Here is a 57,671-nt window from a genome sequence, read left to right on the forward strand (position 1 = left end):
TGCGTCGCCGCCCCTGCCGCCGCCGCACCGCATGGACCGCATGACCGTTGGGGGCCGGGTCCGGGGCCCGGGCCGGGTCATGGCCCGGGCTGGGACCGAGGGCCCGGTTGGGACCATGGGCCGGGCTGGGATCGCGGGCCGGGCTGGCATCACCGGGGACCCGGCTGGGATCGTGGACCGGGCTGGCATCATCGCGGCCCCGGCTGGGATCGCGGCCCCGGCTGGGATCGCGGCCCCGGCTGGGATCGCGGGCCGGGCTGGCGCGGCTATGACCGGCCGCGCGTCGTTTGCCGCTGGGTCCGGACCTGGGATGGGCCAGAGCGTCGGTGCTTCCGCCGCTGATCCGCCAGCGCGCTTGATCGGATGGCGTCCGTGATCCGATGACAGGACCGACGGGGCCGGTGGGATAAGGGCTTGATCCCCCGGCCCCGTTTCGCCATATGCGCGGCGGGAGTCGGGCGGACGTGGTCGTCGCCAACCCGGTCAGGTCCTGACGGAAGCAGCCGTAACGATTTCGCTGCGGGTCGTCCCGGCTCCCACTTTCTCCACATGATTTCGATCGTCTTGACGACCATCCGGTGCGCATCCGGCGATGGTCGCCCGCACGATTCTACCTGACGTCGAAGGCCGAAACGCCTATGTTGGACCGTGATGATTTCCCAAACCGCCATTCGACGCTCACGGCATGACTGATTCGTTCGATCTGGGCGAACCGCCCCGGCCCGCAGCCAAGGCCGAGGCGTATCGTGTCCTCGCACGCAAATATCGGCCGCAGACCTTCGACGCGCTGATCGGCCAGGACGCGATGGTCCAGACGCTGGGCAATGCGATCAAGCGCGACCGGCTGGCCCATGCTTTCCTGATGACCGGCGTGCGCGGGGTCGGCAAGACCTCGACCGCGCGGCTGATCGCCAAGGCGCTGAACTGTATCGGCCCCGACGGCAGCGGCGGCCCGACGATCAGCCCGTGCGGGGTGTGCGAACCTTGCCGCGCCATCGCCGAGGGCCGCCATATCGACGTGATCGAGATGGACGCGGCGAGCCATACCGGCGTCGACGATGTGCGCGAGATCATCGAGGCGTCGCGCTATGCTGCGGTCTCGGCGCGGTTCAAGATCTACATCGTGGACGAAGTCCATATGCTCTCCAAGAACGCCTTCAACGCGCTGTTGAAGACGCTGGAGGAGCCGCCCGCGCATGTGAAGTTCCTGTTCGCCACGACCGAGGTGAACAAGGTGCCGATCACCGTCCTGTCGCGCTGCCAGCGGTTCGACCTGCGGCGGATCACTGCGGACAAGCTGGCCGCGCATTTCGCCGAGATCTGCGAGAAGGAAGGCGTCAGCGCCGAAGAGGAAGCGCTGATGCTGGTCGCGCGCGCGGCGGAGGGGTCGGCGCGCGATGGCCTGTCGATTCTCGACCAGGCGATCGCCCATGCCGATCTGGAGGGCGGCGGCGTCACCGCGCAGGCGGTGCGCGACATGCTCGGCCTGTCGGATCGCGGCGCGGTGCGCGACCTGCTCGGCCTGATCCTGAACGGCGACAGCGCGGGCGCGCTCGCCTCGCTGCGGCGGCAATATGATTATGGCGTCGACCCGCAATCGGTGCTGCGCGCGCTGCTGGAAACGGTCCACGGCATCACCCTGACCAAGGTCGGCACCCCGCCCGACGCCGCACAGCCGATGGAGGAACGCGCCGCCCGCGAGGAATGGGCGGGCACGCTCGGTTTCCCCGCGCTCCACCGCCTGTGGCAATTGTTCCTGAAAGGCCATGACGAGGTTGCCCGCGCCGCGCTGCCCATCGAGGCGGCGGAAATGGCGCTGCTTCGCGCGATCCATGCCTCCACCCTGCCCGATCCGGGCGAACTGGCGCGCCAGATCCGCGATGGCGGCGTGACCGCTGCCGCCACTGCGCCGACGGTCATGCCGCAGGCCGCGCCCGCCCCCGCGCCGGTGGCCATCGCGCCGCCCACCCCGGCCGAACCCGAACCGTCCCGGCTGCCCGACAGCTTCATCGCGATGATCGATCGGCTGGACGATCTGGGCCAGTTGGCGCTGGCCGCGCGGTTGCGCCACGGTGCGCGCCTCGTGCGCTATGCCCCGCCGGAGATCGTGTTCAGCGGATCGCGACCGATCGCGGCCGATACGCTGGCCGAACTGATGGCGGCGCTGAAGACTGCCACGGGACAGGTCTGGCGCGTGACGCTGGAGGATGTGCCCGGCGAACCGACGCTGCACGAACAGCAGGTCGCCGCCGAGGACGCGATCAGGACCGCCGCGTGGGAATCGGACATGGTCCGCGCCGCGCGCGAGGCTTTCCCCGAGGCCGAATTGATGGAATGGCCCGGCAAACGCAGTGTGAACGGAGCATGATGTGAAGAATCTCGACGAAATCCTGGCGATGGCCCAGAACGTCCAGAACGAACTGCAAAAGGCGCAGGCCAATCTCGACACGATCGAGGTGGAGGGCGTTTCGGGCGGTGGACTGGTCAAGGTGAAGGCCTCGGCCAAGGGCCGGATCATCGGCATCGCGATCGACGACTCGCTGATGCAGCCCTCCGAAAAGGGAATGCTGGAGGATCTGCTGGCCGCCGCCATCAACGATGCGCGGGCCAAGGCCGACACCGCGTCGGGCGCGGAAATGTCGAAGATGACAAATGGCCTGCCACTGCCGCCGGGCTTCAAGCTGCCCTTCTGATTTCGGGAACGCAATCATCGGCCATGGCGTTGCAGCCTCCATCACCAGAGGAGGGAATGTCATGGCCGATGAACGCATTACCGAGACTCAAGGGTCTCAGCCGCACACCACGATCATCGAACGCCGCAGCGGCGGCGGCGGCATGGCGATCGCCATCGTCCTGCTGATTGCGGTGCTGGTCGGAGGCTTCTACCTTTTCAGTCGGGGCGGAGCGGAAAATCGCCGCGATGCGGCCATCACCTCTGCCGCCAAGAGTGTCGGCCACACCGCCGAAAAGGCCGGGGACGCCATCTCCAGCGGCGGCAAATAATCGTGCCGGCTCCCGGCCCGGGCAACCTGTCGCCCGCCGGGAGCAACCACAACGCGCCGATCCCGACATCCGGTATCAGTCCATCGCGTCGGGATTTTCAGGCCTGGTGTCAAAGGGTTGCGCCCGTCTCTTGCAGAGCGAGAATCGGGCAACGGCGCTATAAGAGGCAGGCATCCAGTCGCTGGCGCCTCACCACCCCGACATAGCGCGCGATCACATTGCCGTGTTTACGCACGAAGCCGGTCGGGTCCACCGCATCGCGCTTCTTGGGCAGCGGCAGGACGGCGGCGATCCGGGCGGCTTCGATCGGCGACAGGTGCGACGCATCATGCCCGAAATAGCGCATCGCCCCCGCATTGGCTCCATAGGTGCCGATGCCCGTCTCCGCGATGTTGAGATACACCTCCATGATCCGCCGCTTGCCCCAGAGATGCTCGATCAGGAAGGTGAACCACGCCTCGAACGCCTTGCGGACATAACCGCCATTCTGGAACAGGAACGCATTCTTCGCGGTCTGCTGGCTGATCGTCGAGCCCCCCCGGATCCGCCCGCCCTTCGCGTTGCGCATCGCGGCATTCTCGATCGCCCTGATGTCGAAGCCATGGTGCGAACAGAAGCGCGCATCCTCCCCCGCGATGGCCGCCCGCGCCATGTCGGGGTCCATCTCGGACAGCGGCATCCAGTCCTTGGTGACGCCACGCCCGTTCATCACATCGCCCAGCATGGTGAAGGTGAAGGGCGGCGGCACGAAGCGGTACATGCCGACCCACACGACACTCAGGATCACAAAGGCGAATATGGCCTTCACGGCCCAGCGAGCGATGCGGAACATAGAAGCGGCTCCTAGCGGGGTTTTCGGGACAGGTCACTTGGGTCACCCGCCGCAAAACGCCTCCCCTGGCAGGGACGAGTGTCGCATTGCGCTCAGACCATCCAGATCAGCACATTCCCCACCAGCACCGCCGCCATCACCAGCATCAGCACGCCCTTGGACCGATCGCCGCGCCGGATCGTCACGACCCCTCCTGCGACACAGGCGAAGGCCGCGAGCATCGCAAGCGCGGGTGCTGCCTGGGCGATCCCTTCCATCACCCCGCCAGCACGCGGGCATAGGCGGCGCGATCGACATTGCCGCCCGACAACAGCAGCAGCATATTCTCCTCCGCCGCGACCTTGCCCGACAGCAGCGCGGCGAGCGCCGCCGCACCGCCCGGCTCGATCACCAGCCGCATCCGATCGGCGGCGAAGCGCTGCGCCGCCGCGATCTCGGCCTCGCTGACCGCGACGCCCTCCGCCCCGCGCCGGGCCAGCACCTCGAAGGTCAATGGCGACACGCGCGGCGTCTGGAGCGCGTCGCAGGCGGTCGGCGGCGGATTGTCGCCCACCGGCTCGATCCATCCGGCCTCCAGCGAGCGACGCATATCGTCCCACCCCTCCGGCTCGACCACCGTCACCTTCGCCTCCGGCAGGGCCAGCGCGAGGCCGGCGGCCAGTCCGCCGCCACCACAGGGCGTCACCACATGCCCCGGCGCGCCCAGTCCGCGCGCGGCCATCTGCGCCGCCGCCTCGATCCCGACGCTCCCCTGCCCCTCGATCACCCAGGGGTCGTCGAAGCTCGGCACCAGGGTCGCCCCGCGCGCCTCGGCGAGTCGGCGGCCGATCAGTTCGCGGCTCTCGGTCGCCCGGTCATAATCGACGATCTCGGCGCCGAGCGCGAGCGTGCCTTCCCGCTTCGAGGCCGGGGCGTCGGCGGGCATCACGATCGTCGCCGCGATTCCCAGCCGCCTCGCGGCCCAGGCGATTCCCTGCGCATGATTGCCGGAGGAGAAGGCAACCACGCCGCGCGCCCGCGATTCCGCATCAAGAGCGGTTAACCGATGCCACGCGCCGCGCAATTTGAACGCGCCGATCGGCTGCAGGTTCTCGGCCTTGAAAACCACCGTCTTGCCATTGATTTTCAAAGGAAAGATCGGCGATGGCGGCAGGATGCGCGCCAGCTTTTCCGCGGCGTCGCGAACCCCGGCCCTGGTCGGTTGTCTTAATATTGTCACTTTTTATCTCCGTCCCCCACTCTACCGCTTTACATTCCAAACAGCGGACCCTATTTCGCGCCTCCGCTGCCCCATGGGACTTCCAACCGCAAGGCAGCTTTTTGTCACCGTATGCCGTCAGGCAATTGGAGGTCCCTTGAGTTGCACCAGAATCATCGCGCGCTGGGGCTAGCTGCCCACTCGACCGCCGTTCCCTCCTGCCTGGAGCGCGGCATCGACATCGCCAAGCGTCGTCCGGCGGATCCGGTCACGCTGCTTCGCCCGCACGCCGCTGCGCGCGCCGCCCGATTCTTCGTCGAGAAGTTTCCGGGCCGGCCGATGTATGCGGTGAAGGCGAACCCGTCGCCGGATCTCATCCAGATCCTGTGGGACAATGGCGTCACCCATTTCGACACCGCGTCGATCGCGGAAGTGCGGATGGTGAAGTCGGTCGTTCCCGACGCGACCTGCTGCTTCATGCATCCGGTCAAGTCCGAGGAGGCCATCGCCGAGGCGTATTTCACGCACGGCGTCCGCACCTACTCGCTCGACAGCCTGGAAGAGCTGGCGAAGATCGTCCGCGCCACCCAGGGCGCGACCGACCTGACGCTGTGCGTCCGCATGCGCGTGTCGTCCGAGTACGCCAAGCTCAGCCTGGGGTCGAAGTTCGGCGTCAGCCTGGAAGAGTCGAAGGACCTGCTGATCGCGACCCGCCAGGTCGCCGATGCCCTCGGCATCTGCTTCCATGTCGGCAGCCAGACCATGACCCCCGACGCCTATTCGGCGGCGATGGAGCGGGTGCGCGCGGCGATCGTCGGGGCGGCGGTAACCGTCGACGTGATCGATGTCGGCGGCGGCTTCCCCTCGGCCTATCCGGGCATGACCCCGCCGCCGCTGGAGCGTTTCTTCGAGACGATCCACCGCGCGTTCGAGAGCCTGCCGGTGTCCTATTCGGCCGAACTCTGGGCCGAGCCGGGCCGCGCGCTGTGCGCCGAATACTCGTCGGTCGTGGTGCGCGTCGAGCGTCGTCGCGGGCATGAGCTGTACATCAATGACGGGGCGTATGGCGCGCTGTTCGATGCGGCGCATATCGGGTGGAAATATCCGGTCCAGCTGCTCCGCGAACCGGATTCCGACGCACGCGACATGGACTTCAGCTTCTGGGGCCCAACCTGCGACGATCTCGATTTCATGCAGGGTCCGTTCCCGCTGCCCGCGGACACGAACACCGGCGATTATTTCGAGATCGGGATGCTGGGCGCCTATGGCCAGGCCATGCGCACCCAGTTCAACGGCTTCACCTGCCACGAATTCGTGGTGACGGACGACGAACCGATGCTGTCGGTCTATCGCCAGGACGAGGTCGAGCCGGTCCGCCCGGCCAACGTCGTCAAGCTGTAACCCAGCGACCTTAGCACGCCTATATCCCCTTCCGCTTCGGCGGGAGGGGAATGGGGTGGCATTGCGGCGTTCGTCGCGATAAGGCCCCTTCCCATTCCGGTCCCGCGCGATCGTGCAGGGCCGGGCCAGCCGGGTTACCGCGTCCCCAATAACGACGACGGCTTCTCGATGATGATGGAACCATCATGACCGACACGATCAACGACAACCGTAAGGCCGAACTGCTCTCCAGCGTGGTCGAGCATATCGACATCACCACGTTCGACGCCCGCCCTATCATCGATTCGATGGGCAAGATGAGCTTCACCAGCCGCGACCTGGCGCGCGCGACCGGCATCTACAACCAGATGCTGGCCGACAAGGACTGCTCGATCTTCCTCGTCATCGCGGGCTCGACCTCGGCGGGCGGCTGCATGGACCTCTATGCGGAACTGCTGCGCTCGAACATGATCGACGGCGTGGTCGCGACCGGCGCATCGATCGTCGACATGGATTTCTTCGAGGGGCTCGGCCACAAGCATTATCAGGCACTGGAAGTGCCGGACGACAACACGCTGCGCTCGCTCTACATCGACCGCATCTATGACACCTATATCGACGAAGAGCAGCTTCAGGATTGCGACCACACGATCGGCCAGATCGCCGACTCGCTCGAGCCGCGCCCCTATTCGAGCCGCGCCTTCATCCGTGAGATGGGCAAGTATCTGTCAGAGCACGGCAAGAAGGACAACAGCCTCGTCAAGTTGGCCTATGAGCATGACGTGCCGATCTTCTGCCCGGCCTTTGTCGATTCGTCGGCGGGCTTTGGCCTGGTGAAGCATCAGGTCGAGCGGATGAAGGAAAACAAGCCCTATATGGTGCTCGACGCCGTGGCGGACTTTCGTGAACTGACTGACATCAAGATCAAGGCGGGCACCACCGGGCTGCTCATGATCGGCGGCGGCGTTCCGAAGAATTTCATCCAGGACACGGTCGTTTGCGCCGAGATCCTGGGCCATGACGATGTCGAAATGCACAAATATGCGGTGCAGATCACGGTCGCCGATGTTCGTGACGGCGCCTGCTCGTCTTCGACGCTGAAGGAAGCGGCGAGCTGGGGCAAGGTAGACACGGCCCTCGAACAGATGGTATTCGCCGAAGCCGGTTCAGTCATGCCGCTTCTCGCCTCCGACGCGTATCACCGCGGCCATTGGCGTGAGCGCGCCAAGCGTCGTTGGGGGGCGATTTTCGATTAATGATAGCATTTCTGGGACGGGAGCAGCTTGCCTATCTCATTATGGGCGCTGTGCTGCTTTCGATCGTGACGTTCGCGATACCCTATAGCCGTCGCCGCAAACGCGAAAAGCTGCGCCGGCGTGGGATCAAGAAATACGGACACTAGAAGAAGTGAAGGGGCGGAGCGGCATGGTTCCGCCCTTTTTCTCTTGCCCACCGCGCCGTGGCCGGTCACGCTCCAACGCGATAGCGATCCCGGAAAGGAGGCCGACCGGCCATCCCGTGCGTGGATCGGGAGGAGAGGAAGACCGTGATCGATCGACGCACCGTCATCGGCGCGATGGCCGCCGCACCGCTGGCCGGACGCGCCGCCGCGCAAGGCCATCCGCCCTTGGCCGACGCCATGACGCCCTGGCCCCCCGCCGAGCATTTTCCGCTCTGGCCCGGCCGCGCGCCGGGGGCTCGCGCCATGCTTCCCACGCCCAATCCGTCGATGAACGGCCCCGCCGGGCGGCGCGAACTGTGGTTGCGTGGCATTGCGACCCCGATCGTCGCGGTCTTCCGCCCCGAACGGCCCGATGGGCGTGCCGTGCTGACCATCCCGGGGGGTGGCTATGGCTTCGTGTCGGTGCAGAATGAAGGGATCGATGTCGCCCGGACGCTGAACCCGCATGGTATCACCGTCTTCGCGCTCGCCTATCGCCTGCCGTCGGAGGGCTGGGACCACCAGGCCGATGTGCCGTTGCAGGATGCGCAGCGCGCGATGCGCCTCATCCGCGCGCAGGCGGGGCGCTATGGTATCGACGCCGATACGCTGGGCGTCGTCGGCTTTTCGGCGGGCGGGCATCTCGCCGCGTCGCTGACCGTCGGCTATGATGATGCCGTCTACACCCCGGTCGACGCCGCCGACCGGCGATCCGCACGCCCACGCTTTTCCGGGCTGATCTATTCGGTCGCCAGCCTGTCGACGCCGAGCACCCATGCCGGATCGCGCGACACGCTGCTGGGCTCGCAGCCGGACCCCGCCACCAAGGCGCGCTATGACACGCCGCGCCGGATCAACGCGACCACGCCCCCGCTCTTCCTGGTCCATGCGGTCGATGACGGGCTGGTGCCGATCGACCAGTCGATCGACGTGCTGACCTGCGCGCGCGCCGCCAAGGTGCCCGTCGAGGCGCATTTCTTCGAACGCGGCGGCCATGGCTTCGGCGCGAGGAGCGCGCCCGAAGGCTCCCCCGCCCGGCTCTGGCCCGATCTGTTCGATCGCTGGATCGCGCAGACGCTGAAGGGCTGACAGGATCCACCTCAATGGCGGTGGGCGGGCACCCCCCTCAGCCGAACAGCCGTTGCAGGCTCCGTTCGAGCATCAGCATCTGCCAGAGCGTCCGGCCATGGTCGGCGCGGGCCGATCGGTGGTCGGCGGCCATCCGGCCCAGTTCGGCCAGTTGGAACCACCCGGTCTCGCGCAGCAGGCCCGAATGCTCCAGCCGCGCGGCATCATCGGCGAGCGCGCCGCGAAACCACGCGCTGATCGGCGTCACGAACCCCATTTTCGGGCGATAGAGGATATCGCGCGGCAGATAGGGTTCCAGCACCTTCTTCATCAGCCATTTGCCCTGCCCGCCCCGGATCCGCATCGCGGCGGGCAGGCGCGCGGCATATTGGACCAGCCGATGGTCGAGCAGCGGCTCGCGCGCCTCCAGTCCCACCGCCATCGAGGCGCGATCGGTTTTGGTCAGGATATCGCCGGGCAGCCAGATTTTCAGGTCGGCATATTGGGCCCGGTCGATCGGATCGCGCGCGGGCGCATCGCGCATCGCGACGACATAGCGATCCTCGGCCCGGTGCCCGCCCAGCGCCGCCCTGGCCTCGGGCGAGAAGAGCCGTCCGCGCCATTCGGGGCTGGTGACGCCCACCGCCCGCGCATAGGCCTCCGCCCCGTCCATGCCGAGTGCGAGCAACGTCGTCCTGGCGCGAAGAGGGCGCGGCGCCCAGTCCGCCTTGGGATAGAAGCGTCCCAGCGTCCCGAACAATCCGGCCCGCAGATCGGCGGGCAGCAGCCCACGGATGCGCTCCTCCCCCGCATGGAAGACATGGCGGCGATAGCCCGCCATCGCTTCGTCCGCGCCGTCGCCGGACAGCGCGACGGTGACATGCTCACGCGCCAGTTCGCACAGGCGATAGGTCGCGAGCGCCGAGGCGTCGGCAAAGGGTTCGTCGAACTGCGCGACCAGCGTGTCGATCAGCGCGAAATCATCGGCCCGGACGACCCGCTCGTCATGATCGGTCGCGAAACGCTGCGCGATGACGCGGGCATAGCGCCGCTCGTCATGCCCGGCTTCCTCGAACCCGATGGTGCAGGTTCGCACCGCGCGCGGCGACGCCTCCGCCATCAACGCGACCACGCCGGAGCTGTCCACCCCGCCCGACAGGAACGCGCCCAGCGGTACGTCGGCGACCATCCGGCTGGTGACGCCCGCGCGCATATGGTCGAGCAGCCCCTCGCCCAGTCGCGCGACCGATCCGCTCTCGCGCGCCGAAAAATCGACATCCCACCATTGGCGCGGGCGGGGCACCGCGCGGCCCCGTTCGACCAGCAGGAAATGCCCGGCCGCCAGCTTGTGGATGCCCGAGACGATGCTGGCATCGTCGGGAACATAGCCCAGCGCCAGATAATCCTCGACCGCGCGGATATCGGGGCGGCGGCGGAACAGCGGATGCGCCAGCACCCCCTTCATCTCCGACGCGAAAGCGATGGCTCCGTCGGGCAGTTCGGCCCAATGGAGCGGCTTCACCCCCAGCCGGTCGCGCGCCAGGAACAACACGCCCGCCCGGGCATCATGCACCGCGAAGGCGAACATCCCGTCCAGCCGGTCGAGCATCGCCGGCCCCCAGTGCCGCCAGCCATGGAGCAAGACCTCGGTATCGCCGCTGGTCCGGAACACCGCCCCCTTCTCGCGCAGTGCGTCGCGGAGCGCGCGGTAATTGTAGATCTCACCGTTGAAGCAGACCGCGACCTCATCCTCCACCATCGGCTGGGGCGATCCGGCCAGGTCGATGATCGACAGCCGGGCATGGGCGAAGCCGACGCCCGGCGCGGTCCAGACGCCCTGCCCATCGGGTCCACGATGCGCCTGTGCGCCGATCATCGCGCGCAGCCGGGTGGGATCGACCGGCTTGGGCGTGGCGGGGTGGAAAAGACCGGCGATGCCGCACATCGGGCGTCAGCGCGTCCCGACCAATCGATCGGCAAAGCGATCGAGCGGCCCCAGCGCGCGAACGAACGCCGCGATCGCCTGCGGATCATCGCCCTCGCTGGCGACATGGATCGCCAGGGCCGGTTCGGGGCGACCGAGCAGCCTGGCCTTCATCGTTTCGATCTTCACCCGTCGCATATCCGCGGTCAGCCTATCGCCGATCCGGTACCATGTCGCAACGTCGCGTTCCTCGACCCCGCCATAGGGGCCGGTCGCGGTGATGCGGGTGACCGCCCCGTCCGCGACGCGGTCCATGTCGGCGACGCGAATCCAGCGGTCGCCCTCATGCAGGATACCGGTGCCGAACGCGCCCAGCTTGGCCCCCTCGCGCTGCTGGGCGAAGACCGCGACCGCGAGATCGACCTGATGCCCCGCATCATCGGCATAGCTGCGCTGCGCCACCGCCCGGGCTCCCGGATAATAGGGTTGCCAGTCGCTCTTCTGCGCCACGACGCGCCAGCCCGGCACATCGGGCAGCGCCAGCCGGGCGGGAACCACCGCCTCGCGCGCGGCGCTCATCCGGCTCCAGCTGGGGAAGACGGCGGTGATCGCCACCGCGATCAGCGCGGCGACCAGCGGGTCGATCCGTCGCCGGGGCACCCCCTGCAACCGGACGGGATCGAAGGCGGGATCGTCGGGCGCCCGGTCGAACCAGCGCCAGCCGATGACCAGCACCGCCGCCATCACGATCGCGAAGAAGACCCAGCCGAACACGATATGGTCGAACCCCGTCGCCACCGACAACGAGATGCGATCGGCCGCGAAGATCGTGCCCCAGGCGCGCACGCCATTGGCCAGGATCGGCACGATGACCGACACGATCATGAAGACCGCCCGCCGCCAGGGCGAACGGAAGCACAGATGCGCGACCAGCGTGCCGAAGGCGATCATCGCGATGACGAACTTGGACCCCGAACAGGCCTCCGCCACCTCGAACCAATAGCGTCCCGCATGGATCAACACCCCGTCGACCGAGGCCGGAATCCCCGACAGGTCGAGGAGCGGCATGACGATCGCCACCGTCACCTTTTGCAGCGGGCGCTCCAGTTCCTCGCCAAAGGGCACGAGGAAAAAGGCATAGCCGAGCGGAAAGATCAGTCCGCGCGCGACCATCGGGCCGAGCAGCGTCACCACCAGCCCTTCCAGCATCACGACCAGCCCCCATTGCCGGCCCAGCGCCACGGTGGCGGAATCGCCCAGCAGCCAGACCAGCCCGCCGCACAGCACCAGCACGAGGCCGGGCCACCAGGCGGCGGGGGTCAGCCGCGCCAGTTCGGCCCGCCTTTGCCACACCAACCAGCCGACGACCGGACCGATGAACAGGCAGTGTCCATAGGTGGTGCTGGTCCACCAGATCTCGACCACATGGGTCACGTCGCTCCAGAAGATCAGCAGGACGATCAGCGCCGCGGCGCCCAGCAGCGCGAGATGATAGGGCCAGCGCCCGGCCCCGATCCGCGTTTCCGGCGTCATGCGGCGATATCCTCCAACAGCCGGTCGAGCGGGGCCAGCCGCGCGCGCCAGTCATAACGGTCGAGCACCTGTGCCCGCGCCGCCGGATTGGCGGCCGGGCCCTCCAGCGCCGCGACGACGCGTTCCGCGAAATCCCGATCACCGTCCGCCACCGCGATCGTGCCGCGATGATCGATCCCCTCGGCCGCCGCACGGCTGGCCACGATCGGACGCGCCATCGCCATGGCCTCCAGCAGCTTGTTCTGGATGCCCCGCGCCAGCATCAGCGGCGCGACACAGACCCGCGCGGCCGCAAGCCAGACCCGGGTGTCGGGTACCGCGCCGGTCACGATCACCCCCTCCCCCGCGAGCCGCCTTACGGCCGGGGTCGGCGCGCGCCCGACGATCGCGAAGCGCGCGCGCGGATGGACGGCCCGGACGGCGGGCAGGATGTGGCGGGCGAAATGGGTCACGGCATCGATATTGGGCTGATAATCCATCTGCCCGGTAAAGACGATCAGCGGGCCGGGCTCGCGCACGGGCACCACCTGTGCCGGGTCATAGACCGCTGTGTCGATGCCATTTTCGACCGCGACGATCCGGCCGGTGCCGCCCCGCGCTCGGAACAGCGCCGCCTCCGCTTCACTGACGAACAGGGTGGCATTGGCGGCGACCGCGACCGCCTGCTCGAACCGGGCGAGCAATCGGGCTTCGCGCCGCAGCATCAGGGCTTTGGGACCGCGCGCCTGCCCGGCCCATGCGGCGAATTTTGCGGAATCGACATCGACCATATCCATGACGGTCGGCTCGGTGCCGCGATATTGCGCCATCTGCCCGGAGAAGATGTACGTCGCGGCGACGCCCGCGCGCCGGGCATCGGCTACCGCGCGCGCCATGCCGGCATGGGCGAAGGCGGTCAGCGACACCGGCTTGCCGCTGGCCAGCGCCTGTACCGCCGCCAGTGGCATCGGCTTGGTACGGGGGATGATCCGGCACGACGCCAGCCGCGCGGAGAAGGCCGTTGGCGGATCGAAATCGGCCTCCGTCTCGCCAAAGGCGCAGAGATGGATGCGCCAGCGTTCGCTCAAATGGCGCAGGATGTGATAGCTTCGGATCTTGTCGCCGCGATCAGGCGGGAACGGCGCGCGGTGCGCCAGGAACAGCAGGTCCTTCAACCCAGCCCCCGCGCGATCATCGGCCCCAGCATCCGCGCGGCCCAGACCGGCATCCGTTTCCACACCGCGATCATCATCGCATATTTGGGATTGAGCGGATTGATCGCGCGCGGCCCGTGCAGGCTGTGGCTGGCATAGGTCAGCGACTGGCCGTCAAAGCCCCAATTCTTCTTGAACGCCGCCGCGCCGGTGCCGACCTTCGACCGGCCGAAATCGAAATGGTGGCAACCGCGCTCGCGCGCATGACGCATCAGCGCGAAATACATCAGGTCGTTGGCGCGCAGCCCCCGCGCCGCCTGCGTGCCGCCGCCCCAATAGGGGTATACGACGCCCTGGTGATAAAGGTTCAGCACGCTGGCCACTGCCCGCCCCTGATGCCGAACGGTCAGGATATCGGCGTCGAGCCGCGCCATCGCCTCGCGAAACAGCGCGGCGGGAAAGACCGGCGTGCCCAGGTTGCGCACGGACTCGGCATAAATGCGATAATGCTCGGTCATCATCGCGGCATCGGTGCCGGTGGCGATCTGCAAATCGTTGGACAGGGCCTTGCGCACCTCGGCGCGCTGCTTGCGCGGTATCGCCTTAAGCTCGGCTTCGTCATCGGCCGCGATCGGGCGGACAAAGCCCAGATAGCTGTCGGTATCGAGCGACCAGCCATCCGGAGCCGGACCGCCGCGCAACTCGACCGATTCGATCCCCCGCGCCCGCGCCAGCGTCCAGGCCGCCGCTGCCAGTTCCTCCACGCCCGCGCCGAGCACGCCACCATCGACGCCGAACCCGGTCGACACCATCGCCGCGCCGAACAGGGGCGAGCGGATTTCGCTGAGCGGCAGGACGCCGATGATCGCGCCGCCCGCATCCTCGGCGACCAGATAATGCGCGCGCTGTCCGCAGCCCCTGGCCCCCGCCAGCAGCCAGCCCGTCCGGTGAAAGGGCGTCCCCGCCGCCTGGGCCGTGACGAAGGCATCGATCCGCGCGCGATCCTCGGCGCGCGCCAGATCGGCCGCGCGGATGGTCGGGGCTGCGCCGGTCATGCGAGCGCCGTCGCCTCCCGCGCCGCGACGGCATCGACGCGGCCCCAGTCATGCCGGGCCAGCAGCCCGCGCAACTTGCCCGCCATCGCGCCCAGGCGGCTATAGTGCCGCATCCTGGAGCGTAGCGGCGCGTCGGCGACACGCGGCTGGGCGGGATCAATTTCCCAGGGGTGGAAATAGAAGATCGCCCCGTGCCGGTCGCGGTTCACCTGCCCCACCGCCATGTCGGTCAGCCTGGCGGGCAGCATGCGGAAGAAGCCGCCCCCGGTCGCCAGCCGCTTGCCGCCCCATTGCCCCACCGTAACGGGCAGTTCGACCAGCGGCGCATCGGCCAGCGGCTTCCATGCATAGCGCGGCGACTCGGCCCAGCCGTAATGATCGTGGCGCAACGGCGCGACGCTGGAGGAATAGGCATAGCCCGCCTCGGCCAGCACCGGGTGCGCCCAGGGGGTACGTCCGTCGATCGAGAAGCTGGGTGCGCGATAGCCGGTCACCGCCTGCCCGCCCGCATCCTCGATCGCGGTCCGGGCGCGCTCCAGATCGGCGCGGAACTGCGCGGCGGTCATGGTGAAGACGCGCTGATGGTCCCAGCCATGGCTGGCCATCTCATGCCCCGCCGCAACGATACGGCGGATCAGGCCGGGATGGCGATGCGCCACCCAGCCCAGCGTGAAGAAGGTCGCGCGCGTGCCCGTCTCGGCGAACAGCGCGAGGACAGCGTCGGTATTGGCCTCGACCCGACTGTCCAGCCGGTCCCAGTCCGCCTTGTCGATCGTCCGTTCGAACGCCCCGACCTGAAACCACTCCTCGACATCGACGGACATGCCGTTGAGCGGCCCCATCGACGGATCGCGCGGTTCAGGCGGCATGGCCCCATGCCCCCGCCGGCCGGATGGTCGCCGGGGCATCGCGGCGTGGTTCGCCCTTCCCCTCGCTCCGCGAGTCACCACGACCGTCCATCTCGGTCCAGTCGACCAGCAACGTCAGCACACGGCGCAGCGCCGCCTCCTGCTGCTCCAGCCGGGCCTCCAGTTGCGCGATGCGTCCTTCCAGCGCCTCGACCGCTTCCGTAGCGGCCGGGTCGATCTGCGCCGGTTCGGGCTTTGCCGATTCGATAGGGGCCGCGTCGGGCCGGGCCGGGCCGGCCTCTGGTGCCGCGGCGACGGGTTCGGGCATGGGCCGCAGCGACACCGGCTCGGGCGCGGGCGGCGGCGCGACGACACGGTGGGTGGCGGAGGACATCGCTACGCTCTCGGGCACGACGCGGGTTCGGGTGATCGGGTCGGCGACAATGGTTTCGGGCCGCACCGGCCGGTCGGCGGGCGCACCGCCGAACATGCCCGGACGCAACGTGCCGACCGTCGCGCCGATCTCGGCCATCATGCCGTTCAGCATGTCCGGGCCGATCGTGGTGCCGCCCAGCGTTCCCGCGCCGAAGGACAGGGGCGAAGCAGGCGACGGAACCGCCTGAAGCGGGGACGCCGCCCCCATGACGGGCGCCATGATCGGCGCGGGCCGGGGGGCCGGTTCGGGGGTGAAGACAGGCTCGGCGGCGGGGCCAACGGCCAGATCGGCGGCCATGTCGGCGGCGACGCTTTCGACCGTCTCATGACCGACCATCTCGATCCCCTCGATCGCCGCCTGAAGCAGGACGCGGCCCGCCAGCACGTTCAACCGGCGCGGAACGCCGCCCGATGCCTCATACAGCGCGTCGAACGCATCGGCGGCGAAATCGGGGCGGCCGGTCCAGCCCGCCACCGCCAGCCGGTGCGCGATATAATCGGGAACCTCCTCGGGCTCCATCGGATCGAGATGGTGGATGGCGATGATCCGCTGGCGCAACTGCTCGATCGCGCCGGACCCCAGCAAGCGGTCGCGAAATTCGGGCTGGCCGACCAGCAGGATCTGCAACAGCGCATGGCCGCCCGCCTGGAAATTGGACAGCATCCGCAATTCCTCGAGCGAGGCGATCGGCAGCGCCTGCGCCTCGTCGACGATCAGCAGGACGCGGCGACCATCGCGCGCGACACCGTTCAGCGCCCGCTCGATCGCGGTCAGCAGCGTGGCCTTGGACAGGCCCGCGCTGTCGACCCCGAGTTGCTCGGCGACGCTGCGCAGCAGGTCATCGGGCTGGATCGCGGTGGAGACGATATGGATGACGCGCAGGCGGCGCGTGTCGAGCGTTTCGACCAGATGCCCGACCAGCGTGGTCTTGCCCGCGCCGACATCGCCGGTGATGACGATGAAGCCCTCGCCCTGCGCCAGGCCATAGCCGAGATAGGCCATCGCCTTGCCATGCGTCGCCGTCTCGAACCAGAAGCGCGGGTCCGGGGTCAGCTGAAACGGGCGCTCGCCCAGGCCGAAATGGGTCTCGTACATCATTGTGCCTTTCGGCCGGTCAGAACTGATACCTCGCCGCGATCAGGGCCTGCGCCGACAGGGCGCTGCTGATGTCCCCGACCGAGAAATGGTACAATCCAACCGACGCGGTTGTTCCGAGCCGACCGAAGTTGCGATAATAGCTGGCCGTCGTCCCCAGCGATATCACATCCTCGGCCCCCGCCAGCCTACTCGCATAATAGTTAACGAAGCCATTCACGTTAAGCCCCGAATCCCGGCTGAGCGCATGGCCGAAGAAAATCTGGCCATAGGCGCTTTCGTCGTCCCCCCCGCCATAGGCCAGGCCGGACACGCCATCGGGGGCGAAGATATGGCGGTTCGCATAGCCCAGGCCGACGCCATAGGTGTTGCGCCCGCGCGAGACCGTCATCATCGCATTGACCCCGCGCGCACGGTAGACGGCGCTCTGCATGGATTGCAGCACGTCGTTCAGGCATCCGCCGGGCGTGGTGCCGCTGGTCGAGAAGGTGCAACCGTTGAACTGTTGCGAGAAGGCGTCGCGCGTCGACACGAAATCGGTCGGCAACCCGGCCAGCCCGCTGTTCAGCTGTCGGCCGAAGGTCTGGATGCCGTCATACACCACGGCGTTGATCGCGACGGTGCGCGCCAACTGGTAATGCGCCTGCCCGGTGACGCTGAGCGAACCGTAACGCTGGCCGATATGCCCCTCCACCGAGGTGCGCCGGTTGGGCCGCCAGATCACGCCCGCGTCATAATAGACGCCGTCGGTGCGATAGGCGATGCGCCGCCTGTCATCCGAAGGGGTGGCGGCGACGTCGCCCGCCCCATCGAAGACCGGCACGGATATGGCCTGACCCGGTACGGGTATGGGTATGGGTATGGCCTGACCGGGCACGGGTTCAGTCGAGCCGGAAAACCCCCTCTGGCTGCTCTCAATCCCTTCATAGCCGACCCCGGCGGTCAGCGCGACATAGGGCGATATCGGATACACCACGTCGCCACGCGCGAACGCGCCCTGGTAACGCTGCGCGAACTGGCCCGCATCGTCGCGTTCATAGGCACCGCTGACCGACAGGCCGACCGGCAGGATCACGCCCGGCCGCAGGTCGGCCCGCGCGGTCACCATCTGGTTCCAGCTGTCGCGGAAATAATCGAGCCGGGGCTGATCGGCAGAGAGCCCGCCAAATCCCGGCGTATCGGCGCGCGAATAGCCCAGGCGATAGCTGGCCCCGATCTGCACCGGCCCCGCACGGGTGGACACGACCGGACCGATATAGGCCGAATAGAGTTGCGAGATGTTACGCGTGTCGCCGACCAGCACGCCGGGGGCCACGCCGCGAATATCCGCGCGCGTTCGGGTGGCGAGCGCCCCCGCATCGATCGAGATCTCGGGCGTCAGGCGATACAGGCCCCGCGCCAGCCCGCTGTGAATGTCCCCGCCACTATAGCGATCGCTCCAGCCGATCCGATGCTCGTAGCGATAGCTGACCTGCCCCTGGGCACGCGCGGTGCTGACCTGCGCGTTCACGCCCGCCGCCAGCGTGGTGTAGGTCACGGTGTCGCCGCCGTTCAGGTCGGCGCTGAACAACTGCCCGACCTCGACATAGGGGCTGACCCTCGCGCTGGGCGGCGCGGCGGGCTGGTCGGTCGGCGCGGCGGCGGTCGTCGTCGCCGCCTGGCCGTTGCCCATGCCGCCCGGCGCGCCCGAAAGCTGGGCCGATGCGCAGGCGGGCAGCAGGACGGCAACCAATGCGCCACCCCAGGTCATACCCCCCGCCAGCACGCCCCCCATGCGGGTCATGGGGCACCGTCCCGCGCATATTCCTTGCCATAATAGCCGAAACGACGGCTGCCGGGCACGAAGGCGACGCTGTTGAGGACCAGTTGGATATGCTCGCACGCGTCGAGCAGGTCGATGGCGGCGGACACCTCGCTTTCGGGGGTGCGATCGGCGCGCACGACCATCATCACCTGGCCGGTCAGCATCGCCAGCACTGACGCGGGCGAGGCGGCCAGCGCGGGCGGCGAATCGAAGATTACCATGCGCCGCGGATTGGCCGACAACAGCCGTTGCAGCACCGCCCGCGTCCGCGCCGAGGCCAGAAGTTCGGTGTCGTTCGCGGTCCGCGTCCCGCAAGGCAGGACCGACAGATGCGGCACGTCGGTGCGGATCACCAGTTCCTCGACATCGACCGCGCTGCTCTCCAGCGCGTCGAGCAGTCCCGGTCCCTCGACCAGCCCCAGCCGCCCCAGCACATCGGGCTTGGCGACATCGGCATCGACCAGCAGCACCTCGATATCGCGCTCCGCCGCCAGCGACAGCGCGAGGTTGACCGAGCAGAAGGTCTTGCCGTCGCCGGGGCGCGCCGAACACACCAGCACCGCGCGCGCCTTTTCGGGATCGCCCTCCTCGACCAGCCTGCGGCTGGTGACGATGAGCTGTCGCTTGACCAGCCGGAACTCCTCGGCCAGCGGGCCGATCGGCGCGCCGGGCACGATCATGCCATTCTCCGCCAGCATCGCGCGGTCGACCATCGCGACGTCGGAAAAGCCGGGATTATATTCGCTGGCCAGGAATTCATCGTCGCCCGGCTGGGCCAGGAATTCGGCCGGAATGCCCTCCAGCGTCGGCAGCGCCGGCTCCGCCGAGTCCTCCGCGATCGAAGGCGGCGATGCAAAGGCGACGGTCTCGGCGACCGGGTCGGGAACAATGGCGGGAATGAAGGGCGGAAGCTGATCCGCTACCGGCTGTGATGGCGGCGCGATGGCCGGCTCGGGCACAGGATCGGCTGCGACCGGCGTGGCGGGAGCCACGCGCCCCTCTTCGGGGCGGGGCAAAGGCGCGCGACCATAGGCCTGGAAATCATAGACATTGGCCGCCCGCTCCAGAAGCGACGGGGCCCGGCGGGGTTTGGAAGGTCTCACGTTGTTACTCACGCCGCCATACCCCGCTGTAATAGCTCGATCGCGACCACCATCCCATAGGCCGCGCCCAGGGCCGCCGTCCCGCCAAGGAACAATTTGAGGCGCTTGGCGCGCGTTTCGACCTGTGTCCGCGTCACCACCTCCCCGATCGAGCCGATGACCGGCAACCCCATCGTCTTTTGCAGCGATTGCGGCGTGGTGAAGGTCTGGCGCAGCTTGGACAGGCCGAACGCGGCGCCCACGCCAAGCCCCAGCCCGGCCAGGAACACCCCGGTCAGCAACAACATCCGGTTGGGCGCGCTCGGCGCACGCGGATAGGTCGGCGGGTCGATCAGCGAGAAGCGCATCGAGTCGGTCTGGTTCTGTGCCTGGCCGCGCAATGCAACCTGCTCACGCTGCCGCAGCAACTGGTCGTAACTGTCTTTCAGAACCTGATAATCGCGGTCGATCGAGCCCTGCTCGGCGGCGGCTTCGGGATCGCCCGCCAGGCTGGCGTTCAACCGGTCCAGATCGCCCTGCAACTGGCTCTTGCGCATCTTCAGGCTGGCAAGCTGCGCCTGTTTTTCGGCCATCATCGACTGGAGCGACAGGTAGAGCGGATTGGCCTGCCCGCCCGCGCCGCCACCTGCTGGTTCGGCGCGCGCCGCCGCCTGCGCCGCCGCCAATTGGTTCTTCAGCGCGATGACATCGGGATGATTGTCGGTGAAGCCGCGCGCCCGGGCATCGGCCAGCTGCGACTGCAGCGTGGCGAGGCGGACCTTGGCGGGGCCGGCGACGCCGCCCCCCTCGCCCACCGTGCGCGGCGTCGCCGCCATCTGTCCCGACAGCGCCGCCACGCTCGACTGGGCGGCGGCCAGATCGCTGTCGAGCTGCGCCATCTGCGACCGGGCCAGCCCGATCCGGTCGGCGACCGATCCGCTGCCCGGCAAGCCACCCATGAACTGGTTCTGGTAACGTGCGCGCTTGGCCTCGGCCTCCTGCAACTGCTTCTGCCGCTCGTTCAGCTGGCGGTCGAGAAAGGTCAGGCTCTGCGCGGTGTTGTTCCGATCGCCGACCAGATTGGACTCGACGAAGATGTCGACCAGCTTCTGCGCGACCTGCTGCGCCAGCTTGGGGCTCGACTGGGTCACGGTCAGCTGGAAGACCGTATCCTGCTGGTTCTCGATCTTGATCGACTGGGCGAGCGCGGAGACACGGGCGGCGACATCGGCGTCGCTCGACACGGTGCTGGCCAGGTCGGTGCCGCGCACCACTTTTTGCAGGTTGATCGCCGAGATCAGCGTCTGGCGGACCTGGTCCACCGACTGCATCTGGCTGGACTGGCCGGGGGCCATGCCGTCGGGCAGCAACTGCGCATTCTGGACCGCGATGCGCGCGCGCGATTCATACCGGCTGGGGATTTGCGAGACGAACAGCCAGCCCAGGATGCACACGATCCACGCGACGCCCAGCGCCAGCCAGCGCCGCGTCCAGATCGCATGAAGCGCAATCCGCAATTCTTCCAATATGCCCGACATGCGCGATCAGCCTCAGAACATCGATTCTGGGATGATGATGACGTCGCCCGGCTCCAGCCGGACATTCGCCCTGGAATCGCCGCGCCGCAACAGGTCGTTGATCTGCAAGGCGTATTCACGCTGCTTGCCGGTCTCGCGGTCGGTCCGCACCAGCTTGGCCTTGTTGCCCGCCGCGAACTGGTTGAGCCCGCCGACCGCGATCATCGCGTCGAGCAGCGTCATGTTCGCACGGTAGGGGATCGAGGCGGGCTTTTCCGTGGCGCCGACGATGCGGACCTGCTGGCTGTAGGTGCCGGCGAAATTCTCGACGATCACCGACACGATCGGGTTCGAGATATATTCAGACAGCGCCTTCTTCATGTCGTCGGCCAGCATCGCCGGCGTCTTGCCGACGGCGGGCATGTCATTGACCAGCGGCGTGGTGATGCGGCCGTCGGGGCGGACCTGCACCTTGGCCGACAGGTCCGGATTGCGCCAGACGAAGATGTTCAGCTGGTCGAGCGGACCGATGATATATTCATCGCCCGGCACGTCCTTCTTCGCGACATAGCCCGCCGGCGGCAGTTCCGGCCGCGTCGCACCGGTCGAACAGGCGGACAGCGTCGCGGCGGACAGGCCGAGAAGCAGACAGAGGCGGGCGGGCGATACAGCCATGCGTAGGACACTCCAGATCCCCCCGCGATCCGGCTGCGGGGGGCAAATTGCGCAGGATCGCTATGCCCGCAAAGAGGTGAACATAGGGTTAGGGGCGCGCAATCGGGTCGATCATTTCGGCCATCACCTCGGCCGCGGGGTCATGGCCCAGGAACGCCGAGGGGCTGGCGGTCGCTCCATAGGCGCCGGCCAGGAAGATGGCGACGGCATCGCCGACCCGCGCGGGCGGCAGTGCCACCCGGTCGCCGAGCCGGTCGAGCGGGGTACAGAGCGGCCCGACGACCGAGACGGTCTGTGTGCCCTCCGCGCCCATCGCATCGGCCAGCGCGAGCGGATAGTTGCGCCGCACCACGGTGCCGAAATTGCCGCTGGCCGCCAGCTGGTGGTTGAGCCCGCCGTCGAGGATCAGGAAGGTTTCGCCCCCGCTCTCCTTGCGATCGACGATCCGCGCCAGATAGACCCCTGCCTCCGCGACCAGCCATCGTCCGAGTTCGATCGCGAAACGGCTGTCGCCCAGGATGGCGGGGCGCTCGGCCAGCGTCTCGGCCAGAGCCGCGCCGACATGGTCGATGTCCAGCGCGCGGTCGCCCGCGAAATAGGGCACGCCGAACCCGCCGCCCAGATTGACGAGCGGCGGCATCGCCCCCGCCGCCTCTGCCAGCCGCGCGGCGAGCGCGACCGTCGCGCCTTGCGTATCGACGATCGCCTGCGCATCCAGCGCCTGGCTGCCCGCATAGATATGAAAGCCGCGCCAGTCGGCCCCCGCCGACAGGATCGCGCGGACCAGCGCGGGGACGCGGTCGGCATCTATGCCGAAAGGCGATGGCCGGCCGCCCATCTTCATCCCCGATCCGCGCAGCTCGACATCCGGGTTGACCCGCACCGCCAGCCTGGGGGTGATGCCCAGCGCCCCGGCGATCGCCAATGCACGCTGCGCCTCGCCTTCCGACTCCAGGTTGATCGTCACCCGCGCGCGGATCGCGGCGGTCAGCTCGGCATCGCGCTTGCCCGGCCCGGCGAAACTGATCGGCCGCCCGAGCCCCGCGACCCTGGCCAGTTCCCCGGACGAGGCGACATCGAACCCGTCGACCCATTGCGCCATCGCAGCGAGCAGCGGCGGGAAGGGATTGGCCTTGATCGCATAATGCAGGTCGACCCCGGCAAAGGCCGCCCGGAACCGCGCCACCCGCGCCTGCATGATGGCGGGATCATAAACGAAGACGGGGCCGTCGCGCCCGGCCAGCCATTCGGCCGCGCGGCGCCCCCCAACGGTCAGCGCGCCCTGCTGCGCGGCGAACTCGGGTGGAATGGGGCCCATCGGCTTCATGATGTCGATCCTTCGAGCAGCGCCCGGCGCAGCCCCGCGCGGTCCAGCTTGCCATTGGCGTTGCGCGGCAACGCGTCGCGCCAGTCATAGTGCGCGGGCTGCATGAAATTGGGCAGGTCCCGCTTCAAGCGCGCGCGCAGCATGGGCTCGGCCGCCGCGTCACCGGCCAGGATGACCGTCACCGCCTGCCCCTGCGCCGCGTCGGGCAGGCCGATCGCCACCGCCTCGCGCGCTTCGCCGCCCGCCAGCACGGCCTCCTCGATCTCCTGCGGGCTGATGCGGTTGCCCGCGATCTTGATCATCTCGTCGTCGCGCCCGACGAAGCGCAGCAGCCCGTCGGGGTCCTCGACCACCGTATCGCCCGACCAGACCGCGCGCGGCCAGCCGGGGGCGGGGCGGAAGCGCTCCGCCGTTCGCGCCTCGTCCCGCCAATAACCCTGCGCGACCAGCGGCCCGGCATGAACCAGCTCGCCCGGCTCGCCCGGCATGGCGCGACGGCCATCCGGGCGCAGCACCATCACCTCGGCAAAGGGAATGGCGCGCCCGATCGAATCCGGGTGCGCGTCGATCAGCGCCGGGTCGAGATAGGTCGAGCGAAACGCCTCGGTCAGGCCGTACATCGCATAGAGGTCCGCCCCCGGGAAACGCCGCCGCAACCCCTGCACCAGGCGCGGGGTCAGCGCGCCGCCCGAATTGGTCAGCCGCCGGAGCGGCGCGATCGCCTCTTCGGGCCAGTCGATGCCGAGCAACTGGGTCCAGAGCGGCGGCACCCCGGCCAGCGTCGTCGCGCCGTGCCGCGCCACCGCCTTCACCACGTCACGCGGCGTCAGATAGTCGAGCGGCGCGACCGCGCCCCCCGCCGCCCAGGTCGAGAGCAACTGGTTCTGCCCATAGTCGAAGCTGAAGGGCAGCACGCCCAGCACCCGGTCGCCCGGGGTCAGGCGCAGATAGGCGGCGACCGCCACCGCGCCGAACCACAGATTGGCATGGGACAGCATGACCCCCTTGGGCCGCCCCGTCGAGCCCGAGGTATAGAGGATCGCCGCCAGCGTCGCCGGATCGGCATCGGACCGGGGCAGCATGTCGCCCTCCCCCGCCTCGGTCGCCAGCCTTGTGGTCGACGGGACATCGCCGGGTTCCAGCGTGGCCGCGCGCGGGGCATGGGTCAGAAGCAGCGCGGCGTCGCTGTCGGCCAGGATATGCGCCACCTGCACGCGCTTGAGCAAAGGGTTGATCGGCACATGGATCAGCCCCGCGCGCGGCGCGGCCAGCGGCATCAAGGCGGCAAGGCGCGTCTTCGGCAGCCAGCTTGCCACCCGCGCGCCCGGCGTGAAGCCCTGCCCCGCGAGCCAGCCCGCCAGACGCCCCACCGCCTGTTCGACCTGCGCGAAACGCCATTCGCCCTCGCGGTCGAGCAAGGCCGGGGCATCGCCTACCCCACGCAGGACGTGATCGATCGGGAACGCGGACGGATCGATGGTCATCGCGCCATCTACAGGGCGGCGGGGGGCAAAGTCGAGCGCGCGGGCGCTGGCCGCCATTGCGCCCCCGTTGCAGGGGATCACGATGCGCGCACCGCCCACTCCCCGACATGCCGGAGCGAAGCCACGCCAACCCCCATGGTTGCCCAAAATGGCCCGCCGCACTAACGCAGTCCGCACATACGAAATAGACAAGGCGACAGGGATTGGAACGCGGGACGAAGGCAGAGGTCGAAACGACGGTGCGCGGCGTGCTGGCCGATGTGCTCGGCCTGTCATCCGAGCGTGTCGCGGGTTTCGACACCGATACGCCGCTGTTCGGCGCGCTGCCTGAGCTGGATTCGATGGCGGTGGCGGGCGTGCTGACCGAATTGGAGGATCGGCTGGGCATCCTGATCGAGGATGACGAGGTGGATGGCGAAATGCTGGAGACCTTCGGCCAGCTGGTCGCCTTCGCCAGCGCCAAGGCGCCCGCTTGATCGATTATTATGACGGGCCCGGCGGGCGCGAGGCGCTGTTGCGCTTCGGGCCGGGCCATGGGCCTGTCGTACTGGTCGCGCTCCCCTTCTGGGAAGAGGCGAACAGGACGCGGGCCCTGGCCGTGACGATGCTGCGGCGGCTGGCCGATCGCGGCATCGGCGGCGCGCTGCCCGACTGGCCGGGAACGGGCGAAAGCCTGGTCGAGACCGAAAAGGCGAGCCTGACCCAGTGGCGCGAGGCGCATCGCGCCGCCGCAGCCGCGCTGTCCGACACTCGTTGCTATGGTGTTTCGATCCGGGGTGGCGCGCTGGTCGACGGCGACACTGCGCTGGCCGGACGCTGGCATCTGGCGCCGATGAGCGGCGAGGCGGTGCTGCGGGACGTCATCCGGCTGCGCGCGGCGGCGGGACTGCGCGGTGGCGGCGGCGGGCTGTTCGGCGACGAATCCCCCGTGCGGGTCGCGGGCAATCGTGTCTCCCCCCATTTCCTCGCCGAACTGGCGGGGGCCGAACCCCATGCCGGAACGGACGGGCCGCGCCGGGTCGTGCGGCTGGGCCATGACCGCGCCCCCGCCGACCGGAGCATCGACGCCGTGCCGCCCTGGCGGCGCGCCGAGCCACAGGAAAACCCCGAACTCGCCGCCATGCTGGCCGACGATGTCGCCGAGTGGATCACCGCATGCGAAGGCTGATATCCTTTCCCTGCGAGGCGGCGACGCTCGTCGGAACGCTTGACGAGGGCATGGGGACAACCGGCCTGCTGATCGTGTCGGGCGGCAACGAACCGCGCATGGGCGCACATCGCGGACAGGCCCTTCTCGCCGCGCGGATCGCCGGCCGGGGCATTCCGGTCTTCCGGTTCGACCGGCGCGGGGTCGGCGATAGCGAAGGCGTCAACCGGGGCTGGGAGTCGAGCGCCCCTGATATCGCCGCCGCCGCGCGGGCCTTTGCCGAGGCGGCAGGGCTGGAACGCCTGGTCGGTTTCGGCAATTGCGACGCCGCCGCCGCGCTGGCGTCGTTCGGACGGCCAGCCGGGCTGGACGCCGTGATCCTGTCCAATCCGTGGCTGTCGGACGAGCCCGACGCGCTGCCGCCCGCCGCCGCGATCCGCCGCCATTACACCCGCAAGCTGATGAGCCCGCGCGAATGGCTGCGCGCCGCGTCCGGCGGCGTGGATTTCGGGCGGCTACGCCAGGGACTGGGCAAGATCGCCGCGCCCCCCGCCCCGCTGGACACCACAGCCGCGCCGCTGCTGGCGACGATCGCGGACTGGGAGGACGCCGCCACGATCATCATCGCGCGCGGCGACGCGACCGGTGTGGCATTCCGCGCGGCGGCACGCGGGCAGGATTTTCCGATCGCAACGATCGACAGCGATTCGCACAGCTACGCCGATGCGCTGGACACACTGGAACGCGCCCTGCTCGAAAGGGTCCGCGCCGTCGCGTCCGGCGAAGGGACGGACGCGGGATAGGATCCCGCCCCGCCCCCGACGCGTCCCCTTATTCCGCCGCCTTGGCCCTATCCTCGAACTCGGCCGCCGCGAGGAAACGCTCGGCGTCGAGCGCAGCCATGCAGCCCGTACCCGCCGCCGTCACCGCCTGGCGATAGACCTTGTCGGCGACGTCACCACAGGCAAAGACGCCCGGAATGCTGGTGCGGGTCGAACCCTTCTCGACCGCGACATAGCCGTCCTTGTCCAGCTCCAGATGACCACGGAACAGCTCGGTGGCCGGATGATGGCCGATCGCGACGAAGCCGCCCTCCACGTCGAGGCGGCTATGCTCGCCCGTCACCGTGTCGACCAGATCGAGCGCGACCAGCCCGGCCGTGCCCCCGCCGTCGACGAACGCGCGGACTTCCTGGTTCCACAACACCTTGACGTTCGGATGCGCGAACAGCCGTTCCTGCAGGATCCGCTCGGCGCGCAGGCTGTCCCGGCGATGGATCAGGGTCACATCGTCGGAATGATTGGTCAGGTACAGCGCCTCCTCGACCGCGGTGTTGCCGCCGCCGATCACCGCCACCTTCTTGCCGCGATAGAAGAAGCCGTCGCAGGTGGCGCAGGCCGACACGCCCTTGCCCTTCATCGCCTCCTCGCTGTCCAGGCCCAGCCACTTGGCCTGCGCGCCCGTCGCGATGACCAGCACATCGCCCTCATAGACGTCGCCGCCATCGCCGATCAGGCGAAAGGGGCGCTGGGTCAGATCGACCTGCGTAATCGTATCCCACATCATCCGCGCGCCGACATGTTCCGCCTGCTTCTGCATCTGCTCCATCAGCCAGGGGCCCTGGATGACATCGGCGAAGCCCGGATAATTCTCGACATCCGTGGTGGTGGTCAACTGCCCGCCCGGCTGGATACCCTGCACCACGATCGGCTTCATCCCGGCGCGCGCGCCATAGATGGCGGCGGACAGCCCCGCGGGGCCGGAGCCGAGGATGAGCATACGGGTGGCGTAGGTGGTCATGTCCAATTCCTGTGAAACGCAATATCACCGCACAGATAGGCGCAGGCGCTCGAAAAATGAACCGCTTCTCATGCGGCCAATCGCGGCGTGCTTCGTTAGGCCTTGCAGGTGCAGAACCGCCTGATGGCGGGCAGGAATATGTGGTCGAAGGATGTGGAGTGTTCGAATATAATATCCCTGAGGAATATGTTGGTATTTCGCATCCAGGACGCCCCTGCCTGACCCCGTGGGAGCTTGGCGTGCGGCCAGGCCATGTACCTGGGGCCGGATCGGCCTCGATCAAGGTGCGCCTGACCTCATGAGCATCTTGGGAGCGGTATTGACCGGGGGACGGTCGTCGCGCTTTGGATCGAACAAGGCGGTTGCCATATTGGGGGACCGTCCCCTGGTGGCGCATGCCCGTTCCTCCATCGCCCCCTATTGCGCGCGGGTCGTGCAGGTCGGGGGAGCGGATGGCGTCCCCGACATGCCGACGCCCGGAATGGGACCGCTGGGCGGGATCGCCGGTGCGCTGGATTATGCCGCCAGCCATCGCTTTCGCTGCGTCCTGACGATCGGTTGCGACATGCCGCATCTGCCCGATGGCCTGATCGAGGCGATTCTGCGACGCGAGCCCAGCTATTGCGAGGACGCACCGGTGCTCGGGCTGTGGCCCGCCGCGCTGGGCGCGCAACTGATGGCGCATCTGTCGCTGGGGCAGGATCGATCGGTGCGTGGCTGGGCCCGGGCGATCGGAGCGATCCCCATCGCCTCGCCCCAGCCGATCGCCAATGTGAACACCCCGGCCGATCTCGCTGCCCTATGAAGGCCGCAGGGCCGGCGAACCCGGTGAAGACGGTCGATCATGATCCCGCGCGTCTCTTGACGCTGCTTCGGCGCACGCCCGATGGCGCGACCCGTGCGATCGAACGGAATGTGGCGGTCGAATGCCCGGTCGCGATCGAGGTCGACGGCTTCGGCTATGCGGTCATGATGATGACGCCCGACCGGCTGGACGCCTTTGCCACGGGCTTTCTGCTGACCGAAAGACTGGTCGACCGGGCAGCGGACATCATCGCGATCGAGCCCTTCTCGGCCGAGCGCGGATGGATCGTCCGGGTGACGCTCGCCGAGCATTGCCGGGGACGGATCCAGGATCGGGTACGCCACCGGACCAGCGATACGAGTTGTGGGCTGTGCGGCCTGTCGGGGCTGGAGCAGATCGCCCGCCCGGTGACGACGCAGCCCCCGGTCCCGCAGGCACGGGCGGAAACGCTCTTTGCGACCTTGGAGAGCGTTCGCGGGCAACAGCCGCTCAATGGCCTGACCGGGGCGGTCCATGCGGCGATCGCCTATGACGCGAGCGGCGCGGTGCTGGCGGCGGCGGAGGATGTCGGCCGCCACAATGCCCTCGACAAGCTGATCGGCCTGTTGGCGCAGGGTGATGCGTCAGCGCCCGACTTTCTCCTCGTCACCTCGCGGATCAGCTATGAGATGGTGGACAAGGCGCTGGTCGCGGGGGTGGGGTTGCTGGTCGGCATTTCGGCACCGACCACCCTGGCGGTCGATCACGCGCGCGCCCATGGCCTGACCCTGATCGCGCTGGCCCGGCGGGACGCCATGCTCGTGGCGCATGACCCGCATGGCCGGTTCGATCAGCCGCGCGCTCTGGCCCGCTGATCCCCGCCGGTTTCGACCGGGACCGGCCGAAGCACGACCTCGGGTGCCGGCATGTCGATCCGATCGTTCAGGATCCGGTTTCGCCCCAGCCGCTTGGCACGATAAGCCAGTTGGTCCGCGCGCGCGATCAAGCTGTCGATCGTCTCGCCCGGCTCCTGGCGAGCGATCCCGCCGCTGACCGTCACGACGGGCAGGTTGCGGTCGGCGAAGGACTCCAGCGCGGACCGGATCGCCCGGCTCAACCGGACCGCGCGATTGTCGAGCGGATGATCGGTCCCGCCACGATCGGGCAGCAACAGGGTGAACTCCTCGCCTCCCATGCGCACCGCCAGCGCGTCCGGGGTCGCCAGCCGATGCAGCACATCCGCAAAGGCGACCAGCACCAGATCGCCCATGGCATGGCCGTGCCGGTCGTTGATCCGCTTGAAATGGTCGAGATCCAGGACAAGGGCGTAGAGCGCATGCCCGTCGCGCTTTGCCTCGGCCAGCATCGTCGGCCCCATCCGGTAAAGGCCGCGCCGGTTGGTCAACCCGGTCAGCGGATCGGTCTCTGCATCGAGGATCGTCTCCTCCAGCGCCTTCTGGATGACCAGCAGCATCAGGAACAGGCCCGCCGCGACCAGCAGCACGCCCGTCGAGATCTGCGAGGCGATGGCATAGAGGCTTCCCGCATAGGCCTTCGCGGTGGTGCCCGTGCCCAGCGCCACGGCCATGAAGGGCTTGATGAGAAAATGCGCGAAAATCACGACGAAGACGCCACTGATCAGCGCACGGATCAGCCCATGCTGGCGGATACGCCGCGCCGCGACCAGCGCCAGCGCAGAGGCTCCCGCGAACGGCAGTTGGAACGCGATCTCATAGGGCAGCGTGCAACGGGTGCCGTGCATGGTCGCCAGCCGCAACGCCATCCCCGCCATCCATAGCAGCAGCATCAGGCGCGTATGAGGGGGAGAGCCGGAAAAGACCCGGATGCCGACCGCCATCACCAATATGCTGCCCAGAAACGAGCCGTAGCCGATCAGCGAGAATAGCAGGACATGATCGGTAAAATGGATCAGCAACTGACTGAAGGGCGTCAGGAATCCCAGCAAATAGCTGACCATGAACCATATGGCCGCGCGTTGCCGGGAATAGGATAGCGCCAACAGGCCGTATGTGACGACAAACAGGGCCGCCACGCAGCTATTGGCAACAAGAGCATAGACCGCTGCGCTCACGAACCGATCCCAAGCCCCTGTCGATTGTCCTCGCTGTCCCTCTACCCCGCAGAGGCAAAGGATATGTTAAAGTGGAGGAGCGCGGGCTCCGATTATCACATTGACGGAGGACCAGCATTGCCGCGCAGGTGATAGCACGCCGCCAGGACATGATCCGGGACCGCGGGCGAACGGTTGAGACGCGCGCGCCTCGCCCCTTTATGGGCAAGTCGCCACTCATCCTGTTACGGGCACAACACGATGACCGCCCTGCAAACTGTAAGCCATGCCATTCAAATAAAAAGGAAATACACCGGGTGGTAGCGAAGGAGGGACTTGAACCCCCGACACGCGGATTATGATTCCGCTGCTCTAACCAGCTGAGCTACTTCGCCATGCTAGGCGTTCCACCCGGTGGAGGCGCGCCTATAGACAGGCTATTTCCGGGCGTCAAGCGAACAAATGACGAGAAATCGGTTCCCACGGCCCGCCACGATACCACCATGCGCCCAGACCGATCAGCTCGACGCGGCGCGGGCGAAAATCGCGCTCCATCTGCTGAAGGAGCAGCCTGGCGGTGGCCGGCGTCACCTTGTTCTGAACGGTCACATGCGCGCGCCAGCCGCCCGCATCCTGTGGAGTCAGCAAACCGGCAAAGGCGTCGACCAGGTCGGCCCGGATCGCGGCCAGCCCGGGAGACTCGATCCGGATCGCCACCCCCCTGCCCAGCGACATCAGCCCGCTCGCCCGTGCCTCCGGCGCGCGCACGCCCCGGGTCAGGGTGTTGAGCCGGTGCTTCAATTCCACCTCTATCGAGGGCGGCAGATGGTGGAACAGCGTGCAATGCGCGTCGAGGACATTCCGCTCGGGCGGAAAATATTGACGGCGCAGACCATCAAGCCATCCCTGATCGGCTCGCCCGAACAGCGTGGTGACGATGATCGGCGCCGGGAGGGAGGCACGCGCGTCGGTCAGATTTCCACCTGGCTGCCCAGTTCCACCACCCGGTTGGTCGGCAGGCGGAAAAACTCCATCGCGCTCTCGGCGTTGCGCAGCATCCAGGAGAACAGCTTTTCGCGCCATACCGACATGCCCGGCCGCTCGGCGGCGAGCAACGTCTGGCGCGACAGGAAGAAGCTGGTGTCCATCATCTTGAACGCCCCGCCCGCCATGTCGACCCGCTTCAACGCGGCCGGGACGTCGGCCTCTTCCATGAAGCCGAAGCGCAGGACCAGCCGGTAGAAGCCATGGCCCAGATCGTCCAGCTTGGCCCGGTCATGATCGGGCCAATAGGGCTGGCTGACGATCTTGACGGTCAGCAGGATGATCCGTTCGTGCAGCACCTTGTTGTGCTTGAGATTGTGCAGCAGCGCATGCGGCACCCCTTCGGGCGAAGAGGTCATGAAGATCGCGGTGCCCGACACGCGGCTGGCGGCATTGGCGGCCGAATCGATGAAGATGCGGATCGGCATCGCCCCTTCGCGCAACCGCTGGATCATCAGCTTGCGCCCCGTCGACCAGGTGGTCAGGAAGGTGAAGACGATGAAGCCGACCAGCAGCGGGAACCAGCCGCCCGCCGGCACCTTGGTCAGGTTGGCGAAGAAATACGCCCCGTCGACGAGGAAGAAGAGGCCCAGCAGCGGCAAGGCGGCGAAGAGCGGCCATTTCCACAACCGGGTGAGCGCGACGCCCAGCAGGCAGGTGTCGATCAGCATCGCGCCCGTCACCGCGATACCATAGGCCGAGGTGAGGTTGGACGAGGACCGGAAGAACAGCACGAGCAGGATCACCATCACCATCAACATCCAGTTGATGAGCGGGATATAGATCTGCCCGGCGGTCATGGCCGATGTATGCTCGATGCGCAGGCGCGGCATGAAGCCCAGCTGGATCGCCTGCTGCGTCACCGAAAAGGCGCCGGTGATGACCGCCTGGCTCGCGATCACGGCGGCGGCGGTTGCCAGGATGACCAGCGGCAGCCGCAGCCCGTCGGGCGCGAGCATATAGAAGGGGCTTTCCAGCGCCGCTGCCCCCTCACGGAACAGCAGCGCCCCCTGCCCCATATAATTGAGCATCAGCGCCGGCAGGACGAAGCACAGCCAGGACAGGCCGATCGGCCGCCGCCCGAAATGCCCCATATCGGCATAGAGCGCCTCCGCCCCGGTCACCGCCAGCACGACCGATCCCAGCGCCAGGAAACCGCGCAGCGGATCGATGAAGAAGAACTCCACCGCATAATGCGGCGACAATGCCCAGAGGATGCCCGGCGTCTGCACGAAGCTCATCACGCCCAGCACGGCGATCGTCGTGAAATAGAGGAGCATGACCGGACCGAAGAACAGGCCGACCCGCTCGGTGCCCGAACGCTGGATCTTGAACAGCACGATCAGGATGGTGATCGCGATGGGCAGCACGAAACTGCCAAAGGCGGGGGCGGCGACGGCCAGCCCCTCCACCGCGCTCAACACGGTGACGGCGGGCGTGATCATGCTGTCGCCGTAAAATAGCGCGGTGGCGAAGACGCCGAGCAGCACGATTCCCCGCGACCAGCGCCGCGTCTTGGTCTGGCCCGACACGAGCGCCAGCAGCGCCAGGCTGCCCCCCTCGCCCTTATTGTCCGCGCGCATGATGATGGAGACATATTTGACCGACACCACGATCATCATCGACCAGAAGATCAGGCTGATGACGCCCAGGATGTGCGGCGCGTCGACCGGCAGGGGGTGATGCGGATTGGCGAAGGTCTCGCGAAACGCGTAGAGCGGGCTGGTCCCGATATCGCCGAAGACCACGCCGATCGCCCCCAGCGCGAGCCGCGCCATGCCGTTCGACGGGTGATGATGATGATCCTCGGTCGCGGCTGTCGCGACACCGGCTGGAGCGACGCTCATCGCCCGAGGATCGCGCCGTGGATGGGGAGGATCATCGGCGACATGCGTGGCAACCCTTCGATCATCGCGCGCCCCTAGCATGACCCCAGAAGGCCAGCAACGCGGGCCCCGCCCGCTTGTTGCCTTCGGGCATGATTTCGGAACCGGAGCGATGCGACGATGCAACACCGGCGCCGATCCGTCCGGCACGGCCGGGAAAGCCATAAGGGCAGCGACGACAGGTTCACCTCCCGCCCTCGATCGGCTACGGCGTCGCCATGGTTAGTCGCACCGCCGTTCAGGCCGCTTCGGAAAATCCGTCCCCGCTCGTCACCATCGACGATGTCCGTGCCGCCCATGCCCGGATTTCGGACCGGATCATCCGGACGCCGACGCTCATCAGCCGGACCCTGTCGCAACTGACCGGCGCGACCGTCTATCTCAAGTTCGAAAACCTCCAGTTCACCGCCGCTTACAAGGAACGCGGCGCGCTCAACACCTTGCTCCAGTTGTCCGAGGAGGCCCGGTCCAAGGGCGTGATCGCCGCCTCGGCGGGCAATCACGCACAAGGGCTGGCCTATCACGCCAACCGGCTGGGCGTGCCCGCCACCATCGTGATGCCGCGCACGACTCCGATCGTGAAGATCGTCCAGACCGAGGGGCATGGCGCGACCGTGGTGCTGGAAGGCGACACGTTCGACGCCGCCTATGCCCATGCCCGCGTGCTGGAGGCCGAACGCGGCTTCACCTTCGTCCACCCGTTCGACGATCCGCGCGTCATCGCGGGGCAAGGGACGGTCGCGCTCGAAATGCTGGAGGATGCGCCCGGCATCGACACGCTGCTTGTGCCGATCGGCGGCGGCGGCCTGATCTCGGGCATCGCCACCGTCGCGGCGGCGCGCGAGCGCCCGGTCGAGGTCGTCGGGGTGCAGGCCGCGCTCTTCCCGTCGATGTACAACCGGCTGAACGGCACCGACCTTCCCTGCGCGGGCGATACGCTGGCCGAGGGCATCGCGGTGAAGGAACCGGGCGGCCTGACCGGGCAGACGGTCGCGGCGCTGGTGCGCGAGATCCTGCTGGTCGACGAACGCCATCTGGAGGAAGCGGTCAGCGCGCTGCTCCAGATCGAGAAAACGGTGGTCGAGGGCGCGGGCGCGGCGGGCCTCGCCGCGCTGATGTCCTATCCCGAACGCTTCCGCGGCAAGACGGTGGGCATCGTGCTGTGCGGCGGCAATATCGACACGCGGCTGCTCGCCAATGTCCTGTTGCGCGACCTGGCGCGGTCGGGCCGCCTCGCCCGCCTGCGCATCCGGTTGCAGGACCAGCCGGGCGCGCTTTTCAACGTCGCGCGCATCTTCGACCATGAGCGGGTGAATATCATCGAGGTCTATCACCAGCGCGTCTTCACCACCCTGCCCGCCAAGGGCCTGATCACCGATATCGAGTGCGAGACGCGCGACGCGCTGCATCTCCACCGGCTGATCGAGGCGTTGCGCGCCGCCGGCTATGAGACGAGCCAGGTCGAACTCGCCTGACATCCTCGTCCGGGGCGGGCACGCTCAGCGCCTTTGCCCGCCCCATCCGCCCGTCCCGAAAAGTTTTTCGGCCATCGTCCCGTTTCCGAACGGCCCAAAGCCATCGCAACGGCCGGTAAAACCGGTAAGAGACGGTTCTTGTCCGTTCCGAAGGAAAGTCTCAGGCGGTGACCGCGCCCTTTCGTTTTCCGCGCTTTTTCGTCACCAGCCCCGCTCCCTGCCCCTATCTGCCGGGCCGGGAGGAGCGGAAGGTCTTTACCGAGCTGAACGGTGAACATGCCGACGAACTGAACGAAGCGCTGAGCCGCATCGGCTTCCGGCGCAGCCAGGGCGTCGCGTATCGCCCCTCCTGCGCGGGCTGCACCGCCTGCGTGTCGGTGCGCATCGTGACCGAGGGGTTTCGCCCCAACGGCACGCAGCGCCGGCTGCTGCGCCGTCACGCCGATCTGGACGTCACCGCCTGCCAGCCCTGGGCGACCACCGAGCAGTTCGACCTGCTCAGCCGCTATCTGGGCAAGCGCCATCCCGGCGGCGGGATGACCGCGATGGACGAAAGCGATTATGCCGACATGGTCGAGTTGTCGCCGGTCCAGTCGGTCATCGTCGAATATCGCGAGCCCATGGGCCCCAACGGCGAACGGGGACGGCTGGTGGGGGCGTGCCTGACCGATCGGCAGGGCGATGGCCTGTCCATGGTCTACAGCTTTTACGAGACCGAGGATGACAGCCGCCCCGGCCTGGGCAATTTCATCATCCTGGACCATATCCTGCGCGCCCGCGCGACGCAGTTGCCCTATGTCTATCTGGGCTATTGGGTGAAGGGGTCGCCGCGCATGGCCTATAAGACCCGCTACCAACCGCTGGAAGCGCTGGGTCCACGCGGCTGGGCCCCGCTGTCCGACGAGACACCGGCCGATACCACGCCCCCACCGATGGACAGGCTGTAGAAGGGCTCGCGCCGGGCGCCGGCCTCCTGCTCCCCTGCAACGGGAAGAGAAAGCCGGGCCTGACGTTTTCCGGTGACGAACGGGGGCGTCCCTCCTCACGCTCTCCAGTCACAGCGACCGGCGAAACGACAGTGGGGAGCGAGCCCTATTGCCCCTCGCCCGCCTCCGTCTTCTCGCACATCGGCGCCGGCCCGGCGATCGACGCCGTGCCCGCCGCGTCCAGCGCGATAGCGACACGGACATGGCCGTCCTGCGGGCTCAACCCCGTCGCGGGATCGAAGCCGATCCAGCCCAGTCCCTCGACATGCGCCTCGGCCCAGCCATGCGGCTGCCCCCGCCACGTCTCGTCGCGCGCCACATAGCCCGAGACATAGCGGGCCGGGATGCCGAGCGACCGCGCGGCGACGCAAAAGACATGCGCGGGATCGGGCAACAGCGCCACGGCCGAGTCCTCGGCCCGGTGCAGCGCGGCATTGATCCCGTGCAGCACGGCCAGCGGCCCGGCCGCCGCCGACGCCGCGATCCCGGCCGCCCAGTCGACGATCGCCGGTTCGGCCGGGGTGAGCGCCGTGGCCCGCAGGAACAAGGCGGGCGGCAAGGTCTCGGTCGCACCACGCACCAGCCCATGCGCATCGCTGGTCAACACCTCGCCACTCGCGGTGATGGTGATCGTGTCGATCGCCGCGTCGACATAGAGCATGGTCACGGCATTGCCGAACCCGTCCTGCCCCCGCCGCATCCGCGCGTCGCAATCGACGTCGATCCGCCAATGCACCACGGTCTGATCGTCGTAATTCTCCGGTGTCAGCCGCACCATCCGCACCGACTGGCCAGGCCCCCGACCGGGGCGGTGGACGATCTGCTGCTCGATCGCGATCCGCATCAGGCGAATTTGAACTGGCGGCCGATGGCACCGTGCAGTTGGGCATTCTCCTCGATAAAGCCTTCCAGATATTGGTGGAGCCCACCCGCGATCACATCGCCCGACCGCGTCTTGCTCATCCGGCTTGCCCGCATCCTCGCCATACGATCCGCCTCCCCATGCTGCCCCGTGCGCCGGGCGAGTTGTCCCAGCACGTCCACCGTCTCCTCGACCGAGGCCGCCAGGCTGCGCGGCAATTCGGCGCGCGCGATCAGCAGGTCGATCACGTTCGAGGGCTTGAGCCCGTCGGAATAGAGCCAGCGATAGGCCGTGACCGCCGACACGGTCTGCAGGATCGTGGTCCACTGGTCGCGATCGACCACCCCGCCGATCCGCTCGCCCGCCGGCAGCAGGATATGGTATTTCACGTCGAGCAGCCGCGCGGTATTGTCCGCGCGCTCGACCGCCTGGCCCAGCCGGATGAACCATGTCGTCTGGTTGCGCAGCATCCGGTGGACCGCGCCCTCGAAGCCGCGCGTCTCGTTCTTCACCGCCTCGACCAGGTTCAGCACCGCACCGGGCTCGTCCGCCGCCGGCCGCGCCTCGAAATGCAGCCAGGCGCGGTTGATCGCGCTCCACGCCTCGCGGGTCAGCGCGGTACGGACCGCGCGCGCGTTGATCCGCGCCATCTCGACACAGCGGACGATCGAACCGGGATGACAGGGTTCGACCGTCAGGAAGCGCGCGACCTCGCGCCGCCGCAGCTCACGCCCGCCCTCGGCAAAGGCGCTGGCGGTGTCGGTCACGGCCAGCGCCGATCCCCAGGCGGCCAGCCCGGCGGAGCGCGGCGACAGCACGTCCAGCCGGACGGTTGCCTCGACCAGCCGCGCGATGAAATCCGCGCGCTCAAAGTAACGACCCAGCCAATAAAGCGAGGATGCGGTGCGCGACAGCATCAGCGATCCCCCTCGGACCGGATCTCGCCATCCGCCGACGATCCCTGGACCTGTGTCCAGGGATCGGGTTCCTCGGGCATCAGCACGAAACTGTCCTTCGTCCCGCCGCCCTGGCTCGAATTGACGACCAGCGACCCTTCGCGCAGCGCCACGCGGGTCAGCCCGCCCGGCGTCACCTGCACCCCGTCGCCCCCGGTCAGGACGAAGGGACGGAAATCGACATGGCGCGGCGCGACCCCGCTTTCGACCAGCGTGGGAACGGTGGACAGCGCCAGCGTCGGCTGCGCGATATAGCGATGCGGCTCGGCGATCAGCGCGGCGCGGAAATGCTCGATCTGCACCCGGGTCGCGGTCGGGCCGACCAGCATCCCATAGCCGCCCGACCCGTCGACCAGCTTGACCACCAACTCGTCCAGATGGTCGAGGACATAGGCCAGCGCCTCCGGCTCGCGGCAGCGCCAGGTCTCGACATTCTTCAGCTTGGGCTCCGCGCCCGAATAATAGCGGACGATGTCGGGCATATAGCTGTAGATCGCCTTGTCGTCGGCGATGCCGTTGCCCGGCGCGTTGAGGATCGCGACATTGCCCGCCGCATAGGCCGCGATCAGCCCCGGTACCCCCAGCATCGAATCGGGACGGAAGACCAGCGGATCGAGGAAATCGTCATCCACCCGGCGATAGATGACGTCGACCTTCACCCGCCCGGCGATGGTGCGCATCCAGACGATGTCGTCATCCACCACCAGGTCGGCGGCCTCGACCAGCTCGACGCCCATCGAATCGGCCAGGAAGCTGTGTTCATAATAGGCCGAATTATAATGGCCGGGGGTCAGCACGACGCAGGTCGGCGCCATCACGCCGTGCGGCGCGACCGACTTCATCGTCGCGAGAAGGCGATCGGGATAGCTGTCCACCGCCGCCACCCGGAACTGCCGGAACAGCTCGGGGCAGAGACGCAGCATCGCCTCGCGATTCTCCAGCATGTAGCTGACGCCGGACGGGGTGCGGGCATTGTCCTCCAGCACGAAGAAATCGTCCGGCCCGGTGCGCACCAGATCGATGCCGCAGATATGCGCCCACACACCGTGCGGCGGGCGCATCCCCGCGATTTCCGGCCGGAACTGCGGATTGCCGAAGATCAGGTCGGGCGGCAACACGCCGTCGCGCAGGATCTTCCGCGCCCCGTAAATGTCGTCGAGAAAGGCGTTGATCGCCTCCACCCGCTGCACCAGCCCCTCGGACAGGCGCGCCCATTCGTCGGGCAGGAACACGCGCGGCACGATGTCGAAGGGGATGATCCGCTCGGCCGCGTCGCTTTCGCCATAGACGGCAAAGGTGATGCCGAGCTGGCGAAACGTGGTCTCGGCGGCCTGCTGGCGGCGGCGCAGTTCGGAAACGGGGGTTTGATCGAGCCAGCGTTGCAAGGCAGAGAGTTCGGGGCGCGGCGCGGTCGCGTCAACGGCACCCATGATTTCGTCGAACGCGGCGATTGTCCCCATCCAGTGATACGCTCCCCGATCTGATCCGCTCGCCATGCTGCACCGCGTAATCGCCGCGCACAAGGGGCCCGAACAGAATTCCTTCCCTGGCAGGAAAGGATTTTGGAGGCGTTACGCGCCCAGCCGCTCCAGAATCGACGGGGTCAGCACTTGCGGCAGGACCTGCGGCGTCTTCGCCCCCGGTGCATAATAAAGGTAGAGCGGCACGCCCGCGCGGTTATGCCGTTCGATGAACCGCCCCAACACCGGATCGCCATCGGTCCAGTCGCCGACCAGCACCGCGACCTTGTGCCGGGCGAACGCGTCGCGCACCGATCCGCGTTCGATCGCCGCCGCTTCATTGACCTTGCAGCTCAGGCACCAGTCGGCGGTGAAATAGGCGAAGACCGGCTGTCCCCTGGCGCGCAGCGATTCCAGCCTGGCTTCGGTGAAGGCGGTGTCGGCGGTCTTGGCCGCGACCGCGGTGGCGGGCTTTACCGTGACCACCAGCGCGACCGCGAGGACCAGCGCGACGATGGCGGGCCAGCCCGCGCGGCCCTTGCCACCATGCTGGCGCAACCCCGTCCACCACAGCCCCAAAGCGGTGAGCAGCGCGGCGGCGAGGCCCAGCGTCATGCCCGGCACGCCAGCCTCCTGCCCCAGGATCCAGGCGAGCGCGAGCGCGGTCAGGAACATCGGCACCGACAGGATGTGGCGCAACCGGACCATCCACATCCCCGGCCGGGGCAATCGCCGCCGGAGCGCGGGGACAAAACCGATGGCGAGGAAGGGCAGCGCGATCCCCAGCCCCAGTCCGGCGAACACCGCCAGCGCCGCCGCCGCCGGAAGCACCAGCGCCGCGCCCAGCGCGCCCGCCATGAACGGCCCCGAGCAGGGCGTGGCGACGAACGCCGCCAGCGCGCCGGTGGCGAACGATCCCATCGCGCCCGACCGCCCGGCAAAGGCCGGGGTCGGCAGTTCGAACAGCCCGGCGAGGTTGAATGCGATCCCGGCAACCAGCAGCAACAGGATGCCGATCACGCGCGGATCCTGCAGCTGGAACGCCCAGCCCGCGCTCTGGCCGCCCGCGCGCAGCGCCAGCAGGATGACGCCGAGCCCGACACAGACCAGCACGACGCCCGCCGTATAGGCCAGCGCCTCGGTCCGGGCATGGCGTTCCTCACCGCCGCCACGGGCCAGACTGAGCGCCTTCAGGCTCAGGATCGGGAAGACGCAGGGCATGATGTTGAGCAGCAAGCCACCCAGCACCGCGCCCAGAAAGGCCAGCGCGACCGCGCCGATCCCATGGTCCGCACCGCCAGTACCGGCGATCGCACCCGGCTTGGCCGCAAAGGCCAGTCCCTGCCCCTCGCCCAGCGACAGCACGCCGGATACCGGGCCGGGCGTCGGCATCGCGGCGGCGGGCATGGCGAGGATCAACTGATCCCCCTGCCGCGTCACGGCCTGCGGCGCGGCATGGTCGATCACGCCGCTACGGTCCGGATAGAAATAGGCATCCTTGACCGTGACGGCGGCGGGCAGCGGCACGGCAATCCGCACCGCCTTGTCCTTCGTCTCGATCGTCGCGTCGCCGCCCAGCGGCTTGGGCAGGGCCGCACGCCAGCGGTCAAACTCCGCGCGCACGGCGGGATCGACCGCGCCATCGCCGACGGTCAGCCGGGTCGACAGCGTCTGGCTTTCGGGCACGCAGATGGTGTCGGTGCAGACCAGGTAATCAAGCTTCACCGACACGGGGAGCGCGGTGCCCTGGGCCAGCCCGGCGGGCACCGACAGGTCAACGAGCAGGGTGAAGGGCCGCTCATAGACATAATTCATCAACCCGGCGATCTTCAGCCGCCCGGGCACCGGATAGCGCAACGCGCCCGCGCTCATCCCCTGGGGCAGCGTCCAGTGCGCCTCGGTCGGCAGGCCCGCATCGCCGCCATTCTTCCAATAGCCGTGCCAGCCTTTCTCGGGCGTCGCGGCCAGTGCGATCGTCACCGTCCGTCCAGCGGCGGGGCGCGCGCTTTCGGCAACCATGCGCATGGGCAGATGGATCGCCCCGGGCGCGGCGGGCGCGCTTTCGGCCATGGCGACGGCGTGCACCGTCACCATGAACACCGCCGTCATCAGGATGTAAAACCAACCGCGCATCGACCTTGCCCTATACCCGTTTGGCGTTCCATAGCGCCGCCGTTCCCGCTTTGCATCAAGGATGCCCATGACGTCGTTCCCCGTCGCGCTTCGCCCCCTGCTCCTCGGCTCCGCCGCCCTGTCCTTCGCCCTGTCGGTCGGGCTGTGCGCCGCCCCCGCCGCCGCGCAGCAGGCCAGCCCGCAGCCGGGCGCCGCGCCCGCCGGCATGACGAACCAGCCCGCGACGACGACGCTCACTCCCTTTCCCACCACGCCGCCCAAGCTGATCGTCGCGATCTCGGTCGACCAGTTCGCCGCCGACCTGTTCCAGCAATATCGCAATCATTTCACCGGCGGGATGGCACGGATGCTGACCGGCGCGGTCTTCCCCTCGGGCTATCAGAGCCATGCCGCGACCGAAACCTGCCCGGGCCACTCGACCATCCTGACCGGCTATCGCCCCGCGCATACCGGCATCATCGCCAACAACTGGGTCGACCCCACGCTGACGCGCGCCGACAAGATCGTCTATTGCTCGGAGGACGAACGCGTCCCGGGCATGGACCATAACAATTACACCGTGTCCGACATGCACCTGAAGGTGCCGACGCTGGGCGAACGGATGAAGACCGCCGACCCGCGCGTGCGCACCGTGTCCGTCGCGGGCAAGGACCGCGCCGCCGTGATGATGGGCGGCCACAAGATGGACCAGATCTGGTGGTGGGACGGCAAGACCTATGTCTCCTATGCCGGTCGCGCCGTGCCGCCGGTGGTCGAGCGCACCCGCAAGGCCGTCGCCGACATGATCGCGCGGCCGCAGGGCCCGTTGCCGCTGCCCGGTTTCTGCAGGCCGCTGGACCGGCCGATCACCGTCGGCGGCCAGACGCTGGGCACCGGGCGGTTCGAGCGCGCGGCGGGCGACCTGAAGGCGTTCCGCGTCTCCCCCGCCTCGGACGCCGCCGTGCTGGCGATGGCGGCGGGCTTCGTGCAGGATATGAAGCTGGGCCAGGGTCCGGCCACCGACATCCTGTCGGTCGGGCTGTCGGCGACCGACTATATCGGCCATGCGCTGGGCACCCAGGGCACCGAGATGTGCATCCAGATGGCCGAACTCGACCGCTCGCTGGCGGGCTTTTTCGAGGTGCTGGACGCGACCGGCGTCGATTATGAGGTGATGCTGACCGCCGATCACGGCGCGCACGACATGACCGAGCGGCAGCAGATTCGCGCGATGCCGATGGAAAGCCATGTCGCGCCGGCGGCGAAGACCAAGGCGATGTCGGCCGTCATCGCCCAGGCGATGGGCCTGCCCAATGATCCGCCGCTCCTGATGAGCGCGGAGGGCGACATCTACGTCAACCGCAACCTTCCCGCCGCGACGCGCGCCAGGGTGCTGGCCGAGGCGAAGCGGCGCTACGAAGCGCTGCCGCAGGTCGCCGCCGCGCTGACCCGGGATGAGATCGCGGCGACGCCCTGGCCGACCAGCGCGCCCGAAACCTGGACGCTGAAGGAACGGGCCCGTTCCTCCTACGACCCGGAACGCTCAGGCGATCTGCTGATCCTGCTCAAGCCGCGCGTGACGACCATCGAGGAGCCGGTCCCCGGTTATGTCGAGACGCATGGCTCGCCCTGGGACTATGACCGCCGCGTGCCGATCCTGTTCTGGCGCAAGGGCATGACCGGGTTCGAGCAGCCGCTGTCGGTGGAAACGGTCGATATCGCGCCGACGCTGGCCGCGACGATCGGCCTGCCCATGCCGGGCGTGGACGGACGCTGCCTGGACCTCGATCCCGGCCCCGCCGACACGTGCAAGCGCTGAGCCCGCTGCTTCCGTCACGGTGACGTGGCGGGTCGACGGCCTGACAGCGGGGGAGTAGGGCAAGGAACCATTCGTGCCTTACTCCCCTCCCATTCCTGAATAAATTTCAAGCGCGATCCACGCGGTAGCGGATCGGCTTGAAACTGCCGCCATTGGACGCGGGGGCGGAACAGGCGGTCAGCCCGATCACCAGGTCCATCCGCGCCACGAAGCGGATGTGATCGCCCGGCCCGCTGAGCGGCGGCAGGACCTGCAACCTGCCGGTCTCGCCATCGACGGGCACGTTCATGAAGCAGTTGAACGCCACCGGAATCCGGTCCGGCTGCACGCCATGGGGTTCCAGTGCCGCCGCCAGATTGCCGAAGCATCCGCGATGGCGCGGCAGATCGGGATAGAAATGGTCGAAGGTGTCGACCGAGCATGGCGTCAGCAGGAAGTCATGCATTCCGACCGTATCCTCGACAATGTCGAGCATCACCCGAGACCGGTTGGAATAGAGGCGGTGCCCGGTGGTCAGCCGGATCGTCTCGGCATAATCGAGCGTACGGCCCGATGAGATCACCTCGCCCAGATCCTCGGCGTTGAAGGCCAGCAGGTCGGCCACCTGCCGCCCACACGGATCGATGACGGTCAGGCTGTCGCCGCTGCGCATCCGAAAGGCGTCGCCACTGCGCGGCGGGATCTCGATCGTGTCGCTCATGCGCCCTGGCCCGATCCGTCGTTCGCGCCCTTGTAGTGAAAGGGGCAGCGCCATCCCGGCTCGACCACGCGCCCGCTATATTGGCGCGCCTCGCTGACCTCGCCATGTCGCGCCAGCATCGGGTTGCGCGACCCGGCGAGCGCCTCGTCGCGCACCATGATCTTCTCGCGCATGGTTTCATATTTGCCCTGCGCGCGCAGCGTCTCGAACTGATCGTGCAGGTTGAACACCATTGTCGGCCGGGGAAAGCGGCGCGCGGGGCGGCTGGCGCGCGGATGAAGTCCCACGACGAAAAAGGCTTCCCCGCCGAAGGACAGCGAGAAATGCGGGTCCTCGGGGTTGGCGCTGACCCGCTGGTCCCAATCCTGGCCCAGCCAGACATCCTTGTCCGACAGGGACTGGATCCGCGCCCACAGCGCCCGCTCGAAATCCGCTTCGTCCAGTTCGGCGGGGTTGGCGAAGACCACCGCCAGGCTGCGAAACAAGGCGGGTTCGGCGCGATAGCGCGCGGCAAAGCGGCGCAGCGCGTCATGGATCCGCAGATCGTCCCAGGCACTGGCGATGTCCCGCGCGCCCAGCACATCGAGCGTGCCACGCGCCATCGCCGCCTTGGCACCCACGCATGGGAAATGTGCCGCCGCGATATGCGCGGCAAGCAGATCGACCGATTCCGGTTCGCTGGGATCGGACGCGGGAAACAGGCTGCTTTGATCGTTCGACATGGGGCTTTCCAACGTGCCCCACCAAACCGCGTTCCACGAAAACGCTGCTTCACCAGCATATTGCCGCCGATTGCTCCGTGATCTTGATAGCGATCAATCAGAGAACCAGCAACGGGGCGCCCTTGCCACCCTCTCGGTCATCACCACGGTGCACGGCTCGCGAACGGACCCGAGCCGCGTCGTACCAGGAATCGCCTGGACTTAGTCGAGATTGGGACGCAGCCAGCGCGTCGCCTGCGCCACATCGACGCCGCGCCGCACGGCATAATCCGCGACCTGATCCTCGCCGATGCGCGCGACGCCGAAATATTCGGCCTGTGCGTGACCGAAATAGAAACCGCTCACCGCCGCCGTGGGCAGCATCGCGAAGCTGTCGGTCAGTTCCAGTCCGACCGCATCCTCCGCCCCGAGCAGATCGAACAGCGTCCGCTTGATGCTGTGTTCGGGACAGGCCGGATAGCCGGGCGCGGGGCGGATGCCGCGATATTGCTCGCGGATCAGCGCCTCGTTGGTCAGTTGCTCGCCGGCCGCATAGCCCCACAGGTCCGTGCGGACATGCGCGTGCAGCCGTTCGGCAAAAGCCTCGGCCAGACGATCGGCCAGCGCCTTCAGCAGGATGTCGTTATAATCGTCATATCCGGCCCGGAAGCGCTCGATATGCGCGTCGATACCATGGATGCCGACCGCGAAGCCGCCGATCCAGTCGCCCGCCGGATCAATGAAGTCGGCCAGGCACATGTTCGCGCGGCCTTCGCGCTTGGCGATCTGCTGACGCAGGAAGGGAATGCGCGTCTCTTCGCCCCCGGCGGTCAGCACCACATCGTCGCCGTCGCGGCGGCACGGCCAGAGCGCGGCGATCCCCCGCGCGGTCAGCCACTTCTCCGCGACGATCCGGTTGAGCATGGCTTGCGCATCGGCATAGAGACCGCTGGCGCTCTCGCCCACCACCTCGTCGGTCAGGATGGCGGGGAAATTACCCGCCAGTTCCCAGGCACGGAAGAACGGCGTCCAGTCGATATAGTCGCGCAGGTCGGACAGGTCCCAGTCCTGATAGACGTGAATGCCCGGCTGCACCGGATCGCCCGCCTTCAACGCCATGTCCGCGACGAAGCCGCGCGCCCGCGCCTCCTCCAGCGGCAGGAGCGCATTGGAACCATTGCCCTCACGCGCCCGGCGGACCGCCTCGTAATCGGCGGCGACCTGTGCGACATAGGGATCGCGCTGGGTATCGGACACCAGCGTCGTCGCGACCCCGACCGCGCGCGATGCGTCGAGGACATGGACCACCGGCCCCGCATAGGCGGGCGCGATGCGCAGCGCGGTGTGGACCTTGGAGGTGGTCGCCCCGCCGATCAGCAGCGGCATGGTCATGCCCGCCCGCTGCATCTCCTCGCCGACCGTCACCATCTCGTCCAGCGAGGGGGTGATGAGGCCCGACAGGCCGATCATGTCGGCATCATTCTCGTTCGCCGCCGCGATGATCTTGGCCCAGGGGACCATGACGCCCAGATCGACCACCTCGAAGCCGTTGCACTGGAGCACGACGCCGACGATGTTCTTGCCGATGTCGTGGACATCGCCCTTGACCGTGGCGAGGACGATCCGGCCCTTGCCCTTGGCGCCCGGCTCCTTGGCGGCCTCGATAAAGGGCAACAGGTGCGCGACCGCCTTCTTCATGACGCGCGCGGACTTGACCACCTGCGGCAGGAACATCTTGCCCGATCCGAACAGGTCGCCGACGACGTTCATCCCGTCCATCAACGGCCCTTCGATCACCTCGATCGGGCGCGCGAATTGCTGGCGGCATTCCTCGGTATCGTCGACGACATGCGCGTCGATGCCCTTGACCAGCGCATATTCCAGCCGCTTGACGACCGGCAGGCTGCGCCACTCGGCCGCCTGCTTCTCCGCCACCGCATCAGTGCCACGATAGCGTTCGGCCAGCGCGACCAGCCGCTCGCCCGCTTCCGGGTCACGGTTGAGGACGACATCCTCGCACGCCTGGCGCAGTTCGGGGTCGATCGTGTCGTACACATCGAGCTGCCCGGCATTGACGATCGCCATGTCCATCCCCGCGGGAATGGCGTGGTAGAGGAACACCGAGTGCATCGCGCGGCGCACCGGCTCGTTGCCGCGAAAGCTGAACGACAGGTTCGACAGCCCGCCCGAGATATGGACGTGCGGGCAGCGCGCCTTGATCGCGCGGCACGCCTCGATGAAGTCGACGCCGTAATTGTTATGCTCTTCGATGCCCGTCGCGACCGCGAAGACATTGGGATCGAAGATGATGTCCTCGGGGGGGAAGCCGATGCCGGTCAGCAGGTCATAGGCGCGCGCGCAAATCTCGACCTTGCGGTCCTTGGTATCCGCCTGCCCCACTTCGTCGAACGCCATGACGACCGCCGCGGCACCATAGGCCATGCAGCGGCGGGCATAATGGAGGAACGCCTCCTCGCCTTCCTTCATGCTGATCGAGTTGACGATCGGCTTGCCCGACACGCACTTCAGCCCCGCCTCGATCACGCTCCATTTCGAGCTGTCGATCATGATCGGCACGCGCGCAATGTCCGGTTCGGCGGCGATCAGCTTGAGGAAGGTGGTCATGGCATATTCGGCGTCGAGCAGCCCTTCGTCCATGTTGACGTCGACCACCTGCGCGCCATTCTCGACCTGGCTGCGCGCCACCTCCACCGCGCGGGCATAATCGCCCGCCAGGATCATCTTCTTGAACGCCGCCGAGCCCGTGACGTTGGTCCGCTCGCCGACATTGACGAAGCTGGTGGAGGAGGTGGTCTGGGTCATGTTTCGATCTCAATTCCTCCCCTGCAAGGGGAGGTGGCAGCGCGTCAGCGCTGACGGAGGGGTGTCACGCTATCGAGAGGGGGGACACCCCTCCACCAGCCTCCGGCTGGTCCCCCTCCCCTTGCAGGGGAGGAATGAAAGGCATCAAGCCGCCATGGTGAACGGCTCCAGCCCGGCCAGGCGAGTGACGACCGGCGGGGTCGGGATGGCGCGGGGCTTCATCCCCTTCACCGTGTCGGCGATCGCCTTGATATGCGCAGGCGTCGAGCCGCAACAGCCGCCCAGCACATTGACCTGTCCCTCGACCGCCCATTCGCCAACCAGCCCGGCGGTGGTGACGGGCGCCTCGTCATAGGCGCCCAGCTCGTTGGGCAGCCCGGCATTGGGATAGATCATGATGAGCGTGTCGCAGATTTCGCTCAGCGTCTTCACATGCGGACGCAGTTGCTCCGCCCCGAACGAGCAGTTCAGCCCGATGGTCAGCGGCCGGGCATGGCGCACCGCATGCCAGAACGCCTCGACCGTATGGCCCGACAGGTTGCGGCCCGACAGATCGGTCAGCGTCATCGACAGCATGATCGGAATCTCGCGCCCGCGCGCCTCGCCCGCCTCGATCACCGCCATGATCCCGGCCTTGGCGTTCAGCGTGTCGAACACCGTCTCGATCAGGATGAAGTCCGCCCCGCCCTCGACCAGCGCGTCGATCTGTTCACGGTACACGTCCTTCAGATAGTCGAAGTCGATCTCGCGATAGCCGGGATCGTTGACGTCGGGCGACAGCGACAGCGTCTTGTTGGTCGGCCCGATCGCGCCTGCGACGAAGCGGGGGCGGCCATCCTTGGCCTGATATTCGTCGGCGATGCGGCGGGCGAGCTTCGCGCTCTCGACGTTGATCTCGCGCACCAGATGTTCCGCGCCGTAATCGGCCTGGCTGATCCGGTTGGCGGAGAAGGTGTTGGTCTCGGCAATGTCCGCCCCCGCCTCGAAATAGGCGCGGTGGATCGCCTCGGGCACCTCGGGCTTGGTCAGCGCGAGGATGTCGTTATTGCCCTTCTGGTCATGGGTCAGGCCCAGCGTCCCTGCATAGGCCGCCTCGTCCAGCTTCCAGTTCTGGATCTCGGTGCCGAACGCGCCGTCGGTGATGAGGATACGCTTGGCGGCTTCGGCGCGAAAAATGTCGCGGGTGGTCATAACTGTTGCTCCTGCCCCTCGCACGAAGGGCCTACCTATATTCGTCGAACGGCGGGCGTCGTTACGCCGCCGCGACCGCCTCGGCCTTTTTGCCGCGCACGCCCAGCATATGGCTGATCGCATAGGCCAGCTCGGCACGGTTGAGCGTGTAGAAATGGAACCCCTTCACCCCGCCCGCATAGAGGCGGCGGCACATCTCGGCGGCGATGGTCGCCGCGACGAGTTGGCGCGCGGCGGGATGATCGTCCAGCCCCTCGAACAGCCGGTCCATCCAGTCGGGAATCGTCGCCCCGCACATCGCGGCGAACTTGCGGGTCTGCGCGACGTTCGACACCGGCAGGATGCCCGGCACGACCTCGGCGGTGATCCCCGCCGCCGCCACCGCATCGCGGAAGCGAAAATAGGCCTCGGGCGAAAAGAAGAATTGCGTAATGGCACGGTTGGCCCCCGCATCGATCTTGCGCTTCAGATTGTCGATATCGGCCTGCTTGTCGACCGACTCCGGGTGGCATTCGGGATAGGCCGCGACCGAAATCTCGAACGGGTGCAGCTTCTTGAGACCCGCTACCAGATCGGCGGCATTGGCATAGCCGCCCGGATGGCTGACGAAGCGCGCGCCCTCGGCAGGCGGATCGCCGCGCAAAGCAACGATATGCCGCACGCCCGCCGCCCAATATTCGTGCGCGACCTGATCGATCTCCTCGCGCGTCGCCTCGACACAGGTCAGGTGCGCCGCCGCCGCCAGCGTCGTCTCGCGCTGGATGCGCGCCACCGTCGCATGGGTGCGCTCGCGGGTCGAACCGCCCGCGCCGTACGTCACCGACACGAAACGCGGGTCGAGCGGCTCCAGCGTGCGGATCGCGTCCCAGAGCTGGGCGTCCATCTTCTCCGTCTTGGGCGGAAAGAATTCAAAGCTGACCGCGATATCGCCGCCGACATCGGCGAACAGCGGTTCCTCATGCGCCAGCGCGGCCTCTCCGCGCGTCAGGATCGTGTTCGTCATGCCGCCTTCACCCTATTCGTCTCGACGGGCCGAAGCCCCTTCTTCACACCTAGCCAGAGCTTGACGGTCAGTTCGCCGCCCTCCAGCGTCTCGGTCCGCGCCAGCGTCAGCCCGGCGGGGCCGAACCAGCCCGCGATCTGTTCGTCGGCAAAGCCCAGACGGCTATGCGCCGCCTTCTGCCGCAGTTCCTCGCGGTCATGCGGCGCGAAATCGGCGATCAGCAAGCGCCCGCCCGGCCCCAGCACCCGCGCCGCCTCGGCGATGGCCGCGCCCGGCTGCTGCGCGAAGTGGAGGACATGGTGCAGGATCGCGATGTCCGCCGCGCCGTCACCCATCGGCAGCGCGTAGAGGTCCGCCTGCCGCAATTCGGTATTGGCGCGGCCGTGCAGCTTGGCGCGGGCCAAGCGCAGCATCTCGGACGACCGATCGATGCCCAGCGCGGCATCCGCGCGGTCGCCGAACAGCTCCAGCATCCGGCCGGTGCCGGTCCCGATGTCGATCAGGCTGCCCAGATGGCCTTCGCCGATCAGGCCCGCCATCGCCTCCTCGATCTCGCTGTCCGCGACATGGAGCGAGCGTATCGCATCCCACTCGCCCGCATGATCCTCGAACCAGGCCGCAGCACTCGCCGCCCGGTCGGCGCGCACCGCCGCCAGCCGCGCGACATCGGCCGCCACCCAGGGATCGGGCGCGGCGGCCGTCCACCGGTCGAGCGCGGCGGTCATCGGCTCCACCGCCCCCCGGTCGCCCAGCGCGACGAAGACCCAGCTACCCTCCTTGCGGCGCTCGGCCAGTTCAGCATCGACGAGGATCTTCACATGGCGGCTCACCCGCGGCTGGCTCTGGCCCAGCACCTGCGCCAGTTCGCCGACCGACAGCTCCATGGAGCGGAGCAGCGCCAGAATGCGCAGCCGCGTCGGATCGCTGAGGGCGCGAAATATCTCGAGCGCGTTCGCCATGGATTACGATATAAAGATATCTTTATATGCGGTCAACGATGGGAACTCATTTGACCCGACACGGACCCGAAACGGTCGCCCTGCGTTTGCACGCCGAATATTATCGAACGGGAGCTACGTCATGAAGAAAGCGATCATCCTCGCCATCACCGGTGCCGCCGCCATTTCGCTGGCCGCATGCGGTGAAAACAGCCGTACCCAGACCGAGCAGGCGGCGAATGCGATCGCCGCCGATGCGGCGGCCACGACCCGTAACGCCAGCGACGATGTCGAGGCCGCGACCGCGCGCGCGCTCAACTCGGCGGAGAATTCGCTCGATCGCGCCGGGCAGAAGCTCGACAACGCCGCCGACCGGCTCGACGCCCATGCGGATCGCGCGGGCGAAAAGATCGACCACAGCCTCGACCGTGCGGGCGACAAGATCCGCAACGGGGCTGACGATGCGCGCCAGGCGACCGGCAACGCGCTGGTCCGCGCGGGCGAGAACGTTCGCCGCTAAAATCGGCGAAGGCCCCGACCCGCATCGGGGCCAATTGCCCAGAAAAAAGGGGCCGGTCGTGGATCGTCACGACCGGCCCCTTTTCATGCGGAATGACCGTTCCGGCTCAGAGCGCCAGATCGGGATGCCGGTCGGGGCTGACCCGCGTCGCTTCGGGGCGCGGCGCTTCGGTGGTCGCGGGTGCCGACACCGGCGGCGGTGCCATCGCCAGTTGCAGCGTCTCGGCGGTGGCGGCCCATTCATGCGCCAGCAGATCGCGATCCTCGTTCAACTCCTTGCCATAGCTGGGCACGATCTCACGAACCTTGGCCTGCCAGGCCGGAGTGGCCAAGCGGTCCGGGAAGACCTTCTTGAGGAGGTTCAGCATGATCGACGGCGCGGTCGACGCCCCCGGCGACGCGCCCAGCAGCGCGGCGATCGAGCGATCCTTCGACGCAACGATCTCGGTCCCGAGCTTCAGGATGCCGCCCTTGTCGGGATCGCGCTTGATGATCTGCACGCGCTGGCCAGCCTGCCACAGCCGCCAATCGGAATCCTTGGCGTTCGGGAGATATTCCCGCAACGCGTTCATCCGGTCTTCCTAGCTCATCATCAACTGCCCGGCCAGATATTCGACCAGGTCGAATTCGTTCCAGCCGACCGACAGCATCGGACGGAAATTGTCGAGCGTGATCGACTTGGGCAGGTCGAAATATGACCCTTGCTTCAGGAACTTGGTCGAGAAGGTCGCGAACGGACCGAACAGCAGCACATGCTTGCCGTTCAGATAGCGGGTGTCGAGATGCGGCACCGACATGGGCGGCGAACCCGTCGCCGCCTTGCCATAGACCTTGGCCAGGTGACGCAGCGCGACCGCCGGGTTCTCGGTGACCAGGAACGACCCGCCGACCGGGAAGCCGGCATAATCGTCGCCCTCGGGAATCCCCGACTTCTGGAGGATGGGCAGCGCGCCGCCGCCCGCGCCCGCGAAGACGAAGCGCGCGGTGATGATCCGCTTTTCATCGGTCTTGCGATCGCGCGCGGTCACGCGCCACGTGCCGTCGGCATTGCGCTCCAGCGAGCGGACCTCGTGCCCGGTGGTCAGCGTCACGCCCGGCTGCCCCTGAAGCGAGCGGATATACTGGCGCGTCACCTCGCCCCATTCGCAATCGGTGCCCAACTGCGACCGGGTCGCGGCCAGCGGCTGGCCGGGCTTGCGCCCCTCCATCATCACCGGCACCCACTGCGCGATCTGGCGCGGGTCGGTCGTGAACTCCATGCCCGAGAAGAGCGGGCTGGCGAGCAGCGCGGCATGACGCTTCCTGAGGAAGTCGACATTCTCGTCGCCCCACACCAGGTTCATGTGCGGGGTCGAGTTGATGAAGCTGCGCGGGTTCTTCAAAACACCGACGCGCAGCTGATGGCTCAGGAACTGGCGCGTCACCTGGAACTGCTCGTTGATCTCGATCGCCTTCTTGATCTCGACCTTGCCGTCCGCCTCGTTGACCGGCGTATAGTTCAGCTCGCACAGCGCCGAGTGGCCGGTGCCCGCATTGTTCCAGCCGTTCGAGCTTTCCTCGGCGACCTTGTCCAGCCGTTCGACCAGCTCGATCGTCCAGGACGGCTCCAGTTCGCGCAGCAGCACGCCCAGCGTCGCGCTCATGATGCCGCCGCCGATGAGCAGCACGTCGACCTTGCTTTCCGACTGGGCCGCCTGCGCCGTCGAAAAGGGCATGACCGAAGCCCCGCCCACCGCCAGCGTCGCGCCCATCATCGCGCGCCGCGTAATACCTGTCCCGCCCTCGACCGATTGTTGGTCCGAATCCAGCCGATCCTGCTTGCGGTCACTCTGCATAGTCATGCCTTCTCGTTGCCGGGGCCGCGCCGGAATCCGCCCGTGAAACCATGTCGGACGAAAAGCGACGCAAAGCCGTGATTGCGGTTCGCAACGCCCCGCCGCCACGCCTTTCGGGCACGACCAGGACACGTTCCGAGCCAAAAACCTCGCCCCAAATACTGTGTCTATTCTGGTATTAACGCCCGCATAGCGCGTTGGTCGCATGTGTCCATATGGCCCCCGGAGCCCCCAGGCGCGCTATGTCGGCGCAAATGGCCGGGCTCCTTCCGGCATTATTGATAGTGAAATGCAATATCCTTGACCGGATATCGTGCCGCATGAGGGTGAAAAATCTACGTAAAGTCCCTGATTTACGCGGCCTTCGCGCTATGATCGAGCGGTACGCAAACACCCCTGCGGAGCGCTTGCGCGGGCCCGCATATTGTCCTACAAATTTATCCAGAAAAATTAGGAGGGGCCCCGCCCATCGTGCCAGCCGATACATATTCCGCCTATATCGCGATCGACTGGGGCACGACCAACCGCCGAATCTACAGCATGACTCGGGGGGGTGCCGTGATCGAGACGGTTCGCGACGATCGTGGCGTCCTCGCCATGCGCCCCGAAGACTATCCTGCGGAAATCGCACGCATCCGTGAACGCTTCGGCGATCGGCCGGTGATCGCGGCGGGCATGGTCGGTTCGACCCGGGGCTGGCAGGAAGCGGCCTATGTCCCCGCCCCCGCCGATCTGGCCACGCTGGCGCGCGCCGCGACGCGGATCGGGGGGCAGGACGTCACGATCGTGCCCGGCGTATCGCTGCTGACCGATGTCCGCGCCGATGTGATGCGCGGCGAGGAGGTGCAGGTGCTCGGCGCGATCGCCGCGGGGCTGGCCCCTGCCGATGGGCTGTTCGCGCAACCGGGCACCCATAATAAATGGGTCAGGACCGAAGGCGGCCGGATCACCGATTTCACCACGACCATGACCGGCGAATTATTCGCGCTGGTCAAGGGGCATGGCATCCTGGCGGGCATGCTCGACGGTCCGGTGACGGACGGCACGGCCTTTCGCGACGGCCTGTCGCGCTGCAGCGGTGCGTGCGACCTGACCGCCGCGCTGTTCGGCGTCCGCGCCTCGGTCCTGCTCGGGCGGATCGCGGCGCAGGATGCCGGTGCCTATGCCAGCGGGCTGCTGATCGGCAATGATATCGGGGCGGTGCCCGACATGGATGGCACGACCGTGCATCTTCTTTCGGGTGGACTGCTCGCCGAACTCTATACCGTCGGGATCGAGGCGCGCGGCGGTCGTGTCGTCTCGCTCGACAGCCACGCCGGCTTCCTGGCCGGTCTCCACGCCATTCGGGAATATTTGTCATGACCGACCCCGCCCAGAATTTCGCCAGGGCCTTTGCCGCCTGCCCGCTGGTCGCCATCCTGCGCGGCCTCACGCCCGAAGAGGCGCTGCCCGTCGCGGACGCGCTGGTCGATGCGGGCTTCACCCTGATCGAGGTGCCGCTCAACTCCCCCGCCCCCTATGACAGCATCGCGGCCATCGCCGCGCATGTCGGCGCGCGGGCGATCGTCGGCGCGGGCACCGTCCTGACCACCGGGCAGGTCGACCGGGTCAAGGCGGCGGGCGGCCGCCTGATCGTCTCGCCCAACACCGATGCGGACGTGATCGCGCACAGCGTCGCGCAGGGCCTGATCTCGCTTCCCGGCTATTTCACCCCGTCTGAGGCTTTTGCGGCGTTGAAGGCCGGTGCGCACGGCCTGAAGCTGTTCCCCGCCGAAGGCGCCTCCCCGACCTTCCTGAAGGCCCAGCGGGCCGTCCTGCCGCGCGACGTCCCGGTGCTGGCGGTGGGCGGCATCACGCCCGACAACATGGCCGAATGGCGCGCGCACGGCGCGGACGGCTTCGGCCTGGGCTCCAATCTCTATCGCGCGGGCAAGCCGGCGGCGGATGTCGCCGCGTCGGCGCGCGCTTACATCGAAAAGGCACGCTGATACCGATGACCGACACGATCCGCCTCGCGCTGGTCGGCATGGGCAAGATCGCCCATGACCAGCATGTCCCCGCCATTGCGGGGAACCCGGCCTTCGAACTGGTCGCGACGGTCAGCCGCTCGCCCAATGGGGTAGAGGGTGTTCCGCATTTCCACGACATCGCCGATCTCGCCGCCAGCGATGTCGCCGTGGACGCGGTCGCGCTTTGCACGCCGCCGCAGGTCCGCCATGCCATTGCCGCCGCCGCGCTGGCCAATCACTGGCACGTTTTCCTCGAAAAGCCGCCGGGCGCGACACTGGCCGAGGTGGCGGTGTTGGAGGACCTGGCGGCCAAGGCGGGCGCGAGCCTGTTCGCAAGCTGGCATTCGCGCTATGCACTGGGCGTCGGCCCCGCCCGCGACTGGCTGTCGACCCGCAAGGTCCTCTCCGCCGCGATCACCTGGCGCGAGGATGTCCGCCAATGGCACCCGGGCCAGGCATGGATCTGGGAAGCGGGCGGCTTCGGCGTGTTCGATCCGGGCATCAACGCGCTGTCGATCGCCACGCATATCCTGCCCGAGCCCTTCTTCATCGAGCGCGCGACGCTGGACTTCCCCGCCAATCGCGACGCGCCGATCGCCGCCGACGTCGCCTTCAGTACGACCGACGGTACCCCCGTCACGCTCGACCTCGACTGGCGACAGGAAGGGCATCAGAGCTGGGACATCGTGGTCGAAACCGACAATGGCACGCTCACCCTGGCCGAGGGCGGCGCGGTGCTGACCCTGCCCGACGGGTCCACCCCGCATCATGAGGAGGGGCTGCACGGCGAATATCCGGCGCTCTATGCGCGCTTCGCCGATCTGGTGAAGGTCGGGCGCTCGGACGTGGACATCGCGCCGCTCCGCCACGTCGCCGACGCGTTCATGCGGGGCAAACGCCGCGAGGTTGAGGCCTTTATCGAATAGCCGCGCCCCGCCATCGCCACGGATAAAAAAGAAAGGCCGGTGCCCCATGGGGCACCGGCCTTTTCAGTTGGGAGATTGGCGGGATGCCGAAGCACCCCGCCGGGAAGAGCCTTAGAAATTGATCGTCGTGCCGATCGCGATGTTGCGACCCAGCGAGTCGTAACGCTGCGGGATCGTGTTGTTGCGCGCCAGGCTGATATTGTAGGAGTCCGGCACGATCGGCGCGCTCTTGTCGAGCAGGTTGTTCGCGATCAGGCGCAGCGAGAATTGCTTGGCGATCGCGAAGTTGAACGCCAGATCGAAATAGCTCGCCGGTGCGACCCGATAATAATCGGTCAGTGCCCGCGCCGCGGTACCACCGATCGCGGGATCACCCGAATTGTTGGCATTGGTCAGCGCGCCGACATAGCGCCAGTTGAACGAGGCGCTGAACTTCTTGTCCTCGGTCGTGTAGGTGGTGCGCAGGCCATGGCTCCACTTCGGGATGAGCTGGCCGCAGCCATTGCCGTAATAGCCCGCGCAGTTACGCTCGGGCTGAAGCGGCGAGTCCTGCCCACCGGCGGCGGTGGTCAGCGAGCCGTTGAAGCTGAAGTCCAGACGACCGATCGACTCCAGCGTCAGCGCATATTGCGCCTGGAAGTCCCAGCCCTTCGAGATCGCGGTGTAATAGTTCGTCGTGCCCTGGCGGATGAAGCCGGTCGTCGCATTGGCGCCGCCGCCGAACAGCGTGCCGGTGCCCGGATTGCGGACGATACCCTGACAGAAGAACTGGTCGCCGCCCGAACGCAGACAGCCATCGGTGTAATAGCTATAGTCGTTGAAGCCGAGCGAGTTGTCGATCTTGATCCGGTAGCGGTCGACCGAGAAGACCAGCCCGCGGATGAAGCGCGGCTTCACCACCAGGCCATAGGTCTGGGTATAGGCGGTTTCGGGGTCGGCGGTGAAGCCGCCCGAACGCACCGCGCACCCGGCCGAGCCGTTGGGCGTGACGCCGTTGCTGCAGAGCAGGGTCTTGCTGCCATACAGCGCGTCCGACAGGCCGGTCGCACGGCACACGGCGGGCGAGGCGATCGGCGCGCCATAGGTGACGCCGTTGGGGCCGGTGGTGACCGTCGGCGCACAGAAGTCGGCGAAGGTGCCCGCACCGCCCTGCACGAACTCGATATTGCTCGCCTGGCGGATCTCGGTCACCGTCGGCGCGCGCTGCGCCTTGTTGAACGAGGCACGGAAGGTCAGGTCGCTGACCGGGGCATAGACACCCTCGATCTTCCAGGTGTTGAACGACTTCGGATTGCTGCTGTACTTCGAGACGCGATAGCCGCCATTGACCTGCACCAGCTCCGCGAACGGCTTGTGCTCGATCAGCGGGGCCTGGACCTCGATATTGGCCTCCAGCACGTCCTGGCTCAGATCGGTATCGGTGCCGCCGCGTGCCGCGCGATAGGCGCTGTCGGCGCGCGACTTCAGCGAGTCCTTGCGGTATTCGGTGCCCAGCGCGATCGCCAGCCCCTCTTCCGCGAAGGGCGAGATGATGCCGTACTTGCCCAGGTCGCCGGTCACGTTGGCCTGTATGTCGTACAGCGTGCCGATGGTCTGATTGGTGCCGTTGCCGAACAGATAGTTGATGAGCGCCGGATTGGTGTTGCCCGCGCTGAAGATGTCGAAGGGCACGCAGCCCGCCGCACCGCTGGCGCAGGTCGGGTTGGCGGCGGTCCCGCCGACATTGACCGCGTTCTGCAGGTTGCCGGGCGTGGCCAGGCTCGGCGTATAGTCCTGATGATTGCGGGCA

48 protein-coding genes, 1 tRNA gene, 1 other RNA gene and 1 pseudogene (1 of these 51 cut by a window edge) are annotated in these 57,671 nt (G+C 67.7%); 19 read left to right on the forward strand and 32 right to left on the reverse strand.

Annotated features, from left to right (window positions below; translation table 11 throughout):
* The first annotated feature begins 446 nt into the window (after nt 1–446).
* The 4 genes from ffs (at nt 447) to RN629_RS07290 (ending at nt 3,003) form a co-directional block, all read left to right on the forward strand.
* Nucleotides 447–544: signal recognition particle sRNA small type (ffs, locus tag RN629_RS07275), an RNA gene on the forward strand.
* Nucleotides 545–685: 141 nt separating this feature from the next.
* A complete protein-coding gene (locus RN629_RS07280; protein WP_407034605.1) occupies nt 686–2,368 on the forward strand; it encodes a DNA polymerase III subunit gamma/tau in 1,683 nt (560 codons plus the stop codon).
* A gap of 1 nt (nt 2,369) precedes the next feature.
* Nucleotides 2,370–2,693, forward strand: coding sequence for a YbaB/EbfC family nucleoid-associated protein (locus tag RN629_RS07285; RefSeq protein ID WP_407034606.1), 324 nt, complete (start codon nt 2,370–2,372; stop codon nt 2,691–2,693).
* A gap of 61 nt (nt 2,694–2,754) precedes the next feature.
* Nucleotides 2,755–3,003 (forward strand): hypothetical protein, encoded by a 249-nt coding sequence (locus tag RN629_RS07290; protein ID WP_407034607.1) that lies wholly within the window; start codon nt 2,755–2,757, stop codon nt 3,001–3,003.
* Nucleotides 3,004–3,160: 157 nt separating this feature from the next.
* Here RN629_RS07290 and mtgA read toward each other — a convergent pair whose 3' ends face one another.
* The 3 genes from mtgA to RN629_RS07305 form a co-directional block, all read right to left on the reverse strand.
* On the reverse strand, nt 3,161–3,835 hold the full coding sequence (gene mtgA, locus RN629_RS07295) for a monofunctional biosynthetic peptidoglycan transglycosylase (RefSeq protein ID WP_407034608.1): 675 nt from the start codon (nt 3,833–3,835) through the stop codon (nt 3,161–3,163).
* 92 nt (nt 3,836–3,927) lie between these two features.
* Nucleotides 3,928–4,092 carry a hypothetical protein gene (locus RN629_RS07300; RefSeq protein WP_407034609.1) on the reverse strand — a complete coding sequence of 55 codons (165 nt, stop codon included), beginning with the start codon at nt 4,090–4,092 and terminating at the stop codon, nt 3,928–3,930.
* Complete coding sequence (locus RN629_RS07305) at nt 4,092–5,054, reverse strand: threonine ammonia-lyase (protein ID WP_407034610.1); 963 nt, start codon at nt 5,052–5,054, stop codon at nt 4,092–4,094. The genes RN629_RS07300 and RN629_RS07305 overlap by 1 nt, the downstream gene beginning before the upstream one ends.
* A 141-nt stretch (nt 5,055–5,195) precedes the next feature.
* Between RN629_RS07305 and RN629_RS07310 the strand changes: the two genes are divergently transcribed.
* The 3 genes from RN629_RS07310 (at nt 5,196) to RN629_RS07320 (ending at nt 8,943) form a co-directional block, all read left to right on the forward strand.
* Complete coding sequence (locus tag RN629_RS07310) at nt 5,196–6,434, forward strand: type III PLP-dependent enzyme (protein ID WP_407034611.1); 1,239 nt, start codon at nt 5,196–5,198, stop codon at nt 6,432–6,434.
* 185 nt (nt 6,435–6,619) lie between these two features.
* Nucleotides 6,620–7,669 (forward strand): 1,9-bis(guanidino)-5-aza-nonane synthase, encoded by a 1,050-nt coding sequence (locus RN629_RS07315; RefSeq protein WP_407034612.1) that lies wholly within the window; start codon nt 6,620–6,622, stop codon nt 7,667–7,669.
* A gap of 290 nt (nt 7,670–7,959) precedes the next feature.
* Complete coding sequence (locus RN629_RS07320) at nt 7,960–8,943, forward strand: alpha/beta hydrolase (protein ID WP_407034613.1); 984 nt, start codon at nt 7,960–7,962, stop codon at nt 8,941–8,943.
* Nucleotides 8,944–8,980: 37 nt separating this feature from the next.
* Here RN629_RS07320 and RN629_RS07325 read toward each other — a convergent pair whose 3' ends face one another.
* The 12 genes from RN629_RS07325 to RN629_RS07380 all read right to left on the reverse strand — a co-directional run bounded on the left by RN629_RS07325 (nt 8,981) and on the right by RN629_RS07380 (nt 24,835).
* A complete protein-coding gene (locus RN629_RS07325; protein ID WP_407034614.1) occupies nt 8,981–10,867 on the reverse strand; it encodes an XrtA/PEP-CTERM system amidotransferase in 1,887 nt (628 codons plus the stop codon).
* A gap of 6 nt (nt 10,868–10,873) precedes the next feature.
* Entirely contained in the window at nt 10,874–12,379 is a 1,506-nt protein-coding gene (gene xrtA, locus RN629_RS07330) for an exosortase A (RefSeq protein WP_407034615.1), read from the reverse strand.
* Entirely contained in the window at nt 12,376–13,533 is a 1,158-nt protein-coding gene (locus RN629_RS07335) for a TIGR03087 family PEP-CTERM/XrtA system glycosyltransferase (RefSeq protein ID WP_407034664.1), read from the reverse strand. Before RN629_RS07335 ends, xrtA begins: the two co-directional genes overlap by 4 nt.
* On the reverse strand, nt 13,530–14,567 hold the full coding sequence (locus RN629_RS07340; protein WP_407034616.1) for a FemAB family XrtA/PEP-CTERM system-associated protein: 1,038 nt from the start codon (nt 14,565–14,567) through the stop codon (nt 13,530–13,532). Before RN629_RS07340 ends, RN629_RS07335 begins: the two co-directional genes overlap by 4 nt.
* The gene (locus tag RN629_RS07345) at nt 14,564–15,436 is read right to left on the reverse strand and encodes an XrtA system polysaccharide deacetylase (protein ID WP_407034617.1); all 873 of its coding nucleotides are present in this window, start codon (nt 15,434–15,436) and stop codon (nt 14,564–14,566) included. The genes RN629_RS07340 and RN629_RS07345 overlap by 4 nt, the downstream gene beginning before the upstream one ends.
* Nucleotides 15,426–16,946 (reverse strand): AAA family ATPase, encoded by a 1,521-nt coding sequence (locus tag RN629_RS07350; RefSeq protein WP_407034618.1) that lies wholly within the window; start codon nt 16,944–16,946, stop codon nt 15,426–15,428. The genes RN629_RS07345 and RN629_RS07350 overlap by 11 nt, the downstream gene beginning before the upstream one ends.
* A 19-nt stretch (nt 16,947–16,965) precedes the next feature.
* Nucleotides 16,966–18,729 carry a porin family protein gene (locus RN629_RS07355; RefSeq protein ID WP_407034619.1) on the reverse strand — a complete coding sequence of 588 codons (1,764 nt, stop codon included), beginning with the start codon at nt 18,727–18,729 and terminating at the stop codon, nt 16,966–16,968.
* On the reverse strand, nt 18,726–19,853 hold the full coding sequence (locus RN629_RS07360) for an AAA family ATPase (protein WP_407034620.1): 1,128 nt from the start codon (nt 19,851–19,853) through the stop codon (nt 18,726–18,728). Before RN629_RS07360 ends, RN629_RS07355 begins: the two co-directional genes overlap by 4 nt.
* 8 nt (nt 19,854–19,861) lie before the next feature.
* On the reverse strand, nt 19,862–21,370 hold the full coding sequence (locus tag RN629_RS07365; protein WP_407034621.1) for an XrtA system polysaccharide chain length determinant: 1,509 nt from the start codon (nt 21,368–21,370) through the stop codon (nt 19,862–19,864).
* Nucleotides 21,371–21,382: 12 nt separating this feature from the next.
* Nucleotides 21,383–22,024 (reverse strand): XrtA/PEP-CTERM system exopolysaccharide export protein, encoded by a 642-nt coding sequence (locus RN629_RS07370; RefSeq protein WP_407034622.1) that lies wholly within the window; start codon nt 22,022–22,024, stop codon nt 21,383–21,385.
* Nucleotides 22,025–22,112: 88 nt separating this feature from the next.
* Nucleotides 22,113–23,351 carry a pyridoxal-dependent decarboxylase, exosortase A system-associated gene (locus tag RN629_RS07375; RefSeq protein ID WP_407034623.1) on the reverse strand — a complete coding sequence of 413 codons (1,239 nt, stop codon included), beginning with the start codon at nt 23,349–23,351 and terminating at the stop codon, nt 22,113–22,115.
* Nucleotides 23,348–24,835 carry an AMP-binding protein gene (locus RN629_RS07380; protein WP_407034665.1) on the reverse strand — a complete coding sequence of 496 codons (1,488 nt, stop codon included), beginning with the start codon at nt 24,833–24,835 and terminating at the stop codon, nt 23,348–23,350. Before RN629_RS07380 ends, RN629_RS07375 begins: the two co-directional genes overlap by 4 nt.
* A gap of 203 nt (nt 24,836–25,038) precedes the next feature.
* Between RN629_RS07380 and RN629_RS07385 the strand changes: the two genes are divergently transcribed.
* The 3 genes from RN629_RS07385 to RN629_RS07395 are packed head-to-tail and all read left to right on the forward strand — an operon-like array spanning nt 25,039 to nt 26,785.
* Complete coding sequence (locus RN629_RS07385) at nt 25,039–25,311, forward strand: acyl carrier protein (RefSeq protein ID WP_407034624.1); 273 nt, start codon at nt 25,039–25,041, stop codon at nt 25,309–25,311.
* On the forward strand, nt 25,308–26,003 hold the full coding sequence (locus RN629_RS07390) for an alpha/beta hydrolase family protein (RefSeq protein WP_407034625.1): 696 nt from the start codon (nt 25,308–25,310) through the stop codon (nt 26,001–26,003). Before RN629_RS07385 ends, RN629_RS07390 begins: the two co-directional genes overlap by 4 nt.
* Nucleotides 25,991–26,785, forward strand: a complete 795-nt coding sequence (locus tag RN629_RS07395) for a hydrolase 1, exosortase A system-associated (protein WP_407034626.1) — start codon at nt 25,991–25,993, stop codon at nt 26,783–26,785. The genes RN629_RS07390 and RN629_RS07395 overlap by 13 nt, the downstream gene beginning before the upstream one ends.
* A 28-nt stretch (nt 26,786–26,813) precedes the next feature.
* On the opposite strand, the gene trxB is transcribed toward RN629_RS07395, so the two are convergent.
* Nucleotides 26,814–27,782 (reverse strand): thioredoxin-disulfide reductase, encoded by a 969-nt coding sequence (trxB, locus tag RN629_RS07400; protein ID WP_407034627.1) that lies wholly within the window; start codon nt 27,780–27,782, stop codon nt 26,814–26,816.
* A gap of 298 nt (nt 27,783–28,080) precedes the next feature.
* Here trxB and mobA point away from each other — a divergent pair, with 298 nt between their 5' ends.
* Nucleotides 28,081–28,587 (forward strand): molybdenum cofactor guanylyltransferase, encoded by a 507-nt coding sequence (gene mobA / locus RN629_RS07405; RefSeq protein WP_407034628.1) that lies wholly within the window; start codon nt 28,081–28,083, stop codon nt 28,585–28,587.
* Nucleotides 28,584–29,441: a formate dehydrogenase accessory sulfurtransferase FdhD gene (gene fdhD, locus RN629_RS07410; protein ID WP_407034629.1), complete on the forward strand. Its 858-nt coding sequence runs from the start codon at nt 28,584–28,586 to the stop codon at nt 29,439–29,441. Before mobA ends, fdhD begins: the two co-directional genes overlap by 4 nt.
* Here the strand turns inward: fdhD and RN629_RS07415 are convergent.
* From RN629_RS07415 to RN629_RS07430, 4 genes are all read right to left on the reverse strand, one after another.
* The gene (locus RN629_RS07415) at nt 29,417–30,658 is read right to left on the reverse strand and encodes a GGDEF domain-containing protein (RefSeq protein ID WP_407034630.1); all 1,242 of its coding nucleotides are present in this window, start codon (nt 30,656–30,658) and stop codon (nt 29,417–29,419) included. The genes fdhD and RN629_RS07415 overlap by 25 nt on opposite strands.
* Before the next feature lie 297 nt (nt 30,659–30,955).
* Nucleotides 30,956–31,032, reverse strand: a tRNA-Met gene (locus tag RN629_RS07420).
* Between the two features lie 55 nt (nt 31,033–31,087).
* Nucleotides 31,088–31,612, reverse strand: a complete 525-nt coding sequence (locus RN629_RS07425) for a 2'-5' RNA ligase family protein (protein WP_407034666.1) — start codon at nt 31,610–31,612, stop codon at nt 31,088–31,090.
* On the reverse strand, nt 31,609–33,528 hold the full coding sequence (locus tag RN629_RS07430) for a potassium transporter Kup (protein WP_407034631.1): 1,920 nt from the start codon (nt 33,526–33,528) through the stop codon (nt 31,609–31,611). Before RN629_RS07430 ends, RN629_RS07425 begins: the two co-directional genes overlap by 4 nt.
* A 257-nt stretch (nt 33,529–33,785) precedes the next feature.
* Between RN629_RS07430 and RN629_RS07435 the strand changes: the two genes are divergently transcribed.
* Together RN629_RS07435 and RN629_RS07440 are read left to right on the forward strand one after the other, a co-directional pair.
* Nucleotides 33,786–35,042: a threonine ammonia-lyase gene (locus RN629_RS07435; RefSeq protein ID WP_407034632.1), complete on the forward strand. Its 1,257-nt coding sequence runs from the start codon at nt 33,786–33,788 to the stop codon at nt 35,040–35,042.
* 167 nt (nt 35,043–35,209) lie between these two features.
* A complete protein-coding gene (locus RN629_RS07440; protein ID WP_407034633.1) occupies nt 35,210–35,989 on the forward strand; it encodes an arginyltransferase in 780 nt (259 codons plus the stop codon).
* A 145-nt stretch (nt 35,990–36,134) separates the two neighbouring features.
* On the opposite strand, the gene RN629_RS07445 is transcribed toward RN629_RS07440, so the two are convergent.
* The 4 genes from RN629_RS07445 to RN629_RS07460 all read right to left on the reverse strand — a co-directional run bounded on the left by RN629_RS07445 (nt 36,135) and on the right by RN629_RS07460 (nt 41,439).
* Nucleotides 36,135–36,872, reverse strand: a complete 738-nt coding sequence (locus RN629_RS07445) for a transglutaminase family protein (protein WP_407034634.1) — start codon at nt 36,870–36,872, stop codon at nt 36,135–36,137.
* Entirely contained in the window at nt 36,872–37,807 is a 936-nt protein-coding gene (locus RN629_RS07450) for an alpha-E domain-containing protein (RefSeq protein ID WP_407034635.1), read from the reverse strand. The genes RN629_RS07445 and RN629_RS07450 overlap by 1 nt, the downstream gene beginning before the upstream one ends.
* The gene (locus tag RN629_RS07455) at nt 37,807–39,306 is read right to left on the reverse strand and encodes a circularly permuted type 2 ATP-grasp protein (protein WP_407034636.1); all 1,500 of its coding nucleotides are present in this window, start codon (nt 39,304–39,306) and stop codon (nt 37,807–37,809) included. Before RN629_RS07455 ends, RN629_RS07450 begins: the two co-directional genes overlap by 1 nt.
* Nucleotides 39,307–39,417: 111 nt before the next feature.
* Complete coding sequence (locus RN629_RS07460; protein WP_407034637.1) at nt 39,418–41,439, reverse strand: protein-disulfide reductase DsbD family protein; 2,022 nt, start codon at nt 41,437–41,439, stop codon at nt 39,418–39,420.
* Between the two features lie 67 nt (nt 41,440–41,506).
* Here RN629_RS07460 and RN629_RS07465 point away from each other — a divergent pair, with 67 nt between their 5' ends.
* A complete protein-coding gene (locus tag RN629_RS07465) occupies nt 41,507–43,237 on the forward strand; it encodes an alkaline phosphatase family protein (protein WP_407034638.1) in 1,731 nt (576 codons plus the stop codon).
* 106 nt (nt 43,238–43,343) lie between these two features.
* Here RN629_RS07465 and RN629_RS07470 read toward each other — a convergent pair whose 3' ends face one another.
* From RN629_RS07470 to RN629_RS07495, 6 genes are all read right to left on the reverse strand, one after another.
* The gene (locus tag RN629_RS07470; protein WP_407034639.1) at nt 43,344–43,937 is read right to left on the reverse strand and encodes a DUF1989 domain-containing protein; all 594 of its coding nucleotides are present in this window, start codon (nt 43,935–43,937) and stop codon (nt 43,344–43,346) included.
* Entirely contained in the window at nt 43,934–44,659 is a 726-nt protein-coding gene (gene gntA / locus RN629_RS07475) for a guanitoxin biosynthesis heme-dependent pre-guanitoxin N-hydroxylase GntA (protein ID WP_407034640.1), read from the reverse strand. Before gntA ends, RN629_RS07470 begins: the two co-directional genes overlap by 4 nt.
* Before the next feature lie 201 nt (nt 44,660–44,860).
* Nucleotides 44,861–47,461, reverse strand: a complete 2,601-nt coding sequence (gene metH, locus RN629_RS07480) for a methionine synthase (protein WP_407034641.1) — start codon at nt 47,459–47,461, stop codon at nt 44,861–44,863.
* Nucleotides 47,462–47,605: 144 nt separating this feature from the next.
* On the reverse strand, nt 47,606–48,652 hold the full coding sequence (locus RN629_RS07485; RefSeq protein ID WP_407034642.1) for a homocysteine S-methyltransferase family protein: 1,047 nt from the start codon (nt 48,650–48,652) through the stop codon (nt 47,606–47,608).
* Nucleotides 48,653–48,713: 61 nt separating this feature from the next.
* On the reverse strand, nt 48,714–49,655 hold the full coding sequence (gene metF, locus RN629_RS07490; RefSeq protein ID WP_407034643.1) for a methylenetetrahydrofolate reductase: 942 nt from the start codon (nt 49,653–49,655) through the stop codon (nt 48,714–48,716).
* Nucleotides 49,652–50,614 (reverse strand): ArsR/SmtB family transcription factor, encoded by a 963-nt coding sequence (locus RN629_RS07495; protein WP_407034644.1) that lies wholly within the window; start codon nt 50,612–50,614, stop codon nt 49,652–49,654. Before RN629_RS07495 ends, metF begins: the two co-directional genes overlap by 4 nt.
* A 121-nt stretch (nt 50,615–50,735) precedes the next feature.
* Between RN629_RS07495 and RN629_RS07500 the strand changes: the two genes are divergently transcribed.
* The gene (locus RN629_RS07500; RefSeq protein ID WP_407034645.1) at nt 50,736–51,113 is read left to right on the forward strand and encodes a hypothetical protein; all 378 of its coding nucleotides are present in this window, start codon (nt 50,736–50,738) and stop codon (nt 51,111–51,113) included.
* A gap of 106 nt (nt 51,114–51,219) precedes the next feature.
* Here the strand turns inward: RN629_RS07500 and mqo are convergent.
* Nucleotides 51,220–53,154 (reverse strand): annotated as a pseudogene (mqo, locus tag RN629_RS07505) (malate dehydrogenase (quinone)).
* A 264-nt stretch (nt 53,155–53,418) separates the two neighbouring features.
* Between mqo and RN629_RS07510 the strand changes: the two are divergent.
* From RN629_RS07510 to RN629_RS07520, 3 genes are read left to right on the forward strand one after another with little or no spacing between them, the layout of a single operon-like run.
* Nucleotides 53,419–54,309 carry a 2-dehydro-3-deoxygalactonokinase gene (locus RN629_RS07510; protein ID WP_407034646.1) on the forward strand — a complete coding sequence of 297 codons (891 nt, stop codon included), beginning with the start codon at nt 53,419–53,421 and terminating at the stop codon, nt 54,307–54,309.
* A complete protein-coding gene (locus RN629_RS07515) occupies nt 54,306–54,935 on the forward strand; it encodes a 2-dehydro-3-deoxy-6-phosphogalactonate aldolase (RefSeq protein ID WP_407034647.1) in 630 nt (209 codons plus the stop codon). The genes RN629_RS07510 and RN629_RS07515 overlap by 4 nt, the downstream gene beginning before the upstream one ends.
* Nucleotides 54,936–54,940: 5 nt before the next feature.
* Complete coding sequence (locus RN629_RS07520; protein ID WP_407034648.1) at nt 54,941–55,882, forward strand: Gfo/Idh/MocA family protein; 942 nt, start codon at nt 54,941–54,943, stop codon at nt 55,880–55,882.
* Between the two features lie 111 nt (nt 55,883–55,993).
* On the opposite strand, the gene RN629_RS07525 is transcribed toward RN629_RS07520, so the two are convergent.
* Nucleotides 55,994–57,671 carry the 3' portion of a TonB-dependent receptor domain-containing protein gene (locus RN629_RS07525; RefSeq protein ID WP_407034649.1) on the reverse strand. It continues 1,355 nt past the right edge of the window, so the window shows 1,678 of its 3,033 coding nt (coding positions 1,356–3,033); the start codon falls outside the window, past its right edge — the gene reads right to left on this strand; the stop codon is at nt 55,994–55,996.

Origin of the sequence: Facivitalis istanbulensis, from assembly GCF_040560405.1 — a bacterium.
GTDB lineage: Bacteria > Pseudomonadota > Alphaproteobacteria > Sphingomonadales > Sphingomonadaceae > Sphingomonas > Sphingomonas istanbulensis.

Excerpts from the sequence above, each read along its gene's own strand:
- RN629_RS07280 (WP_407034605.1), top strand. The coding sequence starts at position 686 with ATGACTGATTCGTTCGATCTGGGCGAACCGCCCCGGCCCGCAGCCAAG.
- RN629_RS07290 (WP_407034607.1), top strand. The coding sequence starts at position 2,755 with ATGGCCGATGAACGCATTACCGAGACTCAAGGGTCTCAGCCGCACACC.
- mtgA (WP_407034608.1), bottom strand. The coding sequence starts at position 3,835 with ATGTTCCGCATCGCTCGCTGGGCCGTGAAGGCCATATTCGCCTTTGTG.
- RN629_RS07300 (WP_407034609.1), bottom strand. The coding sequence starts at position 4,092 with ATGGAAGGGATCGCCCAGGCAGCACCCGCGCTTGCGATGCTCGCGGCC.
- RN629_RS07315 (WP_407034612.1), top strand. The coding sequence starts at position 6,620 with ATGACCGACACGATCAACGACAACCGTAAGGCCGAACTGCTCTCCAGC.
- RN629_RS07325 (WP_407034614.1), bottom strand. The coding sequence starts at position 10,867 with ATGTGCGGCATCGCCGGTCTTTTCCACCCCGCCACGCCCAAGCCGGTC.
- xrtA (WP_407034615.1), bottom strand. The coding sequence starts at position 12,379 with ATGACGCCGGAAACGCGGATCGGGGCCGGGCGCTGGCCCTATCATCTC.
- RN629_RS07340 (WP_407034616.1), bottom strand. The coding sequence starts at position 14,567 with ATGACCGGCGCAGCCCCGACCATCCGCGCGGCCGATCTGGCGCGCGCC.
- RN629_RS07345 (WP_407034617.1), bottom strand. The coding sequence starts at position 15,436 with ATGCCGCCTGAACCGCGCGATCCGTCGATGGGGCCGCTCAACGGCATG.
- RN629_RS07350 (WP_407034618.1), bottom strand. The coding sequence starts at position 16,946 with ATGTACGAGACCCATTTCGGCCTGGGCGAGCGCCCGTTTCAGCTGACC.
- RN629_RS07355 (WP_407034619.1), bottom strand. The coding sequence starts at position 18,729 with ATGACCCGCATGGGGGGCGTGCTGGCGGGGGGTATGACCTGGGGTGGC.
- RN629_RS07365 (WP_407034621.1), bottom strand. The coding sequence starts at position 21,370 with ATGTCGGGCATATTGGAAGAATTGCGGATTGCGCTTCATGCGATCTGG.
- RN629_RS07370 (WP_407034622.1), bottom strand. The coding sequence starts at position 22,024 with ATGGCTGTATCGCCCGCCCGCCTCTGTCTGCTTCTCGGCCTGTCCGCC.
- RN629_RS07375 (WP_407034623.1), bottom strand. The coding sequence starts at position 23,351 with ATGAAGCCGATGGGCCCCATTCCACCCGAGTTCGCCGCGCAGCAGGGC.
- RN629_RS07380 (WP_407034665.1), bottom strand. The coding sequence starts at position 24,835 with ATGACCATCGATCCGTCCGCGTTCCCGATCGATCACGTCCTGCGTGGG.
- RN629_RS07395 (WP_407034626.1), top strand. The coding sequence starts at position 25,991 with ATGCGAAGGCTGATATCCTTTCCCTGCGAGGCGGCGACGCTCGTCGGA.
- trxB (WP_407034627.1), bottom strand. The coding sequence starts at position 27,782 with ATGACCACCTACGCCACCCGTATGCTCATCCTCGGCTCCGGCCCCGCG.
- mobA (WP_407034628.1), top strand. The coding sequence starts at position 28,081 with ATGAGCATCTTGGGAGCGGTATTGACCGGGGGACGGTCGTCGCGCTTT.
- fdhD (WP_407034629.1), top strand. The coding sequence starts at position 28,584 with ATGAAGGCCGCAGGGCCGGCGAACCCGGTGAAGACGGTCGATCATGAT.
- RN629_RS07430 (WP_407034631.1), bottom strand. The coding sequence starts at position 33,528 with ATGAGCGTCGCTCCAGCCGGTGTCGCGACAGCCGCGACCGAGGATCAT.
- RN629_RS07435 (WP_407034632.1), top strand. The coding sequence starts at position 33,786 with ATGGTTAGTCGCACCGCCGTTCAGGCCGCTTCGGAAAATCCGTCCCCG.
- RN629_RS07445 (WP_407034634.1), bottom strand. The coding sequence starts at position 36,872 with ATGCGGATCGCGATCGAGCAGCAGATCGTCCACCGCCCCGGTCGGGGG.
- RN629_RS07450 (WP_407034635.1), bottom strand. The coding sequence starts at position 37,807 with ATGCTGTCGCGCACCGCATCCTCGCTTTATTGGCTGGGTCGTTACTTT.
- RN629_RS07455 (WP_407034636.1), bottom strand. The coding sequence starts at position 39,306 with ATGGGGACAATCGCCGCGTTCGACGAAATCATGGGTGCCGTTGACGCG.
- RN629_RS07460 (WP_407034637.1), bottom strand. The coding sequence starts at position 41,439 with ATGCGCGGTTGGTTTTACATCCTGATGACGGCGGTGTTCATGGTGACG.
- RN629_RS07465 (WP_407034638.1), top strand. The coding sequence starts at position 41,507 with ATGACGTCGTTCCCCGTCGCGCTTCGCCCCCTGCTCCTCGGCTCCGCC.
- RN629_RS07470 (WP_407034639.1), bottom strand. The coding sequence starts at position 43,937 with ATGAGCGACACGATCGAGATCCCGCCGCGCAGTGGCGACGCCTTTCGG.
- gntA (WP_407034640.1), bottom strand. The coding sequence starts at position 44,659 with ATGTCGAACGATCAAAGCAGCCTGTTTCCCGCGTCCGATCCCAGCGAA.
- metH (WP_407034641.1), bottom strand. The coding sequence starts at position 47,461 with ATGACCCAGACCACCTCCTCCACCAGCTTCGTCAATGTCGGCGAGCGG.
- RN629_RS07485 (WP_407034642.1), bottom strand. The coding sequence starts at position 48,652 with ATGACCACCCGCGACATTTTTCGCGCCGAAGCCGCCAAGCGTATCCTC.
- metF (WP_407034643.1), bottom strand. The coding sequence starts at position 49,655 with ATGACGAACACGATCCTGACGCGCGGAGAGGCCGCGCTGGCGCATGAG.
- RN629_RS07495 (WP_407034644.1), bottom strand. The coding sequence starts at position 50,614 with ATGGCGAACGCGCTCGAGATATTTCGCGCCCTCAGCGATCCGACGCGG.
- RN629_RS07500 (WP_407034645.1), top strand. The coding sequence starts at position 50,736 with ATGAAGAAAGCGATCATCCTCGCCATCACCGGTGCCGCCGCCATTTCG.
- RN629_RS07515 (WP_407034647.1), top strand. The coding sequence starts at position 54,306 with ATGACCGACCCCGCCCAGAATTTCGCCAGGGCCTTTGCCGCCTGCCCG.
- RN629_RS07520 (WP_407034648.1), top strand. The coding sequence starts at position 54,941 with ATGACCGACACGATCCGCCTCGCGCTGGTCGGCATGGGCAAGATCGCC.